A 56,536-nucleotide genomic window follows, 5' to 3' on the forward strand; every position below is an offset into this window, starting at 1 on the left:
GCGCATTCTGTTCCTGTTGTTCCTGGCCAACCTGTTCAATTTCTTCGACCGCACCATCCCGGCGATCATCATCGAGCCGATCCGCATGGAGTGGAGCCTCAGCGATTTCCAGATCGGCATCATCGGCACCGCCTTCACCATCGTTTATGCCATTGCCGGCTTGCCGCTGGGGCGCATGGCCGATACCGGTTCGCGTAGCAAGTTGATGGGCTGGGGCCTGGCGGCCTGGAGCGGACTGACGGCGGTGAACGGCCTGGTGGGCAGTTTCTGGGCGTTCCTGGTGGTGCGCATGGGCGTCGGCATCGGCGAGGCCAGCTACGCACCCGCCGCCAACTCACTGATTGGCGATCTGTTCCCGGCCCACCGCCGGGCGCGGGCGATGGGTATCTTCATGCTCGGCCTGCCGCTGGGCCTGCTGTTGGCGTTTTTCACCATTGGCGCGATGGTCAAGGCGTTCGACAGCTGGCGAGCGCCGTTCTTCATCGCGGCGGTACCGGGGCTGGTGTTGGCGGTGTTCATGTTTTTCATCAAGGAGCCCAAGCGTGGCGCGGCGGAAACCGTGCAGGTCTCCCAGGAAAAGATCGACAAGCCGGTTCGCCGGGTGCTGGCGATTCCCACCTTCCTGTGGCTGGTGCTGGCGGGGCTGTGCTTCAACTTCGCCACCTATGCCTGCAACTCCTTCCTGGTGCCGATGCTGCAACGTTATTTCCTGATGCCACTGCACGAGGCGGCCGTGGCCACCGGCATCATGGTGGGCGTGACGGGGTTGTTCGGGCTCACCCTGGGCGGCTGGGTCGCGGACAAGATTCACCAGCGCGTGCCCAACGGCCGCCTGCTGTTTGCAGCGTTCAGCCTGGCGATCTCGACGGTCACCACGGCGTGGGCCCTGCATGCCGGTCGCATTGAAATCGGCGTGTTCGTGGCGGTGTTCAGCGTGGGTTGGCTGTTTGCCTATAACTTCTACACCTGCGTCTACACCGCGATCCAGGACGTGGTGGAGCCGCGCCTGCGCGCCACGGCGATGGCGTTGTACTTTGCCGGGCTGTATTTGCTTGGCGGCGGCCTGGGGCCGGTGGTGGTGGGCGGCTTGTCCGACTACTTCGCCCGCACGGCCATGGCCAGCGCGGGTGTCGACCAGATGAGCGAAGCATTCAAGGCCATCGGCCTGCACGATGCGATGTACCTGATCCCGGTGGCGCTGCTCTTGACCATGGTGTTCCTGTTCCTGGCGTCACGCTGCTTCGTGCGCGATGCCAAGCGGATGAAGGACGGGATGAGCGCGGAGGTGATGTCGCAGGGTGTCGCGGCGACGGCTTGATAGCACCAGACTCAGCTCCGGTGATGGGCCTGCTTTTGTGGCGAGGGGATTTATCCCCGTGGGGCTGCGAAGCAGCCCCCAAAAGCACTCAATTAATCTGACACACCGTGCTTTAGGGTTTAGGACTGCTGCGCAGCCCAACGGGGATAAATCCCCTCGCCACAGGTTGTGCATGGCAGCGAAATTGTGCCTAGCGAACCTTTTCATCCCGCCCACGCAGCAAGCGATTGGGCATCGCCACCGCGGCCGCCAGCCCCAACAGCGATACCGCCGCGCTGATCAACAGCAAATGCCGGAATGTCGCCTGCAATGCCCGGCGCAAGGCCTCCTGGGCCTCGCCCGGGGCGGCGTTGAGGCCGTCCAGCAAGACGTTGCCGGCATGTCCTTCACCGATCAACGACGCGCCGGCGAGTTGGGCCAGGCTTGAATCCTGCAGCAAGGCCAGCAGCAAGGCCGACATCAACGCCACGCCCACCGCGCCGCCAAGGGAACGGAACAGGTTGGTGGTGCTGGTGGCGACGCCGATATCCGCTTGTTGTACCGAGTTCTGCGAACCCACCAGTGAGGTGGGGAACTGCATGCCCGAGGCGATGCCGCTGAGCAGCATGAACAGGCTGCTGAGCCAGAACGCGTCAGGCGCAGTGAAGGCCATGCCGAGGATGGCGAAGGGAAAGAGCAGGGCACCGCTCAGGATCATCGGTTTGTAGCGCCCCGTGACCGAGGTCCGGCGGCCGGCGAAATACGCCCCGATCGGCAGCCCTATCGCCAGCGGCAACAAGTGCAACGCCGCACTGTCGGCACCGGCGCCGGTCACGCTCTGGAAGCGCAACGGCATCAGCACCGTCAGGGAAATCGCCTGGAAACTGGTGAAGAACACCGTGCACCAGCACAGCACCGCGCTGCGGTTGGCGAACAGGTGCATCGGCAGCAACGGTTCCCGCGCCCGGCGCTCATACCAGGCGAACGTCCCCAGGGCTATCCCCGCGCAACCCAGCAACCCCAGCACTTCACGGCTGTGCCAGGCATGGCCCTGGCCGACCTCGGTGATCCCCAGCAGCAACGCCGTCAGGCCAATGATCAGCAACACGGTGCCCAGGTAATCGATGATCGGCGTGCGTTGCGGTACTGGCAGCCCCACCAGGGTGCGTCGGGCCACCCACCAGGCCGTGAGGCCCAGGGGCAGGTTGATCCAGAACACCCAGCGCCACGACAAGTACTCGGTCATGTAGCCCCCGAGCACCGGCCCGGCCACGCTGGCCACCGCGTACATGCTGCTGAAATACCCTTGGTAGCGCCCCCGTTCGCGGGGCGGGATGATGTCGCCGATGATCGCCTGGCTCACTGAAATCATCCCGCCGGCGCCGATGCCCTGGACGATCCGTGCCAGCACCAGTTGCTCCATGTTTTGCGCCAGGCCACAGAACAGCGAGGCCAGGGTGAACAGGCCCATGCCGAACAGCATCAGCGGCCGGCGTCCGTAGAGGTCGCCGAGCTTGCCGTAGATGGGCACCGCCACGGTCATGGCGACCATGTAGCCGGAAATCACCCAGGCCAGCAGGCTGACGTCGGCAAATTGTGCGGAAATGGCCGGCATCGAGACGGCGACGATGGTCTGGTCCAGGGCACCCAGGAAAATTGCCAGCATCAGGGCCACCAGCACACTGCGGATGGCCGGTTTCGGGGCTTGGAGCGTATCGAGCTGAGTCACGGCTGAACCTGCGGGCATTGCGCCGAAGAGGCGAATGGGACGAAGCCCGCAGTTTAAGTCGGTAGGCGGCTATTCGATAGCCTCGTAAGGAAGCCCGACGTAATTTTCCGCAATGGTTTTTCGACCCGCCTCGGAATCGACGAAATATTCCAGCTCGGCTTCGCTGATGCGCTGGTTGAAGGCATCGTCGTCGAAGCGGTGCAGCATCGAAGTCATCCACCACGAGAACCGTTCGGCTTTCCAGACGCGGCGCAGGCAGATGGCCGAATAGTGCTCCAGCAAGTCCACACGGCCGTCGCGATAGACCTTGAGCAGGATGTTGAACAGCGTGCTGACATCGCTGGCGGCCAGGTTCAGCCCCTTGGCCCCGGTCGGCGGGACGATGTGGGCCGCGTCGCCCACCAGGAACATCCGCCCGTACTGCATCGGCTCGACCACGAAGCTGCGCAGCGGCGCGATGCTTTTCTCGATGGATGGGCCGGTCACCAAGGCCTCGGCCAGGTCGGTGGGAAGGCGTTTTTTCAGTTCATGCCAGAAACGCTCGTCCGGCCAGTCGGCCACTTGCTCCTCGGCAGGGACTTGCAGGTAGTAACGGGTGCGGGTCTTGGAGCGCATGCTGCACAGGGCAAAGCCGCGGGCGTGCCGAGCGTAGACCAGCTCTTCGTGAACCGGCGGGGTGTCAGCCAGCACGCCGAGCCAGCCAAACGGGTAGACGCGCTCGAAAACCTTGAGTTTTTCCGCTGGAATGGACTGTCGCGCCACGCCGTGGAAACCGTCGCAACCGGCAATGTAGTCGCAGTCCAGGCGTAAGGTTTGCCCTTCATGCTCGAAGGTCACGAAAGGGTGCTCGGTTTGCATGTCGTGGGGCTGGGCGTTGCTGGCCAGGTACAACGTGCGGGCGCCGGCGGCTTCGCGGGCGGCCATCAGATCACGGGTCACTTCGGTCTGGCCGTAGACCATGACGTTTTTACCGCCAGTCAGGCCCTTGAGGTCGATGTGCACCCGCCGATCGTTGAGCACCAGTTCAAAGCCGTCATGGGGCAGGCCTTCGGCGTCCATGCGTTGGCCGACGCCAGCCTGGCGCAGCAGTTCGACCATGCCTTGCTCCAGCACACCGGCGCGGATGCGGCCCAGTACATAGTCCGGGGTCTGGCGTTCGAGGATGACAGTGTCGATGCCGGCGTTGTGCAGCAACTGGCCGAGCAGCAGGCCAGAGGGGCCGGCGCCGATAATAGCGACTTGGGTCTTGAGGGTTTTCATTGTTCTTATGACTCGCACGAAGCACGCGACCAGGGTCGGTGTTGATTATTAGAAATCGAGTGCCTACATTTTTCGCTTGCGGACCTGTCAGTTGAAGGGGAAAACTGAGCCGATACCTGTACTTTCTGCCAATTGGTGCGATTATCGCCCGCAACCCCAGGCCCGGATCCACGTTATGAAAAAACCTGACCTGCCTTCGATCCCGGTGTTCAAGCTCTACGGTGAGAGCCAGGAATGGCCGACCCCGGACCTGCTGCACTGCGAAACCATCTCCAAGCGCAGCCGCGAGCATCACTGGGAAATCAAACCCCATCGGCATGCCGACCTGTGCCAGTTGTTGTTTGTCTTCAAGGGCCAGGCGGAACTGGAAATCGAAGGCCGGCGCACGCAGCTCACCGAGCCGGCGGTGCAGATCCTGCCGCCGCTGTCGGTCCATGGCTTTCGTTTTTCCGAGGATGTGGAAGGTTACGTGGTGACCCTGGCGGCGCCGCTGGTCACGCACCTGCAAGCGCAGCTGGGGCATGCAGTCAATGTGCTGGCCCAGGCCGAAAGCTACCCCGCCCTCGAGAATTCCGAGTACCTCAACAGCCTGTTCAGCGCCCTGCAGAATGAATACATGGGGCATCAGCCGGCTCGGGAAATGCTGATGCATGCGCTGGTCAGCGTGATCATGGTCTGGGTCAGCCGCCAGGTGATGCAGCGACACACCCAGGCCCAGCGCCCGCAACGGGCCCGGGAATACCTCAACGGGTTCATTCAGTTGGTGGAAGAAACCTATCGCGAGCACGTCAAGGTCGAAGACCTGGCCCATCGCCTGGGCATTTCCGTGTCGCACCTCAACGGCACCTGCCGGGAACTGGCGGGGCAACCGGCGTTGCAGATCATGCACGAGCGCCAGTTGTTGGAAGCCAAGCGCCTGCTGACCTACACCGGCATGACCATCTACGAGATTTCCGAACTGCTCGGGTTTTCCGACCCGACCAACTTCACCCGGCTGTTCCGCCGGCGCGTCGGCATCTCGCCCAAGGCGTTCCGGGACCGGCTCAAGACCGATCAGCAGGACGACTGACCACGCCTCAGCGCAGGGCGTTCAGGGTTGCGCTGTGGGGGATGCAGCGTTCGAAGTTGCAGCTGGCGTATTCACGGGGCAGTTGCCTGGCCTGCTCGACCCGGTAGGCCGCAGTGCCATAAAGCGCAAGCGTGGCGGCGCAGGTGACGAAAATAGCGAGGCGTCTTCTTGTTTTGATGTTCATGGCGGTGACCTCTGAACGAATACCCGGGGGCACTACTTTCAGCATAGGTCAGCCGTGGCGGGTTGCCAGCCTGGTAAGACTCGCATTTAACCCGACATTCAGAATGCTGATATCCCCTGTGGGAGCGGGCTTGCTCGCGAAAGCGGTGTGTCAGTCACCATCAATGTTGACTGTTGCTCCGTCTTCGCGAGCAAGCCCGCTCCCACAGGGATAGAGGTGTTTTTCGGGAGGGTTATGCCAAGTGTTCCGGCTTCATCGGATCGCCCGGCTTGACGTCCAGTTGCTTGCGCACGTCTTCGAACATTTCGTCGTAATACTTGTGCATCGAGCCGATGCTGGCGGTCTTGGGCAAGCCATATTGCTGCGCGATGCGCGTGGCGTGGCGGGCGAAATCGAAGGCCTGGTCCTTGGCCAGGAAAAAGGTCTCGTCCAGGGGCTTGTCTTCCACCGTGCCATGCACCCGGAACGACATGCCGCTGCCTTCCTTGGGGTCCTGCGCAACCTCGTAGTCGATGCACAGGTTGTAGTTGAAGTCTTCCTTGTTCAGCGCATGGCGTTCCATGTGCAGGTGACCGGGTTCGAACATGGCCATAAACGACTCTCCTCGAAGGCGTGGGTGTAGGGCAGACCCCGGATCCGCCCTGCAAGTTTCCTGTTATCGATAAGTGATGCCAGGTGTCGACGTGCTGATGCGGGTGCCGGCCTGGCCCTGGACGATAGCATCGATGTCCGACAGCGACCCGATCACCGCGACCTTGCCCGTGTTGCGTGCGAACTCGCAGGCGGCCTGCACCTTCGGCCCCATGGAGCCTGCGGCGAAGCCGAGCCGTTCCAGTTCGTCGGGGTGGGCCTGGGCGATGGCTTTCTGGGTCGGCTTGCCGAAGTCGATGAACGCGGCGTTGACGTCAGTGGCGATCACCAGCAGATCGCTTTCCAGCTGTTCGGCCAGCAGCGCCGAGCACAGGTCCTTGTCGATCACCGCCTCCACGCCCTGTAGCTTGCCCTCGGCGTCGTACATCGTCGGAATGCCGCCACCGCCGGCGCAGATCACGATGCTGCCTTTTTCCAGCAGCCATTTGATCGGGCGGATCTCAAAGATGCGCTTGGGCCTGGGGCTTGCGACCACACGGCGGAACTTGTCGCCGTCCGGGGCGATGGTCCAGCCTTTTTCAGTCGCCAGCTTCTGCGCCTCTTGCTGGCTATAGACCGGGCCGATGGGCTTGGTGGGGTTCTGGAAGGCCGGGTCGTTGCCATCCACTTCGACCTGGGTCAGCAGCGTGGCGAAGGGGACTTCGAAGTCCAGCAGATTGCCCAGTTCCTGTTCGATGATGTAGCCGATCATGCCTTCGGTTTCGGCGCCGAGCACGTCCAGCGGATATGGCGTGACCGCGGTGTAGGCCGCCGCCTGCAACGACAGCAGGCCGACCTGCGGGCCGTTGCCGTGGGCGATGACCAGTTGGTTGCCGGGGTGGATCTTGGCGATCTGTTCGGTCGCGGTGCGGATGTTGCTACGTTGGTTGGCAGCGGTCAGAGGTTCACCCCGACGCAGGAGGGCGTTACCGCCCAGGGCAACGACGATGCGCATGGTATTGTCCTTCAAAAAAATGGACGAACAACGCGGTCCTTTGTGGGAGCGAGCTTGCTCGCGATAGCGGTGTGTCAGTCGACATCAATGTTGCCTGTTCCTGCGCCATCGCGAGCAAGCTCGCTCCCACAAGGGAACTGCGTTGGTTTCAGATATCCGCCAGCGCCGACACCAGGATCGCCTTGATGGTGTGCATGCGGTTTTCCGCTTGCTCGAAGGCGATATTGGCCGGGGATTCGAAGACCTCTTCGGTCACCTCCACGCCATTGGCCAGGTTCGGATAGCGCGCGGCGATGTCCTTGCCGACCTTGGTTTCGCTGTTGTGGAACGCCGGCAGGCAATGCATGAATTTCACCCGTGGGTTGCCCGAGGCTTTCATCATTTGCGCGTTGACCTGGTAGGGCAGCAGTTGCTCGATGCGTTCATCCCAGGCTTCCACCGGCTCGCCCATGGACACCCAGATGTCGGTGTGGATGAAGTCCACGCCCTTGACCGCTTCTTTCGGATCCTCGGTGATGGTGATGCGCCCGCCGCTCTCGGCGGCGAAGGCCTGGCACTGGTCGATGAAGTCCTGGTGCGGCCACAGTGCTTTCGGCGCGCCGATGCGCACGTCCATGCCCAGTTTGGCGCCGATCATCAGCAGCGAATTGCCCATGTTGTAGCGCGCGTCGCCCAAGTAGGCGTAGCTGATGTCATGCAGCGGCTTGTCGCTGTGTTCGCGCATGGTCAGGGTGTCGGCGATCATCTGGGTGGGGTGGAATTCGGCGGTCAGGCCGTTGAACACCGGCACGCCGGCGAACTTGGCCAGTTCCTCGACGATCTCCTGTTCGAAGCCCCGGTACTCGATGGCGTCGAACATCCGTCCCAGGACCCGGGCGGTGTCTTTCATGCTTTCCTTGTGGCCGATCTGCGACGACACCGGGTCGATGTAGGTGACGTGGGCGCCCTGGTCGTGGGCCGCGACCTCGAAGGCACAGCGGGTGCGGGTCGAGGTCTTCTCGAAGATCAGCGCGATGTTCTTGCCCTTGAGGTGCGGCTGTTCGGTGCCGGTGTACTTGGCACGCTTGAGGTCGCGGGACAGGTCCAGCAGGTAGTGCAGCTCGCGGTTGGTGTGGTGCATCAAGCTCAGCAGGCTGCGGTTGCGCATGTTGAAAGCCATGATATGGATCTCCTTGGGTTTCGGTTATCCCCTGGGCTGCGTTCGATAAACACTGGCCCAGGCTCGAAGGTCAGTAGTCGATCGGGTCGCGGATGATCGGGCAGGTCATGCAGTGGCCACCGCCACGGCCGCGGCCCAGCTCGCTGGCGCTGATGGTGATGACTTCCACCCCGGCCTTGCGCAGCAGGGTATTGGTGTAGGTGTTGCGGTCGTAGCCGATCACCACGCCCGGCTCCACGGCCACCACGTTGTTGCCGTCGTCCCATTGTTCACGCTCGGCGGCGAAGCTGTTGCCGCCGGTTTCCACCACGCGCAAGGCCGGCAGCTTGAGGGCGGCGGCCACGGTGTCGAGGAAGCTGCCTTCTTCTCGGCGTACGTCGATGCCGCCGGGCTTGCTCTCGTCAGGGCGCAGGGAGAAGGCGACGATCTGGCTCACCACTTCCGGGAAAATCGTGACCAGGTCGCGGTCGCAGAAACTGAAGACGGTGTCCAGGTGCATGGCGGCGCGGGACTTCGGCAAGCCGGCGACGATCACCCGCTCCACGGCCTTGTGCTTGAACAGGTTCAGCGCCAGTTGGCCGATGGCCTGGCGGGACGAACGTTCGCCCATGCCGATCAGCACTACGCCGTTGCCAATGGGCATCACGTCGCCGCCTTCGAGGGTGGCGTTGCCATGCTCCTGGTCCGGGTCGCCGTACCAGATCTGGAAGTCAGCCTGGGTAAACTCGGGGTGGAATTTATAGATGGCGCTGGCGAGCAGGGTTTCCTGGCGCCGCGCCGGCCAATACATCGGGTTCAGGGTCACGCCGCCGTAGATCCAGCAGGTGGTGTCGCGGGTGAACTGGGTATTGGGCAGCGGCGGCAGGATGAAGCTGGAGTGCCCGAGGAAGTCGCGGAACATCTGGATGGTCTTGCCACCGAAGCTGTCCGGCAGGTCGTCGGCCGAGACGCCGCCAATCAGGAACTCGGCGATATGGCGCGGCTCCAGGCTGCGCAGCCACGAACCGACTTCATTCACCAGGCCCAGGCCCACCGAGTTGGCGGTGATCTTGCGCTGCAGGATCCAGTCCAGGGCTTCGGGGATGGCGACGATGTCGGTCAGCAGGTTGTGCATTTCCAGTACGTCGATGCCACGCTCGCGCATCTTGGTGACGAAATCGAAATGGTCGCGCTTGGCCTGGTTGACCCAGATCACGTCATCGAACAGCAGCTCGTCGCAGTTGTTCGGGGTCAGCCGCTGGTGGGCCAGGCCTGGGGAACACACCATGACTTTACGTAATTTACCGGCTTCGGAATGAACGCCGTACTTCACTTTTTCCGTGGTCATTACAAATCCTCCAGTTAAACAGTCAGCCAACTACAAGGTCAGGAAGCCGTCGTAGAGCCCATAGGCGGCCACCAGGGCGCCTGCGATCACTGCGGCGAAAATCAGCTTCTCGACAGAGGTGAAAACCGGTTTGCCCAATTCGCGCTTGGCCTTGGCGAACAGAATCGCGCCGGGGGCATAGAGCAGGGCGGAGAGCAGCAGGTACTTGATCCCGCCGGCATACAGCAGCCACACCGCGTAGATCAGGGCGATGGCGCCGATGATCAGATCCTTGCGCCGCTCGGCCGCGAAGCCTTCGTAGGTCTCGCCGCGCACCGCCAGCAGCACGGCGTAGGCCGCCGACCACAGGTACGGCACCAGGATCATCGAGGTGGCGAGGTAGATCAGTGACAGGTAAGTGCTGGCCGAGAACAGGGTGATGACCAAAAACAGCTGGACCATCGCGTTGGTCAGCCACAGGGCGTTGGCCGGTACGTGGTTGGCGTTCTCCCGGCGCAGGAACTCGGGCATGGTGTGGTCTTTGGCGGCGGCGAACATGATCTCGGCGCACAGCAGCACCCAGGACAGCAGGGCGCCAAGCAGCGAGATGATCAGGCCGACGCTGATCAGCACCGCGCCCCAGTGACCCACCACATGCTCCAGCACGGCGGCCATGGACGGGTTCTGCAGCTTGGCCAGTTCCGGCTGGGTCATGATCCCCAGGGACAACACATTGACCAGCACCAGGAACAGCAGCACGGTGATGAAGCCGATCACGGTGGCCTTGCCCACGTCCGTGCGTTTCTCGGCACGGGCGGAAAAGATACTCGCACCCTCGATGCCGATGAACACCCACACGGTGACCAGCATCATCTTGCGCACCTGGTTCATCACGCTGCCCAGGTCCGGGTTTTTCACGCCCCAGATGTCGGCGGTGAAGATGTCGAGCCTGAAGGCGAACACGGCGACCAACACGAACAGCAGCAACGGCACGACCTTGGCGATGGTGGTCACCAGGTTGATGAACGCCGCTTCCTTGATGCCGCGCAGTACCAGGAAATGCACCGCCCACAACAACACCGAGGCGCCGATCACCGCGGCAACGGTGTTGCCTTCACCGAAAATCGGGAAGAAGTAGCCCAGGGTGCTGAACAACAACACGAAGTAACCGACGTTGCCCAGCCAGGCGCTGATCCAGTAGCCCCAGGCCGACGAGAACCCCATGTAGTCGCCGAACCCGGCCTTGGCGTAGGCATACACGCCACCATCCAGGTCGGGCTTGCGATTGGCCAGGGTCTGAAAGACAAAAGCGAGGGTCAGCATGCCGACAGCGGTAATGGCCCAGCCAATCAGTACCGCCCCGACATCCGCGCTGGCGGCCATGTTTTGTGGCAGGGAAAATATTCCGCCGCCGATCATGGAGCCGACAACCAGTGCAACTAACGCACCTAATCGAAGTTTTCCGGGGGTATCAGACATTTGCGAGGCTCCAATGCAGGAGAAGAGAGTCGACAGAATAAGTCGATTCGAAAGTTGAATACCTGATCTGGATCAGTGCATGACAACATTCCATTGTTAATGAAGGAGTTAAGTGCTTTCCTTTACGTCCATAAATTGCCGTAATGCCCGTTTTAGAGGCTTCGGCAAGGTGCGGCGAGGCGGCTTTCATTCCGTGGGATTATTCACACTAGTTGATTTCTACTGGATCACAACTATTTTGTAGGTTGCTTTCATGACAGAAATAATCGTCTGGCGTGGTCTTTCTTATTGCTGTCCTGGACAAGGGACGGGGTAATAATCCCTCGGACTTTGCGCGCGTGACGTTATTCAAAAACGTTATGTCGCATTATTTACTTAATGAGCGAGAAAGATGCCGCAGCCGATTGAAAAGTTACGCCTTGGTGCGCTGGTGGCGCTGGTGGTGGGATCGATGATCGGTGGCGGGATCTTTTCCCTGCCACAGAACATGGCGGCCCGGGCCGACGTTGGAGCGGTGCTGATCGGTTGGGCGATCACCGCCGTCGGCATGCTGACCCTGGCCTTCGTGTTCCAGACCCTGGCCAATCGCAAACCCGAACTGGACTCGGGTGTCTATGCCTACGCCAAGGCCGGTTTCGGCGACTACATGGGCTTCTCTTCCGCGTGGGGCTACTGGATCAGTGCCTGGATGGGCAACGTCGGTTACTTCGTGTTGCTGTTCAGCACCTTGGGGTATTTTTTCCCGGTGTTCGGCCAGGGCAATACGCCGGTGGCCATCGCCTGTGCATCGTTGCTGTTGTGGGCGGTGCATTTCCTGGTGCTGCGCGGCATCAAGGAAGCGGCGTTCATCAACCTGGTGACCACCATCGCCAAGGTGGTGCCCTTGGTGATGTTCATTGTCATCGCCGCGGTGGCGTTCAAGGCCGAGGTGTTCACCCGGGATATCTGGGGCGAGATGAGCCCTGACCTGGGCAGCGTGATGGACCAGGTGCGCCACATGATGCTGGTCACGGTGTTCGTGTTCATTGGCATCGAAGGCGCCAGTGTCTATTCGGCGCGGGCGGAAAAACGCGCGGACGTCGGACGTGCGACGGTGATCGGGTTCCTCGGGGTCCTGGCGCTGCTGGTGCTGGTGAACGTGTTGTCCCTGGGGATCATGAGCCAGCCAGCCCTGGCGCAATTGCAGAACCCGTCACTGGCCGGCGTGCTGGAACATATCGTCGGGCCTTGGGGGGCGTTGTTGATCAGCCTCGGGCTGGCGGTGTCGTTGTTGGGCGCACTGTTGTCCTGGGCGCTGTTGTGCGCCGAAATTCTCTATGCCACCGCCAGGGACAAGACTATGCCGGCGTTCCTGACCAAGGAAAACGCCAACCAGGCGCCGGTCAACGCGTTGTGGCTGACCAATGGCATGATCCAGTTGTTTTTGCTGATTACCCTGTTTTCCGCAGGCACCTATACCAGCCTGATCTACCTCGCGTCATCGATGATCCTGGTACCGTACCTGTGGTCGGCAGCCTATGCGGTGTTGCTTTGCGCACGGGGCGAAACCTATGGGCAAGCCTCGGCCCGGCGCATGAAGGACCTGTGCATCGGTGGTGTTGCGCTGTGCTATGCGGTGTGGCTGCTGTATGCCGGCGGCGTGAAATACCTGCTGCTGTCGGCGCTGTTGTACGCGCCGGGGGTGATCCTGTTTGCCCAGGCCAAGCGCGAGCAGCGCCAACCCTTGTTCACCCATGTGGAAAAAGGCGTCTTTGCGTGTGTGGTGTCCGGGGCGGGCGTGGCGGCGTATGGGTTGTACAGTGGGTTTTTGGCGTTGTGAGGCGAAGCTTGCCTTTCTGGCGAGTTAGAGGCGGGCAGTGTGGCGAGGGGATTTATCCCCGCTGGGGTGCGAAGCGCCCCCAGAGAACGCTCGTGACTTTCCTGGCACACCGAGGCGCCAGGTTTCAGGGCCGCTTCGCGCCCCAGCGGGGATAAATCCCCTCGCCACAAAGGATTGTGATCGACAGGTTGGCATGGTTTGCTCGCGATTGGGCGGCCATCACCACCGTGGGCGATGCGCGCCCAGTTCTACCGCCGGCAAGGTCCATTGCAGGGGCGTCCCGGTGATTTTCAAAGGCACCTGCAGGCGGTGGGCTGGCCCCCATGGCGTTTGTTCGACCACCAGGCCCTGATCATTATCGTCCTCGGCGCGCAATGGGGTCGGGTCCCCTGGGCCACGCTCGATCAACAGCTTCGCCGTGCGTGCCAGTGACAGGCGTGCCGAACCGCCCTGGCCGTTCGTCAGGCGGCGGGACAACAACACAACGGCACTGGCCGCCATCAGGTACCCGGTGCCGTGGTCCAGTGCCTGCACCGGCAGCGGTGTCGGTTTGTCGGTGTGTTTCCAACCCATGCCGGCTTCGGCAATGCCGCTGCTCATCTGCACCAGGCTGTCGAAGCCACGGCGGTGCTGCCACGGGCCGTTCCAGCCGTAGGCATTGAGACTTACATCAATCAGCCCCGGGGCGATTTGCTGGCGTTGATCGGCGCCATAGCCCAGGCGTTCGAGAGCGTCGGCGCGATAGCCATGCAGGAGGATGTCGGCGTCCTCGAGCAGCGCCTCGAACACCGCGCGATCATCGGGCCGATGCAAGTCGAGGCGGGCGCAGCGTTTGCCCAGGGTGACTTCCGGGACCACGCCGGGTTCGTTCCAGGTCGGCGGGTCGATGCGCAGCACGTCGGCCCCCAGGCCAGCGAGGAAGCGGCTGGCGACGGGGCCGGCCAGCACGCGGGTCAGGTCCAACACCTTGAGGCCCGCCAGTGGCTGGGTCACGGAGCCGAGCCAGGGCTTGCGCTGTTCTGCAGTCGTTTCACTCAGATGCACCAGCGGTTCGGCATTCACCGCCATGCCTTGGGGGTGGGCCTGCCAGGCCTGCCACGAACGCATCTGGGCGGCGCAACCGCCGGCGTCGACCACGGCCTGTTCCAGCTCGGCCTTGTTCCAACGGGCCACCCTCGCCGCCATGTCGGCGCGGTCGGTGCAGGTGCCGAGGACTTTTTCCGCGGCCAGTCGATGATGCGGTGCGTTGGTGTGCAGGCGAATCCAGCCGTCGGCGCAGGCGTAGTCTCCGGCCACCGGGTCCCACATCGGCGGCACGCTCCAGCCGATGGGGCGCAGGGAAGTGGAGAACCAGAACGACGCCAGGCGCCGGTCGACCTCGACGGGCGGAAGGCGGCCGGTGTGCAGATGGATGAGCGCGGCGGTCGCCTGGCCCGCCACGGCGATGCTGGCGCTGGCCAACTCCGTGACGGCGAAGGCCGAGGGCAAGGCGCCTTCGCCGCTGAAGGTGATTGGGGTCGTGGGCAAGCCGAGTGCGGTTTGCATGGACGTGAGCAGATCTGACATCGAAAGCCCTCCAGTACGAGAGGGCGATCATAGATCAAAAATCCGTTGGGGGCCGCTTTGCGGCCCAGCGGGAGCAAGCGCCCTCGCCACAACTGCCCTGTGCCTGTTCCGGGCGCGACCAGATCCACAGGTTGCTCAGGCCCATGCCCGCGAGCGCCAGATAAACCGGCCAGCCGTGGTCGAGCATCACCAGCATCAGCCCGGCACACAGCAGCATGCTGACGGTGGCAGCCACCTTGGCCCGGCGCGGGATGACCTTGCCGTTGCGCCAGTTGTGCAGCATCGGCCCGAACAACCGATGGCTCTCCAGCCAGGCGCTCAGGCGCGGCGAGCTGCGGGTCGCGGCCCAGGCGGCCAGCAGGATGAACTCGGTGGTCGGCAGGCCGGGCACGACGATGGCGACCAGGCCGATGGCCAGGCTGGTGTAGGCGAGCAGGGCGAAGAGCAGTTGGGTGAGTTTCGAGGGATGGTTCATCGGTACCTTTCAGGCATACACATTTCCATGTGGGAGCGGGCTTGCTCGCGAAGGCGGAGTAACAGGCACAGTTATTTTGACTGACACACTGCTTTCGCGAGCAAGCCCGCTCCCACAGTGGACTAAGCGATCAGGCCAATTCCACCGCATAAGCTTGTTCTAGCAGGACCGTGAACCGGTTGAACGCATCCAGCGCGCCTTTATCCGCTTCGGCTTCCTGCTGTTCGGTAAAGGCCAGGCCGTCGAGGGTGCGGGTGAAGGTTTTCCAGCCTTCGGCGCGCCCGCCGGCAGGCTCCGCCAGGTGCCGGGCGCCGAAGGTTTCGCTCAGCCCCAGGCCCACGGCACGCTTGATCAGGAACGCGGCACCGAGCTTGGAACCTTCGGAGACGAACAGCCAGCCCAGGGCTTCGGCCTGGGTCGGATTGTGTACCGCACCGGCCACCGGCGTGGGGACTTCGGTGTCCAGGTCGGCGAGATCCGCCCTGGCAGCGTCGGCCCGGCAACGGGCCGGCAGGTCGGGAATCAGGGCGGACAGCTCGGCGTCGTTGTACAGCGCCACCAGTTCCGACTGGAACAGGTACTGGGCGACGACGAAACGGGCGAAGCTGGCCGGGGTTTCGAACGGGGCGTGGGCCTTGACCAGGGCGTCGAGCTTGCTGTGAGGCTCGTGGGTGATCTGGTTCAGGCGTTGGGAACGTGAAGCGGGACGCTGGGTATTCATGAAAAGAATCCTTTGAGTGAGCACATTGTGGCGAGGGAGCTTGCTCCCGCTCGGTTGTGTGTAGGAGCTGCCGAAGGCTGCGATCTTTTGATCTTTCGCTTGAGGTTCAAGTGTCCGGGGAAAGATCGCAGCCTCGTTGCACTCGACAGCTCCTACGGCGCAGGCCTGTCAGATATCCCAGATCAGGTTCACCGCGAAGTTACGCCCGGGCGCGGTCAGGCGATCGAGGTTGGCGGGGCTCAGCACGGCCGCTTCGCCGACGCTGTCGTAGCCGCGCACGTCATCCCACAGCCAGTATTTCTTGTCGGTGAGGTTGTAGAGGCCGCCGCTGACGGTCACGTCGTGGGTCACCTTGTAGAAGCCCGTCAGGTCGAGGATGCCGAAGCCTGGCGTCTTGAACTGGCTGCTCACGCCATCGGGCGAGTTGAAGTTGCTGTCGTCGACGCGGTCCTTTTTCTTGACCAGGGTCCAGCTGAGCAAGGTGCCGAACTGCTCCTGGTCGTAGCCCAGGCCGAACACGCCGGTCAGCGGGTTGACGCTGTTGAGCGGCTCGCCCGTGTCGTTGTTGCGACCGTAGGCGTAGGCCACCGAACCTTGGGTGTACAGGCCCTTTGGCGCGCCCAGCACGTCCAGGTCCAGGCGTCCCTTGACTTCGGCACCCTTGATGATGGCGTGCTTGATGTTGTTGCTCTGGAAGGTCAACTGGTCGGCACCGGGGGTGATGGCGTCCTCGTTGATGAAGTCGCGGTACTTGTTGTAGAACACCGCCACGTCGAACGAACCGGAGTCGAAGCGGCCGCGCAGGCCGGTCTCGTAGCCCTGGCTTTTTTCCGCTTCCAGGTCGGCGTTGGGTTCCACGCTATAGCCGGCGCCAGGGTTGTCGAAACGGCCATACAGGGCCTTGGCGGTCGGGGTGCGGAAACCCTCGGCGTACTGCCCGTACCAGGTGTACTGGTCGGTCAGGGCATAGGTCACACCGAATTTTGGCGAGACGCGGTGCCAGGTCTTGTTCTTGTCGCTGACCTCACCACCACTGGTGGGGTCCACGGTGTTGAGGAACTCCTCGGTCAGGTGCGGCTTGAGCTGGGTGTAGTCGTAGCGCAGGCCGGGCGTGAAGGTCCATTTATCCCAACTGATCTGGTCCTGGACGAACAGGGCGTAGCTGTTGATGGTCGGGTCCGGGAAGTCACTGGCTTTTGCCAGCACGTCCCGGGTGCTGATGGCGCCCACCGCAGAGCAACCGACACCCACCGCCAGGCACACGCCATTGCCGCTGCGCGAGCCGGTGACTTTCTGTTGCTTGATCGTGGTGCCGTAGGTCAGCGCGTGATCGGTGCTGGCGATGCTGAAGGCCTTGTCCAGTTGCGCATCGAAGACCCACTGCTTTTCTTCGTAGAGGGTATCCCGTGTGCGCAGGACCTGGCGGGTGATCGGGAAATAGAACTCGGCTGTGCTCTGGTCGGTCTTGGCGACCTGGTGATTCAGGCTCCACTTGACGTGATCGGCCAGCAGGCTGTCGAGGGCGAAGCTGTGCTCCAGGCCGAAACGCTCGCGGGTGATGGTGTCGTTGCCGGTGCGCCACTGGTACATGCCGCCGGGCAGTACAAAATCGGGGATCGCCGGCTGGCCGTTGGCGTAGGGGCCGCCATAGGCGCTTTTCAGGTCGCTGTCGCGGTCGTCCTTGTATTTTTCGTAGACCAGGCCAAGGCGTGCGTCATCGCTGTAGTTCCAGCCGAGCTTGGCCAGCACATTGTTGGCGCGCACGTCTTCCGGGTTGGCCGCGGTGCGGTCCAGGCCGGTGCCGTTGTGGCTGCCGTAGGATTCGGTTTCGTGACCGTCGCGCTGGCTGTAGTGCAGCAGGCCGTCGAATGGGCCGTTGCGGCCGGCGACGGTGGCGGACTTGAGCCAGCTCTCGTCGGCGGAGCTGTAGCCGGTCTTCAGGCGGGCGCCAACGTCCTGGCCGGGCTTGATGATGTCGTCCGGAACGAGGGTGAAGTAGCTGACGGCACCGCCAATGGCATTGCTGCCGTACAGCACCGAGGCCGGACCGCGGAGGATTTCCACACGCTTGATGATTTCCGGGTCGACGTAATTGCGCTGGGTCTTGGCGTAGGGGCCGTTGAAGAAACCGCCGGGTACTTCCACGCCGTCGACCTGGGTCAGGATCCGGTTACCGTCGATGCCGCGAATGTTATAGCCACTGATGCCGCCGCGCTGGCCCGCACCGCCCACCGACACGCCCGGTTCATGGCGCACCAGGTCCTTGAGGGTATTGACGTTGTTGCGGTCCAGTTCCTGGCGGTCGTGGACGGTGACCGTGCTGGGTACGCTGGTGATGTCCTGTTCCTGGCGGGTGGCGCTGATGGTCACCTGTTGCAGCTCCATCGCGCTGCCGCTGTCGCGCCTTTCCAGCACGATGCTGTTGTCGCCCAGTTTGCGGTAGCCCAGGTGGGTCCCCACCAACAGGCGCTCCAGGGCTTTTTCCGGCGGCAGCGAGCCGTTCACCCCAGGCGAGGCGACGCCGTCGGCCAGTTCCGCCGGCATGCCAACTTGCCAGCCGGTGACCGCGGTGAATGCATTCAAGGCCGAGACCAGTGGCTGCCGGGCGATGGCGAAGGTGTAGTCGCCCATGTTGCGGGCAGGGGGTTGTACGGCGGTGGCAGCCAGGGCGAGCGGCGCGGTGCCGGCCATCAGGATGGCGGCGGTGAGCAATGACAGCGTGCAAGAGGGGGCAAGAAACCGGCAAGTAAGGCGAGAGGACATCGATAGCGCTCCGTGTCGCATCTGTTATAGGTGCAGATCGCATCGCTGGATGCGAATCAATTGCATTGGCTATAACGAGACGAACCAGCGGGTGCTATCGAGTAAAAATAATTCTCATTTAGTTCAGGATCACCAGTGCCGGGAATTCCTGAAGCCGTGCCGAGGTGATATGGGCCAGGGAGCGGACCACGTCCAACGGCTGATCGAGGCGGTAATTGCCGGTCACCGCGACATTGGCCAACTGTTCGTTACTGTTGATGATCCAGCCGGGGTAGTAGCGGCGCAGCTCGGCCAGTACCTGGCTCAGCGGCCGGTTCTCGAACACCAGCCGACCCTGGACCCAGGCCAGGTCGGTGTTGGCATCGAGCCGGGACGGCCGGTCGAAGCCGTTGGGGCCGATGCGGATGCTCTCCCCGGCCGACAGCCGCACATGGGTGTCGTTGCGATTGGCCCGCAGATCCACATCGCCACGCTGGACCTGGACCTGGGCCACGCCGTCGAGGTAACGCACGGCGAACGTGGTGTCGCTGACGCTGGCGGTGACCGGACCGGCGTCGATTTCCAGCGGCAGGGTGCGGTTGCCCGGGACCTCGAAGAAGGCCTCGCCCTTGTACAAGCGGGCCACGTACCGTTGTTCGTTGAACGTGCTGGAGAACGCCGAGTCAGTGTTGAGCAGGACCTTGGAGCCGTCTTCCAATTGCAGGCGCTGGCGCTCACCGACCACGGTCAGGTGATCGGCCTGCAAGCGCAGGGGCAGGTCACTGAAGTTGAACAGGCCGAGAAACAACACGGCGGCGGTGGCCAGGGGTTTCCAGTGGGCACGCAGGCGCGACAGCGCGGTGACCTTGGGCGCGGTTTCAAGTCGGCGGGCACTGGCCATCACCTGTGGGCCGTTCCAGATCGCCTGGGCCCGGGCGAACGCCTCGCCATGACGTGGATCGGCGGCCAGCCAGGCCTGGAATTGCCGCGTCTGTTCCTCGCTGGGGCTGTCCAGCAGGATCAGCCAGTCCAGCGCCTGCTCCATGGCATGGGCGGTTTCCGGCGTCGGCGCAGGAGAAGGGGAGTTGTCCGTCACGGTGGGTTCTCGTTTCTCGGTTCAGCGGCAAGTTACAAGCTTCAAGTTTCAAGTCGCAAGCCCAAGCCTGCACACAACTGCAGCTTGAATCTCATAGCTGCAGTTGTCCCACACAGATCGCCATGATCAGTTTCAGTTCCTTTTGCACCGTACTCAAGGACACGCCCAGCCGTTCGGCGATTTCCTGGTAACTGTGGCCATGCAGGCGGCTGAGGATGAAGATCTGCCGTTGTCGCGGGCTCAGGGCCTGCAGGCTGACATTCAGGCGCTCGAGCAGTTGCTGGGCATGGGCGGCGTCCTCGGCGCTGCTCTGGGGGGCGACGACGTTTTGGACGACTTCCAGCGGCACGTCATCCAGCAGGGTCCGGGCCTGGATGCGCCGGGCACGCAAATGGTCCAGCGCCAGGTTGCGGGCGGTCTGGAAAACAAAGGGTTCGAGGTGCTCGACTGTGCGTTCGGCCAATGCACGGGTGACACGCAGGTAGGTTTCCTGAAGCAGGTCTTCGGCGGTACTGGGGTTGCTGACCATGCGCTCGAGGGTGCGCAGCAGCGGCGTGCGCTGGGCGAGGAAGACGTGATGAAAGCGCGATTGACTCACGGTAGGGCCCGATCCGGTTCGAGTTGATGATAATGCTTATCATCTACGTTGCGGGTCAAGCCTTCATTCATTTCACGAATGTGAACCCTTGTGGGAGCGAGCTTACTCGCGATGATGGCGTGTCAGTCGCCATTGATGTTGGCTGGTACACCGCTATCGCGAGCAAGCTCGCTCCCACAGAAAAGCTCGATACTGCCGTGTCAGTTACTCGGCGTTACACAGCGCCAGGCAGTTATCCAGCATGCGGTTGGAGAAGCCCCATTCGTTGTCATACCAGGCCAGTACCTTGAGCAGCTTGCCGCTGGCCTTGGTGTGGTTGGCGTCGAAGATCGACGACAGCGGGTTGTGGTTGAAATCGCTGGAGACCAGCGGCAGGGTGTTGTAGCCGAGGATCTTCGAATGCTGGCTGGCCTGGCGCAGCAGTTCGTTGACTTCCTCGGCCGACGCTTCGCGTTTGAGCTGCACGGTGAGGTCCACCAGCGAGACGTTGATCACCGGTACGCGCACCGCCATGCCGGTCAACTTGCCGGCCAGTTCCGGCAGCACCAGGCCCACCGCTTCGGCGGCGCCGGTCTTGCTCGGGATCATGTTCTGCGTGGCCGAACGGGCGCGGTAGGGGTCGCTGTGGTAGACGTCGGTCAGGTTCTGGTCGTTGGTGTAGGCATGGATGGTGGTCATCAGGCCGCTTTCGATGCCCAGCTCGCGGTGCAGCACCTGGGCCACCGGGGCCAGGCAGTTGGTGGTGCACGAAGCGTTGGAGATGATCTGGTGGGACTGGCGCAGGATGTCGTGGTTCACGCCGTACACGACGGTGGCATCGGCGCCCTTGGCCGGGGCCGAGATGATCACCTTGCGGGCACCGGCGCTGATATGGGCGGCCGCCTTGTTGCGGTCGGTAAACAGGCCGGTGCATTCGAACACCACGTCGATCTTCTCGGCCGCCCAAGGCAGTTCGGCCGGGTTGCGGATGGCGCTGACCGAGATGCGGTCGCCATTGACCGTCAGGCTTTCGTGATCGTGCTGGACGTCGGCGTCGAAGGTGCCATGCACGGTGTCGAACTTGAGCAGATGGGCATTGATTGCACTGTCGCCCAGGTCGTTGATGGCGACGATCTGCAGGTCGCGACGATAGCCTTGGGTATACAGTGCACGGAGGACGTTGCGGCCGATGCGGCCAAAACCATTGATTGCGATTCGAAGAGTCATTAACTGCGCCGCCGTCGATTTGTTGTTGGAATTACAAGATTATTCGCATAAAAATAGAAAACAAGCCTTTTTAGTGGCAATATTTTGTTTTATCTACAACGAGTGACCTGAATCAACTGGTCCGAATGGTCAAAAACCGTCTGTCGCCTCGCCTTCCACACAGCGTGCAGCAGGCTTTTGACCAGCATAGACAATCAGGTCGCCACACCCGTTAGCCTGGAGTTCTACACATGCATCCCCGCGTTCTTGAGGTCACCGAACGGCTTATCGCCCGCAGCCGCGCCACGCGCCAGGCTTACCTTGCATTGATCCGTGGTGCCGCCAGCGACGGTCCGATGCGCGGCAAGCTGCAGTGCGCCAACTTCGCCCACGGCGTGGCCGGTTGCGGCACCGAAGACAAACACCACCTGCGGATGATGAACGCCGCCAACATCGCCATCGTGTCGTCCTATAACGACATGCTCTCGGCCCACCAGCCCTACGAAACCTTCCCGGAGCAGATCAAGAAAGCCCTGCGCGAGATTGGCTCGGTCGGCCAGTTCGCCGGCGGCACGCCCGCCATGTGCGACGGCGTGACCCAGGGCGAGGCGGGGATGGAACTGAGTCTGCCGAGCCGCGAAGTGATCGCGCTTTCCACGGCGGTGGCGCTGTCCCACAACATGTTTGACGGCGCACTGATGCTCGGCATCTGCGACAAGATCGTCCCGGGCCTGATGATGGGCGCGCTGCGCTTCGGTCACTTGCCGACGATCTTCGTGCCAGGCGGGCCGATGGTCTCGGGCATTTCCAACAAGGAAAAAGCCGACGTGCGCCAGCGCTACGCCGAAGGCAAGGCCACCCGCGAAGAGCTGCTGGAATCGGAGATGAAGTCCTACCACAGCCCCGGTACCTGCACCTTCTACGGCACCGCCAACACCAACCAGTTGCTGATGGAAGTGATGGGCCTGCACTTGCCGGGCGCCTCGTTCGTCAACCCGAACACGCCGCTGCGCGATGCCCTGACCCGTGAAGCGGCGTTCCAAGTGACGCGCATGACCAAGCAAAGCGGCAATTTCATGCCCATCGGCGAAATCGTCGACGAGCGCTCGCTGGTCAACTCCATCGTTGCGTTGCACGCCACTGGCGGCTCCACCAACCACACCCTGCACATGCCGGCCATCGCCATGGCGGCGGGTATCCAGTTGACCTGGCAGGACATGGCCGACCTCTCCGAGGTGGTGCCGACCCTGAGCCACGTCTACCCGAACGGCAAGGCCGACATCAACCACTTCCAGGCGGCCGGCGGCATGTCGTTCCTGATCCGTGAGTTGCTGGAAGCCGGCTTGCTGCATGAAAACGTCAACACCGTGCTCGGCCACGGCCTGAGCCGCTACACCCAGGAGCCGTTCCTGGAGGATGGCGAGTTGGTGTGGCGCGACGGCCCGATCGAAAGCCTCGACGAAAACATCCTGCGTCCGGTGGCCCGCGCCTTCTCGCCAGAAGGTGGGTTGCGCGTGATGGAAGGCAACCTGGGCCGTGGGGTGATGAAGGTCTCGGCCGTGGCCCTGGAAAACCAGATTGTCGAAGCCCCGGCCATGGTCTTCCAGGACCAGCAGGACCTGGCGGACGCGTTCAAGGCCGGCCTGTTGGAAAAGGATTTTGTCGCGGTGATGCGCTTCCAGGGGCCGCGCTCCAACGGCATGCCGGAGCTGCACAAGATGACGCCATTCCTGGGTGTGTTGCAGGACCGTGGCTTCAAAGTGGCGCTGGTGACCGACGGGCGCATGTCCGGCGCGTCGGGGAAAATCCCGGCGGCCATTCATGTCAGCCCCGAAGCTTATGTCGGTGGTGCGTTGGCCCGGGTGCAGGAGGGCGATATCATCCGTGTCGATGGCGTCAAAGGCACCTTGGAATTGAAGGTGGACGCCGAGGAATTTGCCGCGCGCACGCCGGCCAAGGGCCTGTTGGGCAACAACATCGGCACCGGCCGCGAGCTGTTCGGTTTCATGCGCATGGCCTTCAGCTCGGCGGAGCAGGGCGCCAGTGCCTTCACATCTGCCCTGGAGACGCTTAATTGAAACTGGCTTTGGTCGGTGACATCGGTGGGACCAACGCACGCTTCGCGCTGTGGAAAGACCACACCCTGGAAAACATCCAGGTGTTGGCAACGGCCGATTACGCCTGCCCGGAAGATGCCATCCAGGTGTACCTGAGCGGCCTGGGCCTGAAACCGGGCGCCATCGGTTCGGTGTGCCTGTCGGTGGCCGGTCCCGTGAGCGGCGATGAGTTTCGCTTTACCAACAATCACTGGCGCCTGAGCAATCTGGCGTTCTGCAAGACCCTGCAGGTGGAGCAGTTGTTGCTGGTCAACGACTTCTCGGCCATGGCCTTGGGCATGACCCGCTTGCGTCCCGATGAGTACCGGGTCGTGTGCGAAGGCACCCCGGAGCCGATGCGTCCGGCGGTGGTGATCGGGCCGGGTACCGGGCTGGGCGTCGGCACGCTGCTGGATCTGGGTGAGGGCCGTTTCGCCGCGTTGCCGGGGGAGGGCGGCCATGTCGACCTGCCCATGAGCAGTCCGCGGGAAACCCAGCTGTGGCAGCACATCTACAACGAGATCGGCCACGTCAGCGCCGAAACCGCCTTGAGCGGCAGCGGTTTGCCTCGGGTGTACCGGGCCATTTGCGCAGTGGACGGCCATGTGCCGGTACTCGACACCCCCGAATCCATCACCGCGGCCGGCCTGGCCGGCGACCCTATCGCCCTGGAAGTGCTCGAGCAGTTCTGCCGCTGGCTGGGACGCGTGGCCGGCAACAACGTGTTGACCCTGGGCGGACGCGGTGGCGTCTACATCGTCGGTGGCGTGGTCCCGCGCTTTGCCGATTTCTTCCTCGAAAGCGGTTTTGCCCGCTGCTTCGCCGACAAGGGTTGCATGAGCGATTACTTCAAGGGCATTCCGGTCTGGCTGGTGACCGCGCCATACTCCGGCCTGATGGGCGCGGGCGTGGCGTTGGAGCAATCTGCACAAGCTTGAAATTCAAAGTACGGACCTTGTGGGAGCGGGCTTGCTCGCGAAGGCGGAGTGTCAGGCGACGGAAATATTGAATGACGCACCGCTTTCGCGAGCAAGCCCGCTCCCACAGAGTTTTTGTGGTGTGTTTGTAGGCCTTGTCCATCAGGCATAATCGCCCTAATCCAAACAACAAGGACGAGGCCCGTGAGTTCAGTAAACAAATCGATTTTGTTGGTCGACGACGACCAGGAGATTCGCGAACTGCTGGACACCTACCTCAGCCGTGCGGGGTTCCAGGTGCGCACCACACCCGACGGCGCCGGGTTTCGCCAGGCGTTTAACGATGCACCGAGCGACCTGGTGATCCTCGATGTGATGCTGCCCGATGAAGACGGTTTCAGCCTTTGCCGCTGGGTTCGCCAGCACCCACGCCAGGCTCATGTGCCGATCATCATGCTGACCGCCAGTTCCGACGAGGCCGACCGGGTCATCGGTCTTGAGCTGGGCGCCGATGATTACCTGGGCAAGCCTTTCAGCCCGCGTGAATTGCAAGCGCGCATCAAGGCGCTGCTGCGCCGGGCGCAATTCGGCCAGGAACGCTCCGGCGGTGAAGTGCTGGCCTTCGATGAATGGCGGCTGGACATGGTCAGCCATCGGCTGTTCCACACCGACGGTGAAGAAGTGATTCTCTCCGGCGCCGACTTCGCCCTGCTCAAGCTGTTTCTCGATCATCCCCAGGAAATCCTCGACCGCGACACCATCGGCAATGCGACCCGTGGTCGCGAGCTGATGCCCCTGGACCGGATCGTCGACATGGCGGTCAGTCGCCTGCGCCAGCGCCTGCGTGACACCGACAAACCACCGCGGCTGATTCGCACGGTGCGTGGCAGCGGTTATCAACTGGCGGCCAGTGTGGTTGCCAGCAATGGGCATTGACTGGATCAGGAAAATCGCTCGGCGGGTACCGGTACCGCGCTCGTTGCTGGGCCGGATGCTGCTGCTGACCTTGCTGGTGGTGTTGTTCGCCCAGACCCTGTCCAGCCTGATCTGGGTCTCGCAACTGCGCGCCACCCAGCTCGAAGGCCTGGTCACCAGCGCCCGTAGCCTGGCCCATTCGATGACCGCCAGCGTCAGCTATTTGCGTTCGCTGCCGGTGGCTTACCGGCCGCTGGTGCTGGATCAGTTGCGCAGCATGGGCGGTACGCGGTTCGTCGTTACCCTCAACGACAAGCCCCTGGGCATGGACGTGCTGCCGGTCACGCCGCGCAAGCTGGCGGTGCTCAAAGCGGTGGACGATGTGCTGCGCCGATCCCTGGGCAATAACGCCGACATCTCGGTCAACTTTGTCAGCCCGGACGATCTGCGGATTTTCAACGCCGGGCTGAAACTCGATGAGTTGCCCCGCTCGTGGGCCCACTACGCCTTGACGCTTGAACCGGTGAATCCGCCGGTACTGGTCACGCAGATCCAGATGGCGCCGGGGGAGTGGCTGTACATCGCCTCGTTGCTGCCCGAACCCTACACCAGCCTCGAAGAACAAGACCTGCCCAAGCAACAGGTCGGTTTCATCGTGCTCACCAGCAGCCTGTTGTTGCTGTTCATCGGTTTGCTGGTGCACTGGCAGAGCCGGCCCCTCAAGCGTCTGGCCCGGGCCGCGCGCGACATGTCCCTGGGCGCCGAAGTGGAACCGGTGGCCGAGGGCGGTGGCAGCGAAGTGGTGGAAGTGGGGCGAGCGTTCAATGCCATGCGCGAACGCATCAGCCGTTACCTGACGGAGCGCAGCCAGTTGTTCAGCGCGATTTCCCACGACTTGCGCACACCGATCACTCGATTGCGGCTGCGGGTCGAGCTGCTGGAGGACGAAAACCTGCAAGCCAAGTTCGGCCGTGACCTGGATGAGTTGGAGCTACTGGTCAAGGGCGCGCTGCAATGCGTCAAGGACACCGACATCCACGAAAACATCGAGCCGGTGGACCTCAACCATGTGCTCGATTGCCTGGTGGAGCCTTACCTGGCACCTAACGGCAACGGCCGGGTGACCCAGGATGGCCGGGCGTTGGCGCCGTATCCCGGCAAGCCGCTGGCCCTCAAGCGCTGCATCGGCAACTTGATCGACAATGCCTTGAAATACGGACAGAACGCCCACCTGCACATCGATGACGATGAAACCGCGTTCATCCTGCACGTCGACGACGAAGGGCCGGGTGTGCCGGAACAGCGCCTGGAGCAAGTCTTCGAACCGCACTTCCGCCTTGCCGGGCAACAGCAGGGCTATGGCCTGGGCCTGGGCATCGCCCGCAACATTGCCCACAGCCATGGCGGCGAAGTGAGCCTGCAAAACCTGCGTGAGGGTGGGTTGCGGGTGACCTTACAGTTGCCTCGCAGTGTGGATTGATCGGACCGCGTTATCGTTCATCGCGAGCAAGCTCGCTCCCACACTGGATCTTCGGCGTTCACAAAACCCCTGTGGGAGCGAGCTTGCTCGCGATGGCGCCAGTCGTCTCAATCCATCTCTCTCATTCAAATGTCACAAGTCGGTGACATAACTCGCCCCTTTCGTTACCTGCCGCCGACCCTCCCTTGTTTAGACTCCCTGCGTCAAAACAACAAAAAAGGTACCCCGATGGACACCTTCCAACCGGCCTTCAGCAGTTGGCTGAACGCCCCTGCCCACCAGCAATGGCTTGCCGATGAAGGCTTGCGGCTGCTGGCGTTCGCCAAGGCCTCGAAGCTGCCGGACGGCTTTGGCAACCTGGATGAGCTTGGCCGCCTGCCGGCCGATGCCCGGGCGGAAACCATGAACACCGCGCGCATGACCCACAGCTTCGCCATGGCTCACATCCAGGGCCTGCCGGGTTTTGCCGAGTTGGTGGACCACGGCATCCAGGCCCTCAGCGGCCCCTTGCGCGACGCCGAGCACGGTGGCTGGTTCGCCACGACGCGGCCTGATCAAGACGGTGCTGGCAAGGCTGCCTACCTGCATGCATTCGTTGCCCTGGCGGCCAGTTCCGCGGTGGTGGCCCAGCGTCCTGGCGCTGCGGCGTTGCTGGACGAAGCGGTGCGGATCATCGATGAGCATTTCTGGTGTGAAGAGGAGGGCGCCTTGCGCGAATCCTTCAACCGCGACTGGAGCGAGGAAGAGGCCTATCGCGGCGCCAACAGCAACATGCACGCCACCGAAGCCTTCCTGGCCCTGGCCGACGCCACTGACGATCCTCGTTGGCTGGCCCGTGCCCTGCGTATCGTCGAACGGGTGATCCACGGCCATGCCGCTGCCAACGACTACTTGGTGGTGGAGCATTTCGACCGCCACTGGCAGCCGCTGCGCGAATACAACCAAGACAATCCTGCCGATGGTTTCCGCCCTTATGGCACCACTCCCGGCCACGGTTTCGAGTGGGCGCGGCTGCTGCTGCACCTTGAAGCCGCACGGGTCCAGATCGGTATGCTGACCCCGGGGTGGCTGGCCCAGGACGCGCAAAAACTCTTCGACCAGAACTGCCGCCATGGCTGGGACGTCGATGGCGCGCCGGGCATTGTCTACACCCTGGACTGGGACAACCGCGCCGTGGTTCGTCACCGCCTGCATTGGGTTCACGCCGAAGCGGCAGCCGCTGCCAGCGCCTTGCTCAAGCGCACCGACGAGGCGAAATACGAAGCCTGGTACCGCTGCTTCTGGGAATTCTGTGACAAACATTTCATCGATCGCTGCAACGGCAGCTGGCATCACGAGCTCGATCCGCAAAACCGTCCCAGCGCCGATATCTGGCCGGGAAAGCCGGACCTGTATCACGCCTGGCAGGCCGTCTTGATCCCGCGCCTGCCCCTGGCACCGAGCATGGCGTCAGCCCTGGCGCGGTTATCCAGCCCAGCGCCTGTGTAACCATGTCGTGACATTTGCACGTCCCTTCGTTACCTGCGAAGGGATTCCCTCTGATTAGAATCCATGCAGCGCAAGCACCAGACTTGCATGCATAACAACAAGAAAGGTAATTCTAGATGAATGCGATTTCTCGCCTCGCTACTGTCATTTCTCTTGCTTCCCTGCTTCCCGTCGCAGCCTTCCCTGTCACTACCCTTGCCGCCGAATCCAAAGGTTCCGTGGAAGTCGTCCACTGGTGGACCTCGGGTGGTGAAAAAGCCGCGGTCGATGTGCTCAAGGCCCAGGTAGAAAAAGACGGCTTTACCTGGAAGGACGGCGCTGTCGCCGGTGGTGGCGGTTCCACTGCCATGACCGTGCTCAAGAGCCGTGCCGTGGCCGGCAACCCACCGGGTGTCGCCCAGATCAAGGGCCCGGACATCCAGGAGTGGGCGTCCACCGGGCTGCTCGACACCGACATCCTCAAGGACGTCGCCAAGGCCGAGAAGTGGGACAGCCTGCTCGACAAGAAAGTCTCCGATACCGTGAAGTACGACGGTGACTACGTCGCCGTGCCGGTGAACATCCACCGCGTCAACTGGCTGTGGATCAACCCGGAAGTCTTCAAGAAAGCCGGCATCACCAAGAACCCGACCACCCTCGAAGAGTTCTACGCGGCGGGCGACAAGCTCAAGGCCGCGGGCTTCATTCCGCTCGCCCACGGTGGCCAGCCGTGGCAGGACAGCACCGTGTTCGAAGCCGTGGTGCTCTCGGTGATGGGTGCCGATGGCTACAAGAAGGCCCTGGTCGACCTGGACAACAAGGCCCTGACCGGCCCGGAAATGGTCAAGGCCCTGACCGAACTGAAGAAAGTCGCGACCTACATGGACGCCGACGGCAAGGGCCAGGACTGGAACCTGGAAGCGGCCAAGGTCATCAACGGCAAGGCCGGCATGCAGATCATGGGTGACTGGGCCAAGAGCGAGTGGACCGCGGCGAAGAAAGTCGCCGGCAAGGACTACGAGTGCGTGGCCTTCCCGGGCACCGACAAGGCCTTCACCTACAACATCGACTCCCTGGCGGTGTTCAAGCAGAAGGACGCGGGCACCGCGGCCGGCCAGCAGGATATCGCCAAGGTCGTGCTGGGTGAGAATTTCCAGAAAGTCTTCAGCATCAACAAAGGCTCGATCCCGGTGCGCAACGACATGCTGGGCGACATGGCCAAGTACGGTTTCGATTCCTGCGCCCAGACCGCGGCCAAGGACTTCCTGACGGACGCCAAGTCCGGCGGCCTGCAACCGAGCATGGCGCACAACATGGCGACCACGCTGGCGGTACAGGGTGCGTTCTTCGATGTGGTGACCAACTACATCAACGACCCGAAAGCCGACCCGGCCGATGCTGCCAAGAAACTGGGCGCTGCGGTGCAGTCGGCCAAGTAGAGCAGCCGCGAGCTACAAGCGACAAGCTACAAGTGGGTGCGCTCAGCTTGCAGCTTGTCACTTGTAGCTGCTCTTAGTCCTTATTCTCTGTTTTGGATCTTCCCATGAGTTCTGTCGCTGTGTTCAGCAAGGCCTCGCCGTTCGATGCATTACAGCGTTGGCTCCCGAAACTGGTGCTGGCGCCGAGCATGTTCATCGTTCTGGTGGGCTTCTATGGCTATATCTTGTGGACGTTCGTCCTGTCGTTCACCACCTCGACGTTCTTGCCGAACTACAAATGGGCCGGCCTGGCGCAATACGCGCGGCTGATGGACAACGACCGCTGGTGGGTGGCGAGCAAGAACCTGGTGCTCTTTGGTGGCATGTTCATCGGCATCACCTTGGTGATTGGCGTGCTGCTGGCGGTGTTTCTCGACCAGCGCATTCGTCGCGAAGGTTTCATCCGCACCATTTACCTGTACCCGATGGCGCTCTCGATGATCGTCACCGGTACGGCCTGGAAATGGCTGCTCAACCCGGGCATGGGCCTGGACAAATTGTTGCGTGACTGGGGTTGGGAAGGCTTCCGCCTGGACTGGCTGATCGACCCGGACCGCGTGGTGTACTGCCTGGTGATCGCGGCGGTATGGCAGGCCTCGGGCTTCATCATGGCGATGTTCCTGGCCGGCCTGCGGGGTGTCGATCAATCGATCATCCGTGCCGCGCAGATCGATGGCGCGAGCATGCCGCGCATCTACTGGAAAGTGGTGCTGCCGAGCCTGCGCCCGGTGTTCTTCAGCGCCGTGATGATCCTGGCGCACATCGCGATCAAGAGCTTCGACCTGGTGGCGGCGATGACGGCCGGTGGCCCGGGTTATTCCTCCGACCTGCCAGCGATGTTCATGTATTCCTTCACCTTCAGTCGCGGCCAGATGGGCATGGGCTCGGCCAGCGCAATCCTGATGCTCGGTGCGATCCTCGCAATCATCGTGCCTTACCTGTACTCCGAGCTGAGGACCAAGCGTCATGACTAGTCTCGCTGCCAAACCTTCCATCAGCCTGAGTCGCATCGCGATCTACGCGGTGCTGATCCTCGCCGTATTGCTTTACCTGGTGCCATTGGTGGTCATGTTGCTGACCAGCTTCAAGACGCCGGAAGACATCAGCACCGGCAACCTGCTGAGCTGGCCGACCGTGGTCAGCGGCATCGGCTGGGTCAAGGCCTGGGCCACGGTGGACGGCTACTTCTGGAACTCGATCAAGATCACCGTCCCGGCGGTGCTGATCTCTACCGCCATCGGTGCCTTGAACGGCTACGTGTTGTCGATGTGGCGTTTTCGCGGTTCGCAGTTGTTCTTCGGCCTGTTGCTGTTCGGGTGCTTCCTGCCGTTCCAGACTGTGCTGCTGCCGGCCTCGTTCACCCTCGGCAAGATGGGCCTGGCCAGCACCACCACCGGCCTGGTGTTCGTGCACGTGGTCTATGGGCTGGCATTCACCACGCTGTTCTTCCGTAACTACTACGTCAGCATTCCCGATGCGCTGGTGAAGGCTGCGCGGCTGGACGGTGCGGGTTTCTTCACCATCTTTCGGCGGATCATCCTGCCAATGTCCACCCCGATCATCATGGTCTGCCTGATCTGGCAGTTCACGCAGATCTGGAACGACTTCCTGTTCGGCGTGGTGTTCTCCAGCGGTGATTCGCAGCCCATCACAGTGGCGCTGAACAACTTGGTCAATACCAGTACCGGGGCCAAGGAATACAACGTGGACATGGCGGCGGCGATGATCGCCGGGCTGCCGACCCTGCTGGTCTATGTGGTCGCAGGCAAGTATTTCGTGCGCGGCCTGACGGCCGGCGCAGTCAAGGGGTAATCATGGCAACGCTTGAACTTCGCAACGTAAACAAGACCTATGGTGCCGGCCTGCCGGACACCCTGAAGAACATCGAGTTGTCGATCAAGGACGGTGAGTTCCTGATCCTCGTCGGACCTTCGGGCTGCGGCAAGTCGACGCTGATGAACTGCATCGCCGGCCTGGAGACCATTACCGGCGGCGCGATCATGATCGGTGACCAGGATGTCAGCGGCATGAGCCCGAAGGATCGCGACATCGCCATGGTGTTCCAGTCCTACGCGCTGTACCCGACCATGAGCGTGCGCGAGAACATCGAGTTCGGCCTGAAAATCCGCAAGATGAACCAGTCGGCCATCGACGAAGAAGTCAATCGCGTGGCCAAGCTGCTGCAAATCGAGCACCTGCTCAATCGCAAGCCCGGCCAGCTTTCCGGCGGCCAGCAACAGCGCGTGGCCATGGGCCGGGCGCTGGCGCGGCGGCCGAAGATCTACCTGTTCGACGAACCGCTGTCCAACCTCGACGCCAAGCTGCGGGTCGAGATGCGTACCGAAATGAAACTGATGCACCAGCGCCTGAAGACCACCACGGTCTACGTGACCCACGACCAGATCGAGGCCATGACCCTGGGCGACAAAGTGGCGGTGATGAAGGACGGGATCATCCAGCAGTTCGGTACCCCGAAAGACATCTACACCAACCCGGCCAACCTGTTCGTGGCGAGCTTCATCGGTTCGCCGCCGATGAACTTCATCCCGCTGCGCCTGCAACGCAAGGACGGCCGCCTGCTGGCGCTGCTCGACAGCGGCCAGGCCCGTTGCGAGTTGCCGATGGGCATGCAGGACGCCGGCCTGGAAGACCGCGAAGTGATCCTGGGCCTGCGCCCGGAACAGATCGCGCTGGCGGGCAGCGAGGCCAATGGCTTGCCGACCATTCGCGCCGAAGTGCAGGTCACCGAGCCTACCGGGCCGGACACCCTGGTGTTCGTCAGCCTCAACGACACCAAGGTTTGCTGCCGCCTGGCACCCGACGTGGCGCCGCAAGTCGGGGAGACCCTGACGCTGCAATTCGATCCCTCGAAAGTGCTGCTGTTCGATGCCCAGTCCGGCGAACGCCTGGGCGTGGCCGGCCAGCCGCAAGCTGACGTACGCAGCGCCAACGTGGCGCAGTTCAAAGGCCGATGAAGAACAAACGTGGGAGCCAGCGTGCGCCCACCAAGAAGGAGTATGCGGTGAGTGGGGACCACCCGCCGCAATCGTTGTAAACCGCGTTAGATAAAAACAGTTAATAACAATAAAGACGAGGATGTAGGGATGAAGAAGAAAAACAACGCCCAGCTAATCTGCCAGTTGTCAGCCGTTGCGGCGATGATGCTGGCCGGTAGCGCACACGCGGACGAGGCGTTCAGCGCCGACTCGAAGTGGATGACGGGTGACTGGGGTGGTAAGCGTACCGAGCTGATCGAGCAGGGTATCGACATCAAGGCCGACTACGTCGGTGAAGTCGGTGGCAACCTGCACGGCGGCTACAACAACGACAAGACCGCGCGTTACTCCGACCAGTTTGGCCTGGGCGTGGCGCTGGACCTGCAAAAGCTGTGGGGTTGGGATAACACCCAGGCCAAGATCCAGCTGACCAATCGTAATGGCGAGAACATCTCCAACGACCGTGTCGGCGATCCGCGTGCCGGGACCTTGAGTTCCTCCCAGGAAGTCTACGGCCGTGGTCACATGGTCCGTCTGACCCAGTTGTGGATCAAGCACCAGTTCCTCGACGGCAAGCTGGACGTCAAGGCCGGTTACTTCGGCGAAGGCGAAGACTTCAACACCTTCCCTTGCGAATTCCAGAACCTGGCCTTCTGCGGTTCCCAGGTCGGTAACTGGGCCACCAATATCTGGTACAACTGGCCCGTCAGCCAGGCCGCGATCCGCGTGAAATACAACCTCACGCCTGAGTTCTATGCGCAGATCGGCGCGTACAACCAGAACCCTTCGCAACTGGAGCACGGTAACGGCTTCAAGCTCAGCGGCAGCGGTACCAAGGGCACCGTGATCCCGGTCGAATTGGTCTGGTCGCCGAAGGTCAACAGCCTGCCGGGTGAGTACCGTGTGGGTTACTACAAGAGCACGGCCAATGCCGATGACGTCCGTGAAGACGACAACGGCGACGATGCCGCAACCACCGGTAACGCCTATCGCAGCCACGATAGCAAGCATGGCTACTGGTTCGTGGCACAGCAACAACTCACCACTCACAACGGTGACGCGTCCCGCGGCTTGAACATCGCCGCCAACGCGACCTTCCACGACAAGGACACCAACGTCGTCGACAACTATCAGTCGCTGATGTTCGTGTACAAGGGGCCATTCGATGCGCGTCCAAAAGATGACATCGGCATCGGTTTCTCCCGCATCCATGTCAACGAAGACGTGAAGAAAAACGCCGAGCTGACCAACGATGCCAATGGTGTCAGCGACTATAACGATCCGCTGTTCGCACCGCTGCGTAGCACTGAGTACAACTACGAACTCAACTACGGTGTCCACGTGACCAACTGGCTGACCGTGCGTCCGAACCTGCAGTACATCACTCACCCAGGTGGTGTTGATGAAGTCGACAACGCGCTGGTGGCCGGCCTGAAAATTCAGTCGGTGTTCTAACGCTGTTGCGATAAGCTCCTCTCTATGTGCGCATATTTGCGGACGGCCAAGGCTGTCCGCTTTTTTTTGGGAAGTGCTTGGCTGGAGCAGAACCCTGTGGCGAGGGGATTTATCCCCGCTGGACTGCGAAGCAGTCCCCAACCAGTAACCTGATGCACTGAGTTGCCAGTTTCAGGGCCGCTGCGCGCCCCAGCGGGGATAAATCCCCTCGCCACAAAAGTGTGCATCATCCAGTTGAGTATTCAATGATCTCCAGGACCGCGGCCCATGCATGAGCATCCGCTACAACGCTTTTTCAGATCCTTGCGCGAACGCCCGGTGTTCGCGTGGGAGCGCTATCGGCAACGCGATGTGTTGGTGATCGATCATCCGTTGTGCCAGGCGGTGTTCAGTCGCCAGGGCGCACAGTTGCTGCATTTTCAGCCGCGAGGCCAGAAGCCCTGGTTGTGGTGCGCGGCCAAATGGCCAAACGTCGGTGCGATACGCGGTGGGGTGCCGGTGTGCTGGCCGTGGTATGGCCGCCATCCCAGCGAAAACGCCTGGCCGTCCCACGGTTGGGCGCGGTTGATCGATTGGAAGTTGCTCGACAGCCACAGTGATGAAGAGGGTGTGCATCTGCACTGGCAGCTGCAGTTGTGCGACTGGCAAGTAGACCTGCATGCCGACCTGGGCGAGCGCATGGAACTGCGCTTGAGCACCGAGCACCAGGACAGCCTGCCGTGCCAGTTGAGCCAGGCCCTGCATGCCTATTGGCGTATTGGCGATGTCGGTGAGGTAGCGCTGTCTGGGCTCGAAGGTGCCCAGGGTTACGACCAGTTGAGCCGTGCGGCTTGCCAGCAGGAAGGTGAGTTGCGGGTCGAGGGCGGCTGCCAGCGAGTGTTCCAGCATGAGGGTGAATTGCAGCTCAAGGATCACGCCTGGCAGCGCGAATTGCGCATCGACACCGGCGACAGTGCCGACACCGTGGTCTGGCATCCGGGAGCGCGGCCGTTGCTGGGGGTGAGTTGGGACGAGGTCAGTGAATTTGTCTGCGTCGAGGCGGCCAGTGGCGGCACCGACAGCCTGTGCCTTGCGCCGGGGGAGCGGGCGCACCTGAGTTTGCAGGCGTGGGTGGGGGCTTAACGCTGGATGATCGTTCCCACGCTCCGCGTGGGAATGCAGCCCGTGACGCTCCGCGTCACTGGACGCAGAGCGTCCCTTGAGGCATTCCCACGCTCCGCGTGGGAATGATCAGGCAGCGAGGCTTCTGGATCGGTTCAGTTGAACTCATCCCCCACCGGATACCGGCTGGCATTCAGGCTTTCCTTGATCTTGCGCAGATGCGGCTGGAAGTCCACGCCCCGACGCAGGGTCATGCCGGTGGCGAGCACGTCCAGTACGGTGAGTTGGATGATCCGCGAGGTCATCGGCATATAGATATCAGTGTCTTCGGGCAGGGGGATGTTCAGGCTCAGGGTACTGGCCTTGGCCAGCGGCGAGCCTTCGGCGGTCAGGCCCAATACCGAGGCGCCGTTTTCCCGGGCGATGCGCGCCACTTCCACCAGCTCGCGGGTGCGGCCGGTGTAGGAAATGATCACGAACAGCTCGCCGGTATGGGCCACCGACGCAATCATGCGCTGCATCAGGACGTCGGCGTGAGCGGTCACTGCCAGATTGAAGCGGAAAAACTTGTGCTGGGCATCCAGGGCCACCGGGGCGGAGGCGCCGAGGCCGAAGAAGTGGATCTGCCGGGCCTGGATCAGCAGGTCCACGGCGCGACTGATCAAATTGGGATCAAGGGCCTGGCAGGCGCTGTCCAATGAGGCAATGGCACTGCCAAAGATCTTGCGGGTATAGGCTTCCGGGTTGTCATCGGCTTCTACCGCGCGGCTGACATAAGCCGCGCCGCTGGCCAGGCTCTGGGCCAATTGCAATTTGAGTTCCGGGTAACCGCTGACGCCGAACGAGCGGCAGAAACGGTTGACGGTCGGTTCGCTGACCGAAGCTGCCTGGGCGAGGGCGGCGATGCTGAAGCGGGTCGCCTGCTGCGGGTTGAGCAGGATGATCTCGGCCACCTTGCGTTCGGCCTTGTTCAGGTCTTCAAGGCGACTCTGGATCTGTTCCAGTAAGTTTCGCACGCGGTCCATACAAGATTCCTAGGAAGACGGGTCTTTGATACGACCCTTTGCGGTGGCCTATCCTACTGATGGCTCCGGCGGACCACCACTCGGAATCGGTATTTTCGAAAAATGTTGTGGTTATTACTACATTTTTCCTTGAGTGATACCTTGAAAAAAGGTATTTGTAGTTTAACTTGATAAAAGAACAAACATCATGCCTTCGATTACGGTTGAACCGTGCACCTTTGCCTTGTTCGGCGCGCTGGGCGATCTGGCCTTGCGCAAGCTCTTTCCTGCCCTGTACCAGCTCGATGGCGCCCAATTGTTGCACGAGGACACGCGGATCATTGCGCTGGCCCGTGAGCCCGGCGGTGAGCAGCAGCACCTGGCATTCATCGCCGCCGAGCTGCGCCGTTATGTCGGCGAAAAAGATCTGGACGAAGCCGTACTCGAGCGCTTCCTGGCACGTTTGACCTACCTGCACGTGGATTTCCTCAAGGCCGACGATTATGTCGCCCTGGCCGAAGCAGCCGGTTCGACCCAGCAGGTCATTGCCTATTTCGCCACCCCCGCGGCGGTGTATGGGGCGATCTGCGAGAACCTGGCGAAGGTCGGCTTGAGCGAGAACACCCGGGTCGTGTTGGAGAAACCCATTGGCTCGGACCTGGAGTCGTCGCGCAAGGTCAACGACGCCGTGGCGCAGTTCTTCCCGGAAAACCGCACCTATCGCATCGACCACTACCTGGGCAAAGAGACGGTACAGAACCTGATCGCATTGCGGTTCGCCAACAGCCTGTTCGAAACCCAGTGGAACCAGAACTACATTTCCCACGTGGAAATCACCGTGGCCGAGAAGGTCGGTATCGAAGGCCGCTGGGGCTATTTCGACAAGGCCGGCCAACTGCGGGACATGATCCAGAACCACCTGCTGCAGCTGCTGTGCCTGATCGCCATGGACCCACCGGCCGACTTGTCCGCCGACAGCATCCGTGACGAGAAGGTCAAGGTGCTCAAGGCCCTCGCGCCAATCAGCCCGGAAGGCTTGACTACCCAGGTGGTGCGCGGCCAGTACATCGCCGGCCACAGCGAGGGCAAGTCGGTGCCTGGCTACCTCGAAGAACCCAATTCCAACACCCAGAGCGACACCGAGACGTTCGTCGCCCTGCGCGCCGACATCCGCAACTGGCGTTGGGCCGGGGTGCCGTTTTACCTGCGTACCGGCAAGCGCATGCCGCAGAAGCTGTCGCAGATCGTCATCCACTTCAAGGAGCCGTCCCACTACATCTTTGCGCCCGAGCAGCGTTTGCAGATCAGCAACAAGCTGATCATCCGCCTGCAACCGGACGAAGGGATTTCCTTGCGGGTGATGACCAAGGAGCAGGGCCTGGACAAGGGCATGCAATTGCGCAGCGGTCCGCTGCAACTCAACTTCTCCGACACTTATCGCAGCGCACGGATTCCCGATGCCTACGAGCGGTTGTTGCTGGAAGTCATGAACGGCAATCAGAACCTGTTTGTCCGTAAAGATGAAATCGAAGCCGCGTGGACGTGGTGTGACCAGTTGATTGCCGGGTGGAAAAAATCTGGCGATGCGCCCAAGCCGTATGCGGCGGGGTCCTGGGGGCCGATGAGCTCCATTGCACTGATCACGCGGGATGGGAGGTCATGGTATGGCGATATCTGAAGTGAAACTGCCCCAGGGCGTGAGCGCTCATGAATTCAAGAACCCGGTGCTGCTGGCCGAAGGCCTGGCGCTGAACGTGGCCGAGCAGTTGCGCAATGCGATCAATGCCCGCGGCACGGCGACCCTGGTGGTGTCCGGTGGCCGCAGCCCGGTGGCGTTTTTCCAGCACTTGGCCAAGCAGGCGCTGGACTGGTCCAAGGTGGTGGTCAGCCTCGCCGATGAGCGCTGGGTGCCGGTTGAACACGCCGACAGCAACGCTGGCTTGCTCAAGCGTTATCTGTTGCAAGGCGCGGCAGCCAAGGCCCAGTTCCTGAGCCTCTACAGCGCCAGTGCCAACCTTGAAGCGGCGGCCGAGCAGGCCGATCGTTTGCTGGCCGAGCTGCCGCCCATCGACGTGCTGGTATTGGGCATGGGTGATGACGGGCACACCGCCTCGCTGTTCCCCGACAGCCCGAACCTGGCCCAAGCCCTGGACGCCAATGGCGCACGCCGCTGCTGGCCGATGCTGGCACCGACCGTGCCGCACCAGCGCTTGACCATGAGCCGCGCCTTGCTGGCTTCGGCGCAACACAAAGTGCTGTCGATTTCCGGTCAGTCGAAATTGACCACCCTGAACGCTGCGGTGGCAGGTGACGATGTCGCCGAAATGCCGATCCGTGCGTTTTTGCAACCTACGTTAGAGATTTACTGGTGCCCATGAACCAAGGATCAGCCGCTATGACAAACCCATCCCCGACCGTTTCCATGGCGGACAAAGTTGCCCTGATCGACAGTCTCTGCGCCAAGGCGCGGATCCTGCCGGTGATCACCATCGCCCGTGAACAGGACATCCTGCCGCTGGCCGATGCCCTGGCCGCTGGTGGCCTGACGGCGCTGGAAGTGACGTTGCGTTCCCAACACGGCCTCAAGGCCATCCAGGTGCTGCGCGAGCAGCGTCCGGAACTGGTGACCGGCGCCGGCACGGTGCTCGACCGCCACATGCTGGACGCCGCCGAGGCGGCCGGTTCGCAGTTCATCGTCACCCCCGGCATCACCCGTGACCTGCTCGAAGCCAGCGTCTACAGCTCCATCCCCTTGTTGCCGGGCATCAGCAATGCCTCGGGCATCATGGAAGGCTACAGCCTGGGCTATCGCCGCTTCAAACTGTTCCCGGCCGAAGTCAGTGGTGGCGTCGCGGCCATCAAGGCCTTGGGCGGCCCGTTCGGCGAAGTGAAATTCTGCCCGACCGGCGGCGTGAGCCCTGCCAACATCAAGAGCTACATGGCGTTGAAAAACGTGATGTGCGTGGGCGGAAGCTGGATGCTTGATCCGGAGTGGATCAAGAACGGCGACTGGGCCCGCATTCAGGAATGCACCGCCGAGGCCTTGGCGCTGCTGGACTGATTGTTTTACCGAACCTCGTTGGGTGTTCTACGGTTTTACGGTGCGCTTGGTCGGCGCGCCGTTTTTTTTGCCTGGGATTTGTCGCGACAAATGGGCCTGACATTTAAACCTGTAGCGAAGGGATTTAGCGAAACGTCGCACCGCCCCGCTGGGCTGCGCAGCAGACCCCAAAAAAACAGGGCCGCTTCGCGCCCCAACGGGGATAAATCCCCTCGCCACAACTATGTTCGGCTCAATTCCATCAGCGCCTGGACCAACCGCTGGATATCACCGGCCAGGGTGGTCAGTCCGGGGGTAATACGGATGCACGGCCCGACGCTGGTGTGGCGGACCACGGTGAAGATCCCATAGTCGTTGAGCAGTCGATCAGCCATCGCCTGCTGGTCCATCTGGGCGGTGAAGCGCATCGAGGTGATGCCGCAGTACAGGATCGGATCGTCCGGGGTCATGACCTCGATACCCGGTACATCACGCACGGCGTTCACCCACAGGTCCCGCAGGTACTTGAGTCGCGCGCCCTTGGCCGCAGCGCCACCCAGGGCATAGTGCTCCTCGAACACCAGGGGTAGGGTCAGCAAGGCCGGGATGTTGGGCGTGCTATGGGGTGTGCGCGAGCGGACGTCGGTGACGGGATAATGCCCTTCGTCCATGTCCGGGTCGATGTCGGCCAGCCGCTGCGGAGCAATGTATAAGAAACCCAGGGCCAGGGGCCCGCCGATCCACTTCTGCAGGTTGAACCCGGCGAAGTGAATGCCGAGTTTCTTGATGTCGAAATCGATCTGGCCCAAGGCATGGGCCCCATCGAGAATGATATCGACGTCAAACTCCTGGGCCGTCTCGGCAATAGCCTGGACCGGCATCACCAAGCCGGTGAGGTGGTTGACGTAGGTCAGCGCCATCAGCTTCACGCGAGGGTGCTCAATGAACGCTTTGCGATAGGTGCCCACCAGGCTTTCCAAACTGGCGGGGTGCTGGTGGACCAGTTCGATCACCTCTGCGCCACGCTGTCGGGCCAGCCAGCGCATTGCGCTTTTGACCGCCGCGTACTCCAGGTCACAGACCAGCACCTGATCCCCCGGCTTCAGCCTGTTGTAGTTGCGGATCAACGATTGCAGGGCATCCACTGCGCTGGTGGCCATCGCCACGGTTTGCGGTGCTACGTGGATCAGTTGCGCCACTTGTTGGCGAATCACTTCGTCCTGTCCTTGGTCGAAATGCTGGCGTACGTACACCGAATTGCTGCGGTTGATGAAGGCGATATTGCGCTGGTATTCCTCGACCACGGTTCGCGACATGCGACCGAAGTAGCCGTTTTCCAGATTGAGCGGCCCCTCGGTGTCGACCTCATAACGGCCGACATAGGTCTGCCAGAAGGCTTCATCGTGGGCACGCAGGGTATTTTCAGGCATGGACGGGGCTCAATCGGTTAGTGGCGAGGCTTGGGTTTGCCGTGCTTGGCGCGCAATGGGTCGAGCAGGTCCGACAGGCCGTTATGATCGATTTCCTGCATCAAGGCCAGCAAACCGCCGAGTTCACCGTGGGGGAAACCCTCGCGAGCGAACCAGTTGAGGTATTGACCCGGCAGGTCGGCAAGGATTCGGCCCTTGTACTTACCAAAGGGCATTTGACGTGTGACGAGCAACTCGAGCTTTTCCGGATTCATGGCAATCGTCTTGATTTCAAACCTGTCTCGAAAATACAGGCATTCTGCATGCAGGCCAAATGACAGATCATGCAAATAGCGCGGATACAGATTTCAGGATGTTTTTTAACTATTTGATTTTTAAGTGATTTTATTGAGGTTGGTGGCTGGCATGGCTGATGCAATATCCCTTGCAGGTTTTTTATTCACCAGCAAAGGAACTGAAAAATGACTGACATCAACAAAGAATCCATCTCCGTCTTGAACGACCTGATCGAGACCAGCAAGGATGGCCAGGAAGGGTTCAAGACCTGCGCTGAAGACATCAAGCATCCAGAACTCAAGACGCTGTTCGTGCAGCGCTCGGCTGATTGCGCCACCGCGGCAGCCGAGTTGCAAGCCGCCGTTCGTTCGCTGGGCGGTGATCCGGAAACGTCCACCAGCGTCGCTGGTGACCTGCACCGTCGTTGGGTAGACGTGAAATCGATGTTCACCGGCAAGGACGAAGAAGCGGTGCTCAACGAAGCCGAGCGAGGCGAGGACCATGCGCTCAAGGCTTACAAAGAGGCCATCGAGAAGATCAACAAGCACAACCTGGTGGGCATTCGTGACTTGGTTGAGCGTCAGTACCATGGCGTGCAACGAAACCATGACCAGGTCAAGGCTCTGCGTAACCAGGCGCGTGCCCAGAGTTAAATACGCAGCCAACGCCGAAAAAACGCCAGCCCGCCTGGCGTTTTTTTTTGTGTGATGTTAGTCAGATTGAAGGTGAGCACCGTTGTGGCGAGGGGATTTATCCCCGCTGGGCTGCGAAGCAGCCCCAAACCAGCTCACTCAGTACACCTGATACACCGAGAGGTGTCGGCTCTGGGGGGGGGCGCTACGCAGCCAGCGGGGGTAGATCCCCTCACCACAAAAGCGTTCGCTTCAGTGCCGTTGATGCTGCAATGATTCCCTTTAACTGAGCATCTGTCAGAAAGTGTGTGTTGTTAAATTCGCAGTAATCACCTCTGGACTCATATAGTTAGCTAGCTAATAATTGCGCCAGCTATTCACTCCGTATTGCATCTATCGTTATTGCGTCCCCCAAAGAGTTTTTCGCGTGCCCATTACTTTCCAGGCCTTGTTCGCCCCCGACCGCCTCGCTGTGCAGTTCGCCATCAAGACCGTGCTTGGCGCCGGGCTGGCGCTATGGCTGGCGTTGCGCTGGGGATTGGAGCAGCCGTCGTGGGCGCTGATGACGGCGATCATCGTCGCCCAGCCACTGTCCGGGATGGTGGTGCAGAAAGGGCTGGCACGATTGGTCGGCACGTTGGTGGGCACCGTCATGTCGGTGGTGTTCATGGGCCTGTTTGCCCAGGCGCCCTGGTTGTTCCTGCTGGCCTTGGCGCTCTGGCTGGGCCTGTGTACGGCCTGTTCGACGCTGCTGCGCAGTGCCTGGTCGTACTCATTCGTGTTGGCCGGCTACACGGTGGCGATCATTGCCCTGCCGGCCATTTCCCATCCGCTGGGGGTGTTTGACCAAGCGGTGGCGCGCTGCACCGAGATCAGCCTGGGCATCGTCTGTGCCACGGCGGCCAGTGCCTTGCTCTGGCCGTTGCGGGTCGAGCGGCAACTGGCCGGTCAGGCCCTGGCTGCCTGGCACAGTGGCATGCAGGCAGCCCGTGCGACCCTGGCGGGCGATGCCCAGGCCCGTAAAGGGTTGCTGGAAATTCTGGGCAGGATCGTCGCGGTGGACGCCCAGCGCGAACATGCCTGGTTCGAAGGCAGCCGTGGTCGACAGCGAGCCCGGGCCATCAGCGGCTTGAGCCAGAAATTGCTGATGCTGCTGCGCATCTCGCGCTCGGTGCGCCGGCAGTGGAAGCAGCTCGACCCCGAGGAAACCATGGCGCTCCAGCCGTGGATGAACGAGGTGCAGCAAGCCCTCGATGCCGACAGTGCGACCCTGCAAGCCTTGCGCCCCCGGGTATGGGATGCATCCCACGACCCACAGATCAGCGCGGCGCAGAGTTACTGCCTGGCGCGGTTCGCTTTGTTGCTCGATACCGCCCTGGCCGCCTGCGCAGCCTTGACGGCGGTGCAGGAGGGCAGGGAGGCGGCGGATCCACCCCGTACCTTGACGCCCCATCGTGACGTGTCCCTGGCCATGGTCTTCGGCGCGCGTAGCGCCCTGGCATTCCTGGCAGTGGCCTGTTTCTGGCTGGCGACCGCCTGGCCCGCCGCATCGGGTGCGCTGGTACTGACGTGCGTGGTGTGCAGCCTGTTCGCCAGTCGCGAAAACGGCGCGCAGATCGGCATGAGTTTTCTGCGGGGCATCTTTTTGGCCGTGCCGACGGCGTTCGTGATCGGCGAACTCGTGCTACCGCAATGGAGCAGTTTCGCGATGCTGTGCATGGCCATGGGCGTGCCGTTGTTTTTCGGGGCATTGGGCATGGCCAAGCCGCAGATCTTCGCCACGGCGACGTCGTTCTGCCTGCACTTCGTGGTGTTGATTTCACCGCTCAATGCCATGAAATACGACGTCGCGGCGTTCTTCAACAACGCCCAGGCCATGATGATCGGCGTGGGCGCGGCAGTGCTGGCCTTCAATCTGCTGATTTTGCGCAACCCGACCTGGCACAGCCGTCGTCTGCTGGCCGCGACCCTTCACGATCTGGTGCGCCTGACCCATCGCCGCCTGCCGGGGGCCGAGAGTTGGTTCGGCGGGCGCATGGCCGACCGGCTGTTGCAGCTCGCCAGGCATTACCCTGAACTGCCGGTGCAGTCGCGCAGCCGTTGGGATGATGGTTTGCTTGGCCTGGACATCGGCGATGAGCTGTTGCATTTGCGCCTGAGCCTGGCCGTCGCCCAAATGCCCGATACCCGGGCGCAGCGCCGTTATTTCGAAGCGCTGGAGCGGGTGCTCGAGCGTGGTCCGACCGGTGACCAGGCCGATGCGCTGGCCCCGGCGAGCGCTGCCTTCCTGAACGTGTTGTCGACCCAGGCGCCCAGCGATGCACTGAAGCTGGCCCAGGGTGCGGTGGTGCAATTGCAAAACAGCTGGCGCGCCTGGTGCAGCCAGCACGAACCAGAACGACGGGAGCACAGCCATGGGCTTGCGTGAATGGTCGATTGGCGGGGTGTTGCTCAGCCCGTTCCTGATTTATGTGGTGCTGGCGTTGCTGGTGACCGGCGCGCTGCGCCTGTTGCTCAGCCTGGTGCCGGCCGGGCGCTGGATCTGGCATGAAGCCTTGTTCGACTGCGCCCTGTATGTCTGTGTCCTGACTGTTATTACCGTGGTCCTCGGGCCGCTATAGGAGTTGAACATGCGTACTTCCGTACGTGTCGCCGTCACGCTGTGCATGGTGGCCGTGGCGATTTTCGCCGGCTTTCACCTGTGGCAGTACTACATGCTCACGCCTTGGACTCGCGATGCGCGGATCCGCGCCGATGTGGTGGTGATCGCACCCGACGTGTCGGGCTGGGTGCGCGAGCTCAAGGCTGTGGATAACCAGCAGGTCAAGGCCGGTGATCTATTGCTGAGCATCGACCGCGAGCGTTTCGAGGCGGCGGTGGAGAAGACCCGGGCCGTGGTCCAGACGCGCCAGCAGCAACTGAGCCTGCGCGAACATGAAGCCAGTCGCCGCGCCGCCCTGGGGCCCCAGGCCATCAGTGCCGAACTGCGGGAAAACGCCCAGATCAACGCCGGCATCGCCCGCGGCGAACTGCGCGAAGCCCAGGCCGAGGCCAAGGTCGCCGAGCTCAACCTGGCCCGCAGCCAAGTCCTGGCCCCCCGCAGCGGCCACATTACCAACCTGCGCCTGGCCGAAGGCAACTACGTGAATGCCGGACAGCCGGTCATGGCGCTGATCGACGATTCGACGTTCTATGTGCAGGCCTATTTCGAAGAAACCAAATTGCCCAGGATTCGTGTGGGCGATCCGGTCAAGATCTGGCTGATGAGTGCCGGCCATGCGCTGGAGGGACATGTCGAAAGCATCAGCCGCGGCATTACCGACCGCAACACCAACCCCGATGCGCAGTTGCTGGCGGAGGTGGAGCCGACCTTCAACTGGGTGCGCCTGGCCCAGCGGATCCCGGTGCGGATCAAGTTGGACAGGGTGCCGGAGGGCGTGAACCTGAGCGCCGGGATGACGGCGAGCGTGCAGGTGCGCGAAGACCAGCCATAATTTTGTGGCGAGGGGATTTATCCCCGTTGGGCTGCGCAGCAGCCCCTGTGCCCAGGCTGAAACACGGCAGGGATTTGAGGTATTGGGGCCGCTTCGCGCCCCAGCGGGGATAAATCCCCTCGCCACATGTCATTCACTTTAGATCGCGGTAATCAACCGACAGTGATCGCCGGCAACGTCGGCAAGGTCACGGTCTGCTGCTTGCGCGGGGCGAGGATTTCGGCTTCGCCGTCCACCACCAGCTCGTCGCGCTGGTTGAACACGCGGGTGGCGATGCGTACGCGAAACTTCGGCATCTTTTCCAGGATTTCCAGGCGCACGGTCAGGGTGTCGCCGATTTTCACCGGTTTCTGGAAGCTCATCTGCTGGCCGATATAGATCGTGCCCGGCCCAGGCAGCTCGCACGCCACCGCCGCGCTGATCAGCGCACCGCTGAACATGCCGTGGGCGATGCGCTCCTTGAACATGCTCGCCGCGGCAAATTCGGCGTCCAGGTGCACCGGGTTGTGATCGCCCGACATCGCCGCGAACAGCTGGATGTCGCGCTCCTCGACGGTCTTGCTGTAGCTGGCGGTCTGGCCGATTTCGAGGGCTTCGTAAGGGGTGTTGGTAACCTGGGTCATCTGTTTCAGATCCTGTGGAGTAAAGGAAAACGCTGCAAGCCTACTCGCTGCGTGGCGGCCGCTTGTGTTCCAGGGCCTGGGCAATCCAGGCCAGCACGTCGGCGGTCACTTCATCGCGGTTGGTTTCATTGAACAATTCGTGCCGGGCCTGCGGGTAAATCGTCAATTGCAGGTGCTGGCTGCCGGCGTCGCGCAGGGCGTCGGCCAGATCCTTCAGACGCTTGCCTTCGCTCACCGGATCACATTCGCCACCGATCACCAGCAAGGGCAGGCCCGGATCGATCTGGGCGAGATTGGACGCTTTGCTGATTTGCTGCAAGCCGCCGAGCAGGTCGACCCACAGTTGATTGGTGCAGCGAAAGCCGCACAGCGGGTCGTGGACGTACTTGTCGACTTCGGCCGGATCGCGACTGAGCCAGTCGAAAGGGGTACGCGTCGGCTTGAATTTCTTGTTGAAACTGCCGAACGACAACCACTCGATCAAGGCACTGCGCCCCGTCGCACCCTGGCGCCGGCGTTCGAAGCGGGCGATCAGGCGCGCGCTGCGGTAGAGCGCCACCGGCTGGAAGTTCGAACCGCTGAGAATCGCCCCGTGCAGGCTGGCGCTGTGATGCAGCAGGTAACCCTGGGCGATGTAGCTGCCCATGCTGTGGCCCAGCAGCAGGATGGGCGTATCCGGGTGCTGCTGGCCGATGTGATGGTTGAGGCTGGCCAAGTCGCCCACGACCTTGGCCCAGCCGTCTTCGTCGGCAAAGTGGCCGAGCATCGCTTCCTCGCCGGTCTTGCCATGGCCGCGCAGGTCCATCCCATAGACACCGTAGCCTTCGTCGCACAGCGCCTGGGCCAGGCGGGCGTAGCGGCCGCTGTGTTCGGCCATGCCATGGGCCAGCATGATCACCGCCAACGGCGCGGTTTCGGGCAGCCACTGGTTGACGAACAGGCGGCTATGGTCGGTCGCGGTCAGCCAGAACGTTTGGTGGATCATGGCGATTCCTTTGCACAAAGTCAGACGCAGCGTCGCTGCATTGTATAGCGCATCCGTTGCGTCTCGCCTGATCAGGCCACACCATGGCAAGAAGATTCACACAATCTATGACGCAGGTTGCCATATTTGCCTGATTGGCCATAGCTGCTAGTGTCCCAAGAGCTCCGCCTCTGCAAGCGATACAGACGCGGCCCGGACATGCTCAGGTAAAGAGGACAAAAACAATGCAGCCTGATTTCTGGAATGACAAACGCCCGGCCGGCGTGCCCCTGGATGTCGACCTGGGGACCTACAAGTCGGTGATCGAGGTGTTCGAGCGTTCCTGCAAGAAATTTGCCGATCGTCCGGCGTTCAGCAACATGGGGGTGACCCTCACCTATGCCGAGCTCGAGCGCTACAGCGCGGCCTTCGCCGGCTACCTGCAAGCCCATACCGACCTGGCGCCCGGCGATCGTATCGCGGTGCAGATGCCTAACGTCCTGCAATACCCGATCGCCGTGTTCGGTGCCTTGCGCGCCGGGCTGATCGTGGTCAACACCAACCCGCTGTATACCGCGCGGGAAATGCGTCATCAGTTCAAGGACTCCGGTGCCCGGGCGCTGGTGTACCTGAACATGTTCGGGCAGAAAGTCCAGGAGGTGTTGCCCGATACGGACCTGCAGTACCTGATCGAAGCGAAGATGGGCGACCTGATGCCCACCGCCAAGGGCTGGCTGGTCAACACGATGGTGAGCAAGGTCAAGAAAATGGTCCCGGCCTATTCGCTGCCCCAGGCCATTTCCTTCAAGAGCGCCTTGCGCCTGGGACGCGGACAGGGCATCAAGCCGCTGAACGTCAGCCTCGACGATATTGCGGTATTGCAATACACCGGCGGCACCACCGGTTTGGCGAAGGGCGCGATGCTGACCCACGGCAACCTGGTGGCCAACATGCAACAGGCCCGGGCCTGTCTGGGACAGCTCGGCGATGACGGCCAGCCGCTGCTGCGCGAAGGCCAGGAGGTCATGATCGCGCCGCTGCCGCTGTACCATATCTATGCGTTCACGGCGAACTGCATGTGCATGATGGTGACCGGCAATCACAACGTGCTGATCACCAATCCACGGGACATCGGCGGCTTCATCAAGGAGCTGAAGAACTGGCGTTTCTCGTTGCTGCTGGGCCTCAACACACTGTTCGTGGCGTTGATGGACCATCCGGATTTCAAGACCCTGGATTTTTCCCACCTCAAGGTCACCAATTCCGGCGGCACCGCGTTGATCAAGGCCACCGCCGAACGTTGGCAGCAGATCACCGGTTGCGGCATTACCGAGGGCTATGGCCTGACCGAAACCTCACCGGTGGCGAGTGCCAATCCTTACGGTGGCAAGTCTCGGCTGGGCACGGTGGGGATGCCGGTGCCGGGTACCCTGATGAAAGTGATCAACGACGATGGCGTCGAGCAGCCTCTGGGCGAGCGCGGCGAGCTGTGCATCAAGGGGCCGCAGATCATGAAGGGTTATTGGAACAAGCCCGAGGCCACGGCCGAAGTGCTGGACAGCGAGGGCTGGTTCAAGTCTGGCGATATCGCGGTGATCGACCCGGACGGGTTCGTGCGCATCGTCGACCGCAAGAAAGACATGATCATCGTCTCGGGTTTCAATGTGTACCCCAACGAGATCGAAGACGTGGTGATGGCCCATCCCAAGGTGGCCAACTGTGCGGTGATCGGCGTGCCGGACGAGCGTTCGGGGGAGGCGGTGAAGTTGTTCGTGGTGGCGCGGGAAACCGGGGTCAGCCTTGAAGAACTCAAGGCTTATTGCAAGGAGAACTTCACCGGCTACAAGATTCCCAAGCACATCGTGTTGCGGGACTCATTGCCGATGACGCCGGTGGGCAAGATCCTGCGGCGCGAGTTACGGGATATCGCCTGAGGCGCCGGCCTCATGGAAACCCTGTGGGAGCGAGCTTGCTCGCGATAGCGGTAGGTCAGTGACAGAAATGTTGGCTGATACACCGTCATCGCGAGCAAGCTCGCTCCCACCGTTTTTTATGTATTCGGGGTGATTATCCAGGGCTTAGAATTTTTACTCTAAAAGTGACCATAAAATATTCATGAGTCATGTTTATGACTGTAGGGGTTGTTTTTGGCTCTAGGCGACCCTTGGCAAAGCTGCTACTCTCGGCGCGCTTTTGTGACTTCTCGGCCTTGATTCAAGCCAGATCACCAATAAACACACACCAATAATAATCGCATCAAATGCGGTGAGAATTCGCGTTGCTGAGGAGTGGGCTTCCATGATCGAAGACTTTTGGAAGGATAAGTACCCAGCTGGGATTGCTGCCGACATCAATCCAGACGAGTATCCGAATATTCAGGCGGTGTTGAAGCAGTCCTGCCAACGCTTTGCCAACAAGCCGGCATTCAGCAACCTCGGCAAGACGATCACCTACGGTGAGCTCTACGAGTTGTCCGGGGCGTTTGCCGCGTACCTGCAACAGCATACCGATTTACAGCCGGGCGATCGAATCGCCGTGCAGTTGCCCAACGTTCTCCAGTACCCGGTGGCCGTGTTCGGTGCGATCCGTGCCGGGCTGATCGTGGTCAACACCAACCCGTTGTACACCGCGCGGGAAATGGAACACCAGTTCAACGACTCCGGTGCCAAAGCGCTGGTGTGCCTGGCGAACATGGCGCACCTGGCCGAAACCGTGGTACCGAAGACGGGCGTCAAGCACGTTATCGTCACCGAAGTCGCCGACCTGCTGCCGCCGCTCAAGCGCCTGTTGATCAACAGCGTGATCAAGTACGTCAAGAAGATGGTCCCGGCTTATCACTTGCCCAAGGCCGTCAAGTTCAACGACGTGCTGAGCAAAGGCCACGGCCAGCCGGTGAACGAAGCCAACCCCACCAGCGACGATGTGGCCGTGCTGCAATACACCGGCGGCACCACCGGCGTGGCCAAGGGCGCGATGCTCAGCCACCGCAACCTGGTGGCGAACATGCTGCAGTGCAAGGCGCTGATGGGCTCCAACCTCAATGAAGGTTGTGAGGTGTTGATCACGCCACTGCCGCTGTACCACATCTATGCCTTCACCTTTCATTGCATGGCGATGATGCTGATCGGCAACCACAATATCCTGATCAGCAACCCGCGCGACCTCTCGGCGATGGTCAAGGAACTGTCGAAGTGGAAGTTCAGCGGTTTTGTCGGCCTCAATACGCTGTTCGTGGCCCTGTGCAACAACGAAGCCTTCCGCAAGCTGGACTTCTCGGCACTGAAAGTCACCCTGTCCGGTGGCATGGCCTTGCAACTGGCCGCGGCCGAGCGCTGGAAAGAGGTGACCGGTTGCCCGATCTGCGAAGGTTATGGCATGACCGAAACCAGCCCGGTGGCCACCGTCAACCCGATCCAGCACATTCAGATCGGCACCATCGGCATTCCCGTACCGTCGACCCTGTGCAAGGTGATCAATGACGCGGGCGTCGAGCAGCCATTGGGCGAAATCGGCGAGTTGTGCGTGAAAGGTCCGCAGGTGATGAAGGGCTACTGGCAGCGTCAGGAAGCCACCGACGAGATCCTCGACAGCGAAGGCTGGCTCAAGACCGGTGACATTGCGCTGATCCAGCCGGACGGCTACATGCGCATCGTTGATCGCAAGAAGGACATGATCCTGATCTCCGGTTTCAACGTGTACCCCAACGAACTGGAAGATGTGCTGGCAACCCTGCCGGGCGTGCTGCAATGCGCGGCCATCGGCGTACCGGACGAGAAGTCTGGCGAGGCGATCAAGATTTTCATCGTCGCACGGCCCGGTGTGACGTTGACCAAGGAACAGGTGATGGAACACATGCGTGCCAACGTCACCGGTTACAAGGTGCCCAAGGCCGTGGAATTCCGCGATGCCTTGCCGACCACCAACGTGGGCAAGATCCTGCGCCGCGAGTTGCGTGACGAAGAGCTCAGGAAGCTGGGGTTGAAGAAGTAAGACCGCTATAAAGAAAAAGGCCCCGCGAATGCGGGGCTTTTTGCATGGATTGTCCAGTTTGGCAAAAAAACTGTGGCGAGGGGATTTATCCCCGCTGGGTTGCGCAGCAACCCCCTGAGTTCTGCCTGACACATCGGCAGTAGCTGATGAATCGTGGGGGCTGCTTCGCAGCCCGGCGGGGATAAATCCCCTCGCCACAATCGGCTCCTTGCAAATTTTTCGGGTCCGGTTACAACCGGAACTGCGCAAAATCCAGGTTGGTGCCACCCGGCCGCATGTCTTGCAGGTAGGCGTCCTTGTCGGCGCTCAGTTCCAGGCTCAGGGCGGCCTTGCGTTTGCCCTGGTTGCGCACTTCCAGGCCTTCCATTTTTTCCCGCAGGAACACGGTCGGCACCTTCAAGTGCAGCAGCTCATCGGTGGCCGGCGTGTGCAGCAGCAGGTGGATCCATTCGTACTGACCGATGGCCAGGCGCGCCACCGGGATATCGAACCAGAAGATGTTGCGGTTGCGGTTCAGTTCGCTGAAATGGCAGTTGTTGACGCCCAGTACGGCGCCGCCCAGTTGCTGGTTCCTGCGGGCGATGGCCTGCTTTTTATCGAGTTTCATAACGTTCCTACGGGGTTGGAGCTTCAAGCCGCAGCCTGAATACGTGGGGCATTCTCGGGGGTTGACCGACAAACATAAAGTGCAACCTGCATTCGACGATGAAATGTGCCGCTGAAAAAAATGAAACTCCCCGCGAACGGCCCCGGTCAACCCTTATGTAATGACTTTTCGTACCGTTGTTCACAGGAGAGACATCATGGGTAGCACGAGCGATAAAGTGAAGGGCGTTGCCAACGAAGCCGTTGGCAACATCAAGCAAGGCGTCGGCAAGGCCACCGACAATGACCGCATGCGCGCCGAGGGCGTGGTCCAGGAGAAAAAAGGCGAGGCCCAACAAGCCGTGGGCAAGGCCAAGGATGCGGTCAAGAAAGGCGTCGACGAGGCATAACCTGCCTGTAGTAACGCGATTGGAACGGTCATCTGCGGGTGGCCGTTTTCATGTCGGCTCGAACTTGCGCCGGGGAAATTGTTCCAAAGTCGCCAAACAGGTTACTTTGTCTTGGATAACAACCCCATGAGTCGCCAGGCGACCTTCCTTTTTTGCGGCGAAAGGAGACGCACATGATGTTTCCGGCCTTGAAAGGCTTACCTTTGCATCGTGTGATGATGCGTACCGTGACCGAGTTTCTCGACGACGAGATGTCGACCTACGCTTCGGCACTGGCCTATCAGATGCTGTTTTCGCTGTTCCCCTTCATTCTCTTCCTGATCGCCTTGATCGGTTTCCTGCACCTGCCGGACTTTTTCTCCTGGTTGCGCCTGCAATCGGAGCTGGTGCTGCCGCCCCAGGCCCTGGAGCAGGTCAACCCGGTGATCGACCAGCTCCAGCAATCCAAGGGCGGCTTGTTGTCCGTGGGTATCGTCATCGCCTTGTGGACCGCTTCGGCGGGCGTGCGGCTGATGATGAGCGCGATGAATGCCGCCTACGATGTGGTGGAAGGCCGTCCGGCCTGGAAGCGCTTCCCGCTGTCGATTTTCTACACGGTCGGCATCGCCGGCATGCTGCTGGCCGCTGCGGCGTTGATGGTGCTCGGGCCGCAGGTGATGGGCTGGATCGCGGCCCAAGTCGGCCTGGAGGAGTTCATCGTCACGCTCTGGACGATCGTGCGCTGGCCGGTGATCGTGTTCTTGCTGATGGTGGCCGTGGCACTGATCTATTACGTGATGCCCGACGTCAAGCAGGAATTTCGCTTCATCACGCCGGGGTCGGTGCTGGCGGTGGTGGTGTGGATCATCGCTTCCCTGGGGTTCGCGTTCTACGTCAAGACCTTTGCCAACTACAACGCCATGTATGGCAGCATCGGTGCGATCATCGTGTTGTTGCTGTATTTCTATATTTCTTCGGCGGTGCTGTTGCTCGGCGCGGAGATGAATGCGGTGATCGAGCACATGTCCACCGAGGGCAAGAACCCGGGTGAAAAGAGTGCGGGCGAGCACGAAAAACAGCATGTGTCGGGCCTGGGGCGCGACCATTCCATCCCTCAATCCCACCCTGACGAAGCCCGACCATGATCCGTGAAATCCTGAAAATGGGCGACGAACGCCTGCTGCGCATCGCCCCGCCGGTGCCTGCCGAAATGTTCGACAGCCCGGAATTGTGGCAATTGATCGACGACATGTTCCAGACCATGGAAAGTGTCGGCGGCGTGGGCCTGGCGGCGCCGCAGATCGGCATCGACCTGCAACTGGTGATCTTCGGCTTCGAGCACAGCGAGCGTTACCCCGACGCCGAGGCGGTGCCCCAGACCATCCTGATCAACCCGCTGATCACCCCCCTGGGCCCGCAGATGGAAGAGGGCTTCGAAGGTTGCCTGTCGGTGCCGGGCTTGCGCGGTGCGGTCGAGCGCTACCAACACATCCGCTATGAAGGCTTCGATCCCAAGGGCGAGCCGATCGTGCGTTACGCGTCGGGCTTCCATGCGCGGGTGGTGCAGCATGAATGCGATCATCTGATCGGGCGCTTGTACCCGTCGCGCATCACTGATTTCAGCAAGTTCGGCTTTACCGAAGTGATGTTCCCGGACCTGGACCCCACCGCCGACGATTGATTGCCGGACACAAACCTCTGTGGGAGCGGGCTTGCTCGCGAAAGCGGTAGGTCAGCTTGCATGGATGTTGAATGTGCCGCCGTCTTCGCGAGCAAGCCCGCTCCCACATGAGATATGTATTGCATTCCAGGTCAGGGTGTTTAGCTCAACCCCATCGCAATCATCGGCTTGCTGCGGGCATACCGGCTCAGGCGTTCGGCCATCGCATAGGGCAGTTCAGGGTCGAAACTGAAACCCCGCCGCTCATAAAAGCCGCGCAAGTCCGGGTGACAGAACAGCCACACCGGCTTGTCCACCCCGTTCACCGCTTCAGCGATCAATCGCGCGGCTATGCCCTGGACGCGGTACGCCGGGTCGACGAACAACCCCGTCAACCAATGCCCGCCCGACACAGGCCGCAAGCACAGGGCGGCGACGATCTCATCGCGCCGTGCCACCCACAGCTGCGCGTCACGCACCGCTTTCATCGAGGATTGGTGGGCGCGGTAAAACTTGTTCATCAGCGGCCAAAGCGATGCTTCGAGCACTGCGTAATGGATTTCGGACATGGCGGGGTCGTGGCGCAGAAGGGGGAGGCGATTATAAAAGAACGCGAGTGCGGCGATAGGTGTATACCTGACTTCACATCCCGTATGACTGGAGTACGTATCATGGCCAAAGGCATGGATTCAAAAAAAGCGGCAAAGAAAAAACCGGCAAAGACGGCCGATGAAAAGCGCGCCGACAAAAAAACCAAGAAGGTGAACCTGTTCGGTCATTGAACCGGTACCGACTTGGCGGGGCTCAGGTTGAGCTGGGGCGGTCACCCCAGCTCAAATGCTCTGGCCTGTACCGAGGCTCAAAGCGAGGCGAGAAACATGTCCGTGGCCGCGGCTTTGTCGCCTGTGCGGCTCTCCTGGGCCTTTTCCACTTGGGCCATCGCTGACTTGTCCTGCATGCGCTGGGCAATCTCCTGGCTGACCGCCATCTGCTTCTCGGGCGGCATCGCCTCGAACTCTTCCTCGGTAATGCCCATCTCTTCGAGAATGCTGTCGCGCAGGCGCTCTTCGGGCGTCTTGCTCATGTAGTCCTTGAACTGCGCCGTGGCGGAGCCGCCAAGTGTCGTGGCCTCTTCAGGCGTTGACGAAGCCACGGTCTGCAATTGCACGCGCGTCTTGGCGAACGCCTCATCCACCTTGTCGCTGATGGCGGTGGCGGCATTGACCTGTTGCGTGGCTCGTTGGGTGAAGGAATCCTGGACCTGGGCACTGCCCTGGCTGGCCTGGGCCTGGACGTTATCGCGCAATGCCTGCAACGCGGCGCTTTGCAGGCCGCTGGCGGCTTCGGCGGTGGGATCTTCGCCCGGGCGTTTGAGTGGCAAGATCATCGCTTGCTGTTTGGCACTGACCAACATGATGAACACCTGTGGGTAATGGCTGAGCGATGGGCAGGAGCAATTCCCATGCCGCCTGCGCAAGGCCCGTATTTCAAGGGGTGTGGGCAAGCGCGCGGCGAGGGGGGCGGCCAACCCTTGCCGTCCGACGGCATGGATCGACCGCTTGAGCGTGGCGCCTCAGGTGCTTTCGCGAACCTTGAGCTCGAAACCCAGGTCCACCACCGGCTGCGCGATGCGGTTGCCGGCCATCAGTGTCAGCATCTGTTCCGCGGCACGGCGACCGATGGCTTCCCGTGGGGTGCTGATGCTGCTCAGGCGCGGCACCATATGGGCCGAGGCGGGCAAGTCGTTGAAGCCCAGGACCGAGACCTGCTCGGGGATCTTGATGCCGCAGCGCAGTGCTTCGAACAGGGCGCCGTGGGCCAGGTCGTCGTTGCCGAAGAAGATCGCGTCGACGTCCGGGTGGCTGCCGAGCAATTGCAGGAACAATTCCCCGCCCAGGCCTACCGAGGATGGGCGCGGGGTCAGCAGCTCCAGGTCCGGGTCATACAAACCGGCTTGCTGCAGGGCGCGGCGAAACCCTTCGCCGCGCAGCAGAGTACGCTGGTCCAGTTGCGCGCCGATGTAGGCCAGGCGCTTGCGGCCCTTGGAAATCAAGTGCTCGGCCGCCGTTTCGCCAGCCTTGAGCTGGGAAAAACCGACGCAATTGAGCCCGGCGCCGGGGTCCAGTTCCATCATGTACACGCACGGGATATTGCTGGCCTCGATCATGCGCCGGGCGCTTTCGGTGCGGTCGAAACCGGTCAGCAGCAACCCCCGTGGCTGATAGGCCATGTAGTTGCGCAACAGGTCTTCTTCCTCGTCCCGGGAGTAGTGGTAGTTGCCGATCACCACTTCGAAACCCTTGGGCCGTAGCACCCGATGGATGGCTTCCAGGGTGTCGATGAACAACAGGTTGGACAACGACGGCACCAGCACCACCACTGAATGGCTCTGGGCCGAAGCCAGGGCGCGGGCAGCCGGATTGACGACGTAGTTGAGTTCCACGGCGGCCTGGCGGACTTTTTCCACCAGTTCCGAGGCGACGGTGCTGACGCCACGCAGGGCACGGGAGGCGGTGATGGGGCTGACACCGGCCAGGCGTGCGACTTCGTTGAGCGTGGGGCGACCGGTGGTGCGCGTATTCTTATCGTTTTTAGGGACGGTCATCAGGGCGGCTTGCCAAACAAAAATCAAGGCACTAAGGTAGCGCTGTCTCGACGCCGCTGCAAATGCGTGAGCGGGGGTTGCCTGATCCTCCGTCCGCGGGTGTCGTGAACGAACATGCTGCAACCACAAAAATGACAAGAAGGCGTCGGCAACTTCTGCTTTTGCTGCGGTGTCATAACTGGCAAAGGTAGCGCTGTCTGCGCGCTGAGGTGTTACATGAACAATCCCATCTCCGCCCTGGTCATCATGGGCGTTGCCGGTTGCGGCAAAACTTGCGTCAGCCAGGCCCTGTGCCAATTGAGCGGCGCCACCGCCATCGAAGGCGACACGTTCCACCCTGCGGCCAACATCCAGAAGATGAGCGCCGGTATCCCCTTGAACGACGACGACCGTGCCGGCTGGCTCGACAGCCTGTGCGACGAGTTGCGCCGTGTCGACGCCACGGGCGAGCGCCCGGTGCTGACTTGCTCGGCCCTCAAGCACAGTTATCGCGAGCGTCTGCGCAGCGCCTTGCCCGGCCTGGGCTTCGTATTCCTTGAATTGACCCCCGAAGTGGCCGCCGACCGCGTGTCCCATCGTCCCGGCCATTTCATGCCGTCGACCCTGATCGACAGCCAGTTCGCCACCCTTGAATCCCCTGTCGGCGAGCCCCTGACCCTGGCTCTGGAC

51 protein-coding genes (2 of these 51 cut by a window edge) are annotated in these 56,536 nt (G+C 61.8%); 27 read left to right on the plus strand and 24 right to left on the minus strand.

The window, feature by feature from the left end:
• Positions 1-1,318 carry the 3' portion of a spinster family MFS transporter gene (locus BLP82_RS05865; RefSeq protein WP_092165987.1) on the plus strand. The gene continues 32 nt to the left of window position 1, outside the view, so the window shows 1,318 of its 1,350 coding nt (coding positions 33-1,350); its start codon lies beyond the left edge, outside the window; it ends in the stop codon at positions 1,316-1,318.
• 190 nt (positions 1,319-1,508) lie between these two features.
• Here BLP82_RS05865 and BLP82_RS05870 read toward each other — a convergent pair whose 3' ends face one another.
• Entirely contained in the window at positions 1,509-3,044 is a 1,536-nt protein-coding gene (locus tag BLP82_RS05870; RefSeq protein ID WP_170842271.1) for an MDR family MFS transporter, read from the minus strand.
• 51 nt (positions 3,045-3,095) lie between these two features.
• The gene (gene pobA / locus BLP82_RS05875; RefSeq protein WP_092165991.1) at positions 3,096-4,286 is read right to left on the minus strand and encodes a 4-hydroxybenzoate 3-monooxygenase; all 1,191 of its coding nucleotides are present in this window, start codon (positions 4,284-4,286) and stop codon (positions 3,096-3,098) included.
• A 175-nt stretch (positions 4,287-4,461) separates the two neighbouring features.
• Here pobA and BLP82_RS05880 point away from each other — a divergent pair, with 175 nt between their 5' ends.
• Complete coding sequence (locus BLP82_RS05880) at positions 4,462-5,355, plus strand: helix-turn-helix domain-containing protein (protein ID WP_092165993.1); 894 nt, start codon at positions 4,462-4,464, stop codon at positions 5,353-5,355.
• Positions 5,356-5,362: 7 nt separating this feature from the next.
• Here BLP82_RS05880 and BLP82_RS31145 read toward each other — a convergent pair whose 3' ends face one another.
• The 6 genes from BLP82_RS31145 to arcD (BLP82_RS05910) form a co-directional block, all read right to left on the minus strand.
• Positions 5,363-5,539: a hypothetical protein gene (locus tag BLP82_RS31145; protein ID WP_162843733.1), complete on the minus strand. Its 177-nt coding sequence runs from the start codon at positions 5,537-5,539 to the stop codon at positions 5,363-5,365.
• A 232-nt stretch (positions 5,540-5,771) separates the two neighbouring features.
• Positions 5,772-6,131 (minus strand): DUF5064 family protein, encoded by a 360-nt coding sequence (locus tag BLP82_RS05890; protein WP_092165997.1) that lies wholly within the window; start codon positions 6,129-6,131, stop codon positions 5,772-5,774.
• A gap of 63 nt (positions 6,132-6,194) precedes the next feature.
• Positions 6,195-7,124, minus strand: coding sequence for a carbamate kinase (gene arcC, locus BLP82_RS05895; RefSeq protein WP_092165999.1), 930 nt, complete (start codon positions 7,122-7,124; stop codon positions 6,195-6,197).
• Positions 7,125-7,272: 148 nt separating this feature from the next.
• Positions 7,273-8,283 carry an ornithine carbamoyltransferase gene (locus tag BLP82_RS05900; RefSeq protein WP_092166001.1) on the minus strand — a complete coding sequence of 337 codons (1,011 nt, stop codon included), beginning with the start codon at positions 8,281-8,283 and terminating at the stop codon, positions 7,273-7,275.
• Between the two features lie 70 nt (positions 8,284-8,353).
• Complete coding sequence (gene arcA, locus BLP82_RS05905; RefSeq protein WP_092166003.1) at positions 8,354-9,610, minus strand: arginine deiminase; 1,257 nt, start codon at positions 9,608-9,610, stop codon at positions 8,354-8,356.
• A 30-nt stretch (positions 9,611-9,640) separates the two neighbouring features.
• A complete protein-coding gene (gene arcD, locus BLP82_RS05910) occupies positions 9,641-11,068 on the minus strand; it encodes an arginine-ornithine antiporter (protein ID WP_092166005.1) in 1,428 nt (475 codons plus the stop codon).
• A gap of 391 nt (positions 11,069-11,459) precedes the next feature.
• Here arcD (BLP82_RS05910) and arcD (BLP82_RS05915) point away from each other — a divergent pair, with 391 nt between their 5' ends.
• Positions 11,460-12,887, plus strand: coding sequence for an arginine-ornithine antiporter (gene arcD, locus BLP82_RS05915; protein WP_092166007.1), 1,428 nt, complete (start codon positions 11,460-11,462; stop codon positions 12,885-12,887).
• A 219-nt stretch (positions 12,888-13,106) separates the two neighbouring features.
• Here the strand turns inward: arcD (BLP82_RS05915) and BLP82_RS05920 are convergent, their stop codons facing one another.
• The 7 genes from BLP82_RS05920 to gap all read right to left on the minus strand — a co-directional run bounded on the left by BLP82_RS05920 (position 13,107) and on the right by gap (position 21,291).
• Positions 13,107-14,453: a CoA transferase gene (locus tag BLP82_RS05920; protein ID WP_092166009.1), complete on the minus strand. Its 1,347-nt coding sequence runs from the start codon at positions 14,451-14,453 to the stop codon at positions 13,107-13,109.
• Between the two features lie 34 nt (positions 14,454-14,487).
• Positions 14,488-14,928: a YbaN family protein gene (locus BLP82_RS05925; protein ID WP_092166011.1), complete on the minus strand. Its 441-nt coding sequence runs from the start codon at positions 14,926-14,928 to the stop codon at positions 14,488-14,490.
• A gap of 130 nt (positions 14,929-15,058) precedes the next feature.
• The gene (locus BLP82_RS05930) at positions 15,059-15,649 is read right to left on the minus strand and encodes a biliverdin-producing heme oxygenase (protein WP_092166013.1); all 591 of its coding nucleotides are present in this window, start codon (positions 15,647-15,649) and stop codon (positions 15,059-15,061) included.
• A 168-nt stretch (positions 15,650-15,817) separates the two neighbouring features.
• Complete coding sequence (locus tag BLP82_RS05935) at positions 15,818-18,412, minus strand: TonB-dependent receptor (protein WP_092166015.1); 2,595 nt, start codon at positions 18,410-18,412, stop codon at positions 15,818-15,820.
• Between the two features lie 118 nt (positions 18,413-18,530).
• Complete coding sequence (locus tag BLP82_RS05940; protein WP_092166017.1) at positions 18,531-19,436, minus strand: FecR family protein; 906 nt, start codon at positions 19,434-19,436, stop codon at positions 18,531-18,533.
• Positions 19,437-19,578: 142 nt separating this feature from the next.
• Positions 19,579-20,085, minus strand: coding sequence for an RNA polymerase sigma factor (locus tag BLP82_RS05945; RefSeq protein ID WP_092166018.1), 507 nt, complete (start codon positions 20,083-20,085; stop codon positions 19,579-19,581).
• A 204-nt stretch (positions 20,086-20,289) separates the two neighbouring features.
• Entirely contained in the window at positions 20,290-21,291 is a 1,002-nt protein-coding gene (gene gap, locus BLP82_RS05950; RefSeq protein ID WP_072409674.1) for a type I glyceraldehyde-3-phosphate dehydrogenase, read from the minus strand.
• A 230-nt stretch (positions 21,292-21,521) separates the two neighbouring features.
• On the opposite strand from gap, the gene edd reads away from it, so the two are divergent.
• The 11 genes from edd (at position 21,522) to BLP82_RS06005 (ending at position 35,196) form a co-directional block, all read left to right on the plus strand.
• Complete coding sequence (gene edd / locus BLP82_RS05955; protein ID WP_092166020.1) at positions 21,522-23,348, plus strand: phosphogluconate dehydratase; 1,827 nt, start codon at positions 21,522-21,524, stop codon at positions 23,346-23,348.
• Positions 23,345-24,304 carry a glucokinase gene (locus BLP82_RS05960; protein ID WP_092166022.1) on the plus strand — a complete coding sequence of 320 codons (960 nt, stop codon included), beginning with the start codon at positions 23,345-23,347 and terminating at the stop codon, positions 24,302-24,304. The genes edd and BLP82_RS05960 overlap by 4 nt, the downstream gene beginning before the upstream one ends.
• A gap of 183 nt (positions 24,305-24,487) precedes the next feature.
• Entirely contained in the window at positions 24,488-25,219 is a 732-nt protein-coding gene (locus BLP82_RS05965) for a response regulator (protein WP_060738873.1), read from the plus strand.
• Entirely contained in the window at positions 25,209-26,678 is a 1,470-nt protein-coding gene (locus BLP82_RS05970; protein ID WP_092166024.1) for an ATP-binding protein, read from the plus strand. Before BLP82_RS05965 ends, BLP82_RS05970 begins: the two co-directional genes overlap by 11 nt.
• Positions 26,679-26,906: 228 nt before the next feature.
• The gene (locus tag BLP82_RS05975; RefSeq protein WP_092166025.1) at positions 26,907-28,166 is read left to right on the plus strand and encodes a D-mannose isomerase; all 1,260 of its coding nucleotides are present in this window, start codon (positions 26,907-26,909) and stop codon (positions 28,164-28,166) included.
• A 116-nt stretch (positions 28,167-28,282) separates the two neighbouring features.
• A complete protein-coding gene (locus tag BLP82_RS05980) occupies positions 28,283-29,584 on the plus strand; it encodes an ABC transporter substrate-binding protein (protein WP_060738870.1) in 1,302 nt (433 codons plus the stop codon).
• Between the two features lie 104 nt (positions 29,585-29,688).
• The gene (locus BLP82_RS05985; RefSeq protein WP_060738869.1) at positions 29,689-30,597 is read left to right on the plus strand and encodes a carbohydrate ABC transporter permease; all 909 of its coding nucleotides are present in this window, start codon (positions 29,689-29,691) and stop codon (positions 30,595-30,597) included.
• On the plus strand, positions 30,590-31,435 hold the full coding sequence (locus BLP82_RS05990) for a carbohydrate ABC transporter permease (RefSeq protein ID WP_003198539.1): 846 nt from the start codon (positions 30,590-30,592) through the stop codon (positions 31,433-31,435). The genes BLP82_RS05985 and BLP82_RS05990 overlap by 8 nt, the downstream gene beginning before the upstream one ends.
• 2 nt (positions 31,436-31,437) lie before the next feature.
• Positions 31,438-32,598, plus strand: a complete 1,161-nt coding sequence (locus BLP82_RS05995; RefSeq protein WP_092166026.1) for an ABC transporter ATP-binding protein — start codon at positions 31,438-31,440, stop codon at positions 32,596-32,598.
• A 129-nt stretch (positions 32,599-32,727) separates the two neighbouring features.
• Positions 32,728-34,074 carry a carbohydrate porin gene (locus BLP82_RS06000; RefSeq protein ID WP_092166027.1) on the plus strand — a complete coding sequence of 449 codons (1,347 nt, stop codon included), beginning with the start codon at positions 32,728-32,730 and terminating at the stop codon, positions 34,072-34,074.
• Between the two features lie 267 nt (positions 34,075-34,341).
• Entirely contained in the window at positions 34,342-35,196 is an 855-nt protein-coding gene (locus tag BLP82_RS06005; RefSeq protein WP_092166028.1) for a D-hexose-6-phosphate mutarotase, read from the plus strand.
• Positions 35,197-35,330: 134 nt separating this feature from the next.
• On the opposite strand, the gene BLP82_RS06010 is transcribed toward BLP82_RS06005, so the two are convergent.
• Positions 35,331-36,191, minus strand: coding sequence for a MurR/RpiR family transcriptional regulator (locus BLP82_RS06010; protein ID WP_170842276.1), 861 nt, complete (start codon positions 36,189-36,191; stop codon positions 35,331-35,333).
• A gap of 196 nt (positions 36,192-36,387) precedes the next feature.
• Between BLP82_RS06010 and zwf the strand changes: the two genes are divergently transcribed.
• Genes zwf through BLP82_RS06025 form a run of 3 tightly spaced genes read left to right on the plus strand, consistent with a single transcriptional unit; the run spans position 36,388 to position 39,240 of the window.
• Positions 36,388-37,857, plus strand: a complete 1,470-nt coding sequence (gene zwf / locus BLP82_RS06015) for a glucose-6-phosphate dehydrogenase (RefSeq protein WP_060738865.1) — start codon at positions 36,388-36,390, stop codon at positions 37,855-37,857.
• Positions 37,844-38,557, plus strand: coding sequence for a 6-phosphogluconolactonase (pgl, locus tag BLP82_RS06020; protein ID WP_092166029.1), 714 nt, complete (start codon positions 37,844-37,846; stop codon positions 38,555-38,557). Before zwf ends, pgl begins: the two co-directional genes overlap by 14 nt.
• Before the next feature lie 17 nt (positions 38,558-38,574).
• Entirely contained in the window at positions 38,575-39,240 is a 666-nt protein-coding gene (locus BLP82_RS06025; protein WP_060738863.1) for a bifunctional 4-hydroxy-2-oxoglutarate aldolase/2-dehydro-3-deoxy-phosphogluconate aldolase, read from the plus strand.
• Positions 39,241-39,461: 221 nt separating this feature from the next.
• Here the strand turns inward: BLP82_RS06025 and BLP82_RS06030 are convergent, their stop codons facing one another.
• Together BLP82_RS06030 and BLP82_RS06035 are read right to left on the minus strand one after the other, a co-directional pair.
• Positions 39,462-40,649, minus strand: a complete 1,188-nt coding sequence (locus tag BLP82_RS06030; RefSeq protein WP_092166030.1) for an aminotransferase class V-fold PLP-dependent enzyme — start codon at positions 40,647-40,649, stop codon at positions 39,462-39,464.
• Between the two features lie 17 nt (positions 40,650-40,666).
• On the minus strand, positions 40,667-40,903 hold the full coding sequence (locus tag BLP82_RS06035) for a DUF3820 family protein (RefSeq protein WP_025212254.1): 237 nt from the start codon (positions 40,901-40,903) through the stop codon (positions 40,667-40,669).
• Positions 40,904-41,110: 207 nt separating this feature from the next.
• On the opposite strand from BLP82_RS06035, the gene BLP82_RS06040 reads away from it, so the two are divergent.
• The 4 genes from BLP82_RS06040 (at position 41,111) to BLP82_RS06055 (ending at position 45,051) form a co-directional block, all read left to right on the plus strand.
• Complete coding sequence (locus BLP82_RS06040; RefSeq protein WP_060738860.1) at positions 41,111-41,578, plus strand: ferritin-like domain-containing protein; 468 nt, start codon at positions 41,111-41,113, stop codon at positions 41,576-41,578.
• A 406-nt stretch (positions 41,579-41,984) separates the two neighbouring features.
• Complete coding sequence (locus BLP82_RS06045) at positions 41,985-43,985, plus strand: FUSC family protein (RefSeq protein ID WP_092166031.1); 2,001 nt, start codon at positions 41,985-41,987, stop codon at positions 43,983-43,985.
• Positions 43,972-44,178: a DUF1656 domain-containing protein gene (locus tag BLP82_RS06050; RefSeq protein WP_003198565.1), complete on the plus strand. Its 207-nt coding sequence runs from the start codon at positions 43,972-43,974 to the stop codon at positions 44,176-44,178. Before BLP82_RS06045 ends, BLP82_RS06050 begins: the two co-directional genes overlap by 14 nt.
• Positions 44,179-44,187: 9 nt before the next feature.
• Positions 44,188-45,051: an efflux RND transporter periplasmic adaptor subunit gene (locus BLP82_RS06055; RefSeq protein WP_092166032.1), complete on the plus strand. Its 864-nt coding sequence runs from the start codon at positions 44,188-44,190 to the stop codon at positions 45,049-45,051.
• Between the two features lie 152 nt (positions 45,052-45,203).
• Here BLP82_RS06055 and BLP82_RS06060 read toward each other — a convergent pair whose 3' ends face one another.
• Positions 45,204-45,674 carry a MaoC family dehydratase gene (locus BLP82_RS06060; protein WP_092166033.1) on the minus strand — a complete coding sequence of 157 codons (471 nt, stop codon included), beginning with the start codon at positions 45,672-45,674 and terminating at the stop codon, positions 45,204-45,206.
• A gap of 40 nt (positions 45,675-45,714) precedes the next feature.
• Positions 45,715-46,659: an alpha/beta hydrolase gene (locus BLP82_RS06065; RefSeq protein ID WP_092166034.1), complete on the minus strand. Its 945-nt coding sequence runs from the start codon at positions 46,657-46,659 to the stop codon at positions 45,715-45,717.
• 224 nt (positions 46,660-46,883) lie between these two features.
• On the opposite strand from BLP82_RS06065, the gene fadD2 reads away from it, so the two are divergent.
• Positions 46,884-48,572: a long-chain-fatty-acid--CoA ligase FadD2 gene (gene fadD2, locus BLP82_RS06070; protein ID WP_092166035.1), complete on the plus strand. Its 1,689-nt coding sequence runs from the start codon at positions 46,884-46,886 to the stop codon at positions 48,570-48,572.
• 364 nt (positions 48,573-48,936) lie between these two features.
• Positions 48,937-50,628: a long-chain-fatty-acid--CoA ligase FadD1 gene (gene fadD1, locus BLP82_RS06075; RefSeq protein ID WP_092166037.1), complete on the plus strand. Its 1,692-nt coding sequence runs from the start codon at positions 48,937-48,939 to the stop codon at positions 50,626-50,628.
• 229 nt (positions 50,629-50,857) lie between these two features.
• Here fadD1 and BLP82_RS06080 read toward each other — a convergent pair whose 3' ends face one another.
• Positions 50,858-51,235, minus strand: a complete 378-nt coding sequence (locus BLP82_RS06080; RefSeq protein ID WP_092166039.1) for a hypothetical protein — start codon at positions 51,233-51,235, stop codon at positions 50,858-50,860.
• A 196-nt stretch (positions 51,236-51,431) separates the two neighbouring features.
• Here BLP82_RS06080 and BLP82_RS06085 point away from each other — a divergent pair, with 196 nt between their 5' ends.
• From BLP82_RS06085 to def, 3 genes are all read left to right on the plus strand, one after another.
• The gene (locus tag BLP82_RS06085) at positions 51,432-51,623 is read left to right on the plus strand and encodes a CsbD family protein (protein WP_025212262.1); all 192 of its coding nucleotides are present in this window, start codon (positions 51,432-51,434) and stop codon (positions 51,621-51,623) included.
• 173 nt (positions 51,624-51,796) lie between these two features.
• A complete protein-coding gene (locus tag BLP82_RS06090) occupies positions 51,797-52,747 on the plus strand; it encodes a YihY/virulence factor BrkB family protein (RefSeq protein WP_092166041.1) in 951 nt (316 codons plus the stop codon).
• Positions 52,744-53,283, plus strand: coding sequence for a peptide deformylase (gene def, locus BLP82_RS06095; protein ID WP_060738850.1), 540 nt, complete (start codon positions 52,744-52,746; stop codon positions 53,281-53,283). The genes BLP82_RS06090 and def overlap by 4 nt, the downstream gene beginning before the upstream one ends.
• Positions 53,284-53,423: 140 nt before the next feature.
• On the opposite strand, the gene BLP82_RS06100 is transcribed toward def, so the two are convergent.
• The 3 genes from BLP82_RS06100 to BLP82_RS06110 all read right to left on the minus strand — a co-directional run bounded on the left by BLP82_RS06100 (position 53,424) and on the right by BLP82_RS06110 (position 55,867).
• Complete coding sequence (locus BLP82_RS06100; protein ID WP_092166043.1) at positions 53,424-53,831, minus strand: GNAT family N-acetyltransferase; 408 nt, start codon at positions 53,829-53,831, stop codon at positions 53,424-53,426.
• A gap of 290 nt (positions 53,832-54,121) precedes the next feature.
• Positions 54,122-54,676 carry a hypothetical protein gene (locus BLP82_RS06105; protein WP_092166045.1) on the minus strand — a complete coding sequence of 185 codons (555 nt, stop codon included), beginning with the start codon at positions 54,674-54,676 and terminating at the stop codon, positions 54,122-54,124.
• A 159-nt stretch (positions 54,677-54,835) separates the two neighbouring features.
• On the minus strand, positions 54,836-55,867 hold the full coding sequence (locus BLP82_RS06110; RefSeq protein ID WP_060738847.1) for an HTH-type transcriptional regulator GntR: 1,032 nt from the start codon (positions 55,865-55,867) through the stop codon (positions 54,836-54,838).
• Between the two features lie 216 nt (positions 55,868-56,083).
• Here BLP82_RS06110 and BLP82_RS06115 point away from each other — a divergent pair, with 216 nt between their 5' ends.
• Positions 56,084-56,536, plus strand: partial view of a gluconokinase gene (locus BLP82_RS06115; RefSeq protein WP_092166046.1) — the 5' portion only. 81 nt of this gene lie beyond the right edge of the window; 453 of the gene's 534 nt are visible here — the first part of the coding sequence; it begins with the start codon at positions 56,084-56,086; its stop codon lies off the right edge, out of view.

It is taken from the genome of Pseudomonas sp. NFACC37-1, from assembly GCF_900101575.1.
Classification (GTDB): Bacteria; Pseudomonadota; Gammaproteobacteria; order Pseudomonadales; family Pseudomonadaceae; genus Aquipseudomonas; species Aquipseudomonas fluorescens_AA.

Excerpts from the sequence above, each read along its gene's own strand:
- BLP82_RS06025 (WP_060738863.1), top strand. The coding sequence starts at position 38,575 with ATGACAAACCCATCCCCGACCGTTTCCATGGCGGACAAAGTTGCCCTG.
- BLP82_RS05975 (WP_092166025.1), top strand. The coding sequence starts at position 26,907 with ATGGACACCTTCCAACCGGCCTTCAGCAGTTGGCTGAACGCCCCTGCC.
- BLP82_RS05980 (WP_060738870.1), top strand. The coding sequence starts at position 28,283 with ATGAATGCGATTTCTCGCCTCGCTACTGTCATTTCTCTTGCTTCCCTG.
- BLP82_RS06040 (WP_060738860.1), top strand. The coding sequence starts at position 41,111 with ATGACTGACATCAACAAAGAATCCATCTCCGTCTTGAACGACCTGATC.
- fadD2 (WP_092166035.1), top strand. The coding sequence starts at position 46,884 with ATGCAGCCTGATTTCTGGAATGACAAACGCCCGGCCGGCGTGCCCCTG.
- BLP82_RS06090 (WP_092166041.1), top strand. The coding sequence starts at position 51,797 with ATGATGTTTCCGGCCTTGAAAGGCTTACCTTTGCATCGTGTGATGATG.
- BLP82_RS06080 (WP_092166039.1), bottom strand. The coding sequence starts at position 51,235 with ATGAAACTCGATAAAAAGCAGGCCATCGCCCGCAGGAACCAGCAACTG.
- edd (WP_092166020.1), top strand. The coding sequence starts at position 21,522 with ATGCATCCCCGCGTTCTTGAGGTCACCGAACGGCTTATCGCCCGCAGC.
- BLP82_RS05870 (WP_170842271.1), bottom strand. The coding sequence starts at position 3,044 with ATGCCCGCAGGTTCAGCCGTGACTCAGCTCGATACGCTCCAAGCCCCG.
- BLP82_RS06065 (WP_092166034.1), bottom strand. The coding sequence starts at position 46,659 with ATGATCCACCAAACGTTCTGGCTGACCGCGACCGACCATAGCCGCCTG.
- BLP82_RS06035 (WP_025212254.1), bottom strand. The coding sequence starts at position 40,903 with ATGAATCCGGAAAAGCTCGAGTTGCTCGTCACACGTCAAATGCCCTTT.
- BLP82_RS05930 (WP_092166013.1), bottom strand. The coding sequence starts at position 15,649 with ATGAATACCCAGCGTCCCGCTTCACGTTCCCAACGCCTGAACCAGATC.
- arcD (WP_092166007.1), top strand. The coding sequence starts at position 11,460 with ATGCCGCAGCCGATTGAAAAGTTACGCCTTGGTGCGCTGGTGGCGCTG.
- BLP82_RS06105 (WP_092166045.1), bottom strand. The coding sequence starts at position 54,676 with ATGTTGGTCAGTGCCAAACAGCAAGCGATGATCTTGCCACTCAAACGC.
- arcC (WP_092165999.1), bottom strand. The coding sequence starts at position 7,124 with ATGCGCATCGTCGTTGCCCTGGGCGGTAACGCCCTCCTGCGTCGGGGT.
- BLP82_RS05880 (WP_092165993.1), top strand. The coding sequence starts at position 4,462 with ATGAAAAAACCTGACCTGCCTTCGATCCCGGTGTTCAAGCTCTACGGT.
- fadD1 (WP_092166037.1), top strand. The coding sequence starts at position 48,937 with ATGATCGAAGACTTTTGGAAGGATAAGTACCCAGCTGGGATTGCTGCC.
- BLP82_RS06055 (WP_092166032.1), top strand. The coding sequence starts at position 44,188 with ATGCGTACTTCCGTACGTGTCGCCGTCACGCTGTGCATGGTGGCCGTG.
- BLP82_RS05990 (WP_003198539.1), top strand. The coding sequence starts at position 30,590 with ATGACTAGTCTCGCTGCCAAACCTTCCATCAGCCTGAGTCGCATCGCG.
- BLP82_RS06000 (WP_092166027.1), top strand. The coding sequence starts at position 32,728 with ATGAAGAAGAAAAACAACGCCCAGCTAATCTGCCAGTTGTCAGCCGTT.
- arcD (WP_092166005.1), bottom strand. The coding sequence starts at position 11,068 with ATGTCTGATACCCCCGGAAAACTTCGATTAGGTGCGTTAGTTGCACTG.
- BLP82_RS06050 (WP_003198565.1), top strand. The coding sequence starts at position 43,972 with ATGGGCTTGCGTGAATGGTCGATTGGCGGGGTGTTGCTCAGCCCGTTC.
- pobA (WP_092165991.1), bottom strand. The coding sequence starts at position 4,286 with ATGAAAACCCTCAAGACCCAAGTCGCTATTATCGGCGCCGGCCCCTCT.
- BLP82_RS05935 (WP_092166015.1), bottom strand. The coding sequence starts at position 18,412 with ATGTCCTCTCGCCTTACTTGCCGGTTTCTTGCCCCCTCTTGCACGCTG.
- def (WP_060738850.1), top strand. The coding sequence starts at position 52,744 with ATGATCCGTGAAATCCTGAAAATGGGCGACGAACGCCTGCTGCGCATC.
- BLP82_RS05970 (WP_092166024.1), top strand. The coding sequence starts at position 25,209 with ATGGGCATTGACTGGATCAGGAAAATCGCTCGGCGGGTACCGGTACCG.
- BLP82_RS31145 (WP_162843733.1), bottom strand. The coding sequence starts at position 5,539 with ATGAACATCAAAACAAGAAGACGCCTCGCTATTTTCGTCACCTGCGCC.
- gap (WP_072409674.1), bottom strand. The coding sequence starts at position 21,291 with ATGACTCTTCGAATCGCAATCAATGGTTTTGGCCGCATCGGCCGCAAC.
- BLP82_RS06030 (WP_092166030.1), bottom strand. The coding sequence starts at position 40,649 with ATGCCTGAAAATACCCTGCGTGCCCACGATGAAGCCTTCTGGCAGACC.
- BLP82_RS05925 (WP_092166011.1), bottom strand. The coding sequence starts at position 14,928 with ATGAACCATCCCTCGAAACTCACCCAACTGCTCTTCGCCCTGCTCGCC.
- BLP82_RS05900 (WP_092166001.1), bottom strand. The coding sequence starts at position 8,283 with ATGGCTTTCAACATGCGCAACCGCAGCCTGCTGAGCTTGATGCACCAC.
- BLP82_RS05940 (WP_092166017.1), bottom strand. The coding sequence starts at position 19,436 with ATGGAGCAGGCGCTGGACTGGCTGATCCTGCTGGACAGCCCCAGCGAG.
- BLP82_RS06110 (WP_060738847.1), bottom strand. The coding sequence starts at position 55,867 with ATGACCGTCCCTAAAAACGATAAGAATACGCGCACCACCGGTCGCCCC.
- BLP82_RS05985 (WP_060738869.1), top strand. The coding sequence starts at position 29,689 with ATGAGTTCTGTCGCTGTGTTCAGCAAGGCCTCGCCGTTCGATGCATTA.
- BLP82_RS06005 (WP_092166028.1), top strand. The coding sequence starts at position 34,342 with ATGCATGAGCATCCGCTACAACGCTTTTTCAGATCCTTGCGCGAACGC.
- arcA (WP_092166003.1), bottom strand. The coding sequence starts at position 9,610 with ATGACCACGGAAAAAGTGAAGTACGGCGTTCATTCCGAAGCCGGTAAA.
- BLP82_RS06060 (WP_092166033.1), bottom strand. The coding sequence starts at position 45,674 with ATGACCCAGGTTACCAACACCCCTTACGAAGCCCTCGAAATCGGCCAG.
- zwf (WP_060738865.1), top strand. The coding sequence starts at position 36,388 with ATGCCTTCGATTACGGTTGAACCGTGCACCTTTGCCTTGTTCGGCGCG.
- BLP82_RS06100 (WP_092166043.1), bottom strand. The coding sequence starts at position 53,831 with ATGTCCGAAATCCATTACGCAGTGCTCGAAGCATCGCTTTGGCCGCTG.
- BLP82_RS05995 (WP_092166026.1), top strand. The coding sequence starts at position 31,438 with ATGGCAACGCTTGAACTTCGCAACGTAAACAAGACCTATGGTGCCGGC.
- pgl (WP_092166029.1), top strand. The coding sequence starts at position 37,844 with ATGGCGATATCTGAAGTGAAACTGCCCCAGGGCGTGAGCGCTCATGAA.
- BLP82_RS05890 (WP_092165997.1), bottom strand. The coding sequence starts at position 6,131 with ATGGCCATGTTCGAACCCGGTCACCTGCACATGGAACGCCATGCGCTG.
- BLP82_RS06085 (WP_025212262.1), top strand. The coding sequence starts at position 51,432 with ATGGGTAGCACGAGCGATAAAGTGAAGGGCGTTGCCAACGAAGCCGTT.
- BLP82_RS05920 (WP_092166009.1), bottom strand. The coding sequence starts at position 14,453 with ATGTCAGATCTGCTCACGTCCATGCAAACCGCACTCGGCTTGCCCACG.